The organism is Cronobacter sp. 153480017-3 (assembly GCF_053627815.1).
In genome coordinates this window covers 733,737-791,407 of sequence record NZ_JBSEYN010000001.1, presented here as the reverse complement: position 1 = coordinate 791,407, position 57,671 = coordinate 733,737, and the positions used below count along the sequence as shown (strand labels likewise).

At 53.5% G+C, this 57,671-nt stretch carries 56 protein-coding genes, 1 tRNA gene and 1 other annotated feature (2 of these 58 cut by a window edge); of the genes, 44 read left to right on the top strand and 13 right to left on the bottom strand.

Annotated features, from left to right (window positions below):
* The 35 genes from ACUW6V_RS03905 to wzzB form a co-directional block, all read left to right on the top strand.
* Positions 1-301 carry the 3' end of a polysaccharide export protein gene (locus tag ACUW6V_RS03905; protein WP_004386759.1) on the top strand. Its footprint begins 839 nt before the window's first position, so the window shows 301 of its 1,140 coding nt (coding positions 840-1,140); the start codon falls outside the window, past its left edge; it ends in the stop codon at positions 299-301.
* Between the two features lie 5 nt (positions 302-306).
* Positions 307-750: a low molecular weight protein-tyrosine-phosphatase Wzb gene (gene wzb, locus ACUW6V_RS03900; protein WP_004386760.1), complete on the top strand. Its 444-nt coding sequence runs from the start codon at positions 307-309 to the stop codon at positions 748-750.
* A gap of 2 nt (positions 751-752) precedes the next feature.
* The gene (wzc, locus tag ACUW6V_RS03895; protein ID WP_054624231.1) at positions 753-2,915 is read left to right on the top strand and encodes a tyrosine-protein kinase Wzc; all 2,163 of its coding nucleotides are present in this window, start codon (positions 753-755) and stop codon (positions 2,913-2,915) included.
* A 189-nt stretch (positions 2,916-3,104) separates the two neighbouring features.
* The gene (wcaA, locus tag ACUW6V_RS03890) at positions 3,105-3,950 is read left to right on the top strand and encodes a colanic acid biosynthesis glycosyltransferase WcaA (RefSeq protein WP_007869223.1); all 846 of its coding nucleotides are present in this window, start codon (positions 3,105-3,107) and stop codon (positions 3,948-3,950) included.
* A 2-nt stretch (positions 3,951-3,952) separates the two neighbouring features.
* The gene (gene wcaB / locus ACUW6V_RS03885; RefSeq protein ID WP_105547429.1) at positions 3,953-4,441 is read left to right on the top strand and encodes a colanic acid biosynthesis acetyltransferase WcaB; all 489 of its coding nucleotides are present in this window, start codon (positions 3,953-3,955) and stop codon (positions 4,439-4,441) included.
* Complete coding sequence (gene wcaC / locus ACUW6V_RS03880; RefSeq protein WP_007902942.1) at positions 4,438-5,655, top strand: colanic acid biosynthesis glycosyltransferase WcaC; 1,218 nt, start codon at positions 4,438-4,440, stop codon at positions 5,653-5,655. The genes wcaB and wcaC overlap by 4 nt, the downstream gene beginning before the upstream one ends.
* Entirely contained in the window at positions 5,630-6,850 is a 1,221-nt protein-coding gene (gene wcaD, locus ACUW6V_RS03875) for a colanic acid polymerase WcaD (RefSeq protein ID WP_454038017.1), read from the top strand. The genes wcaC and wcaD overlap by 26 nt, the downstream gene beginning before the upstream one ends.
* 14 nt (positions 6,851-6,864) lie before the next feature.
* Complete coding sequence (wcaE, locus tag ACUW6V_RS03870; protein WP_054624234.1) at positions 6,865-7,617, top strand: colanic acid biosynthesis glycosyltransferase WcaE; 753 nt, start codon at positions 6,865-6,867, stop codon at positions 7,615-7,617.
* 22 nt (positions 7,618-7,639) lie between these two features.
* Complete coding sequence (gene wcaF / locus ACUW6V_RS03865; protein ID WP_004386767.1) at positions 7,640-8,188, top strand: colanic acid biosynthesis acetyltransferase WcaF; 549 nt, start codon at positions 7,640-7,642, stop codon at positions 8,186-8,188.
* Between the two features lie 133 nt (positions 8,189-8,321).
* Positions 8,322-9,443: a GDP-mannose 4,6-dehydratase gene (gmd, locus tag ACUW6V_RS03860; protein WP_004386768.1), complete on the top strand. Its 1,122-nt coding sequence runs from the start codon at positions 8,322-8,324 to the stop codon at positions 9,441-9,443.
* Positions 9,444-9,445: 2 nt separating this feature from the next.
* Positions 9,446-10,411, top strand: a complete 966-nt coding sequence (fcl, locus tag ACUW6V_RS03855; RefSeq protein ID WP_004386769.1) for a GDP-L-fucose synthase — start codon at positions 9,446-9,448, stop codon at positions 10,409-10,411.
* A gap of 2 nt (positions 10,412-10,413) precedes the next feature.
* Entirely contained in the window at positions 10,414-10,893 is a 480-nt protein-coding gene (locus tag ACUW6V_RS03850) for a GDP-mannose mannosyl hydrolase (RefSeq protein WP_004386770.1), read from the top strand.
* Positions 10,890-12,113, top strand: coding sequence for a colanic acid biosynthesis fucosyltransferase WcaI (gene wcaI, locus ACUW6V_RS03845; RefSeq protein ID WP_063264571.1), 1,224 nt, complete (start codon positions 10,890-10,892; stop codon positions 12,111-12,113). The genes ACUW6V_RS03850 and wcaI overlap by 4 nt, the downstream gene beginning before the upstream one ends.
* Before the next feature lie 3 nt (positions 12,114-12,116).
* Positions 12,117-13,559, top strand: coding sequence for a mannose-1-phosphate guanyltransferase (gene cpsB, locus ACUW6V_RS03840; RefSeq protein ID WP_007851132.1), 1,443 nt, complete (start codon positions 12,117-12,119; stop codon positions 13,557-13,559).
* Between the two features lie 55 nt (positions 13,560-13,614).
* On the top strand, positions 13,615-14,985 hold the full coding sequence (gene cpsG, locus ACUW6V_RS03835) for a colanic acid biosynthesis phosphomannomutase CpsG (RefSeq protein ID WP_454038016.1): 1,371 nt from the start codon (positions 13,615-13,617) through the stop codon (positions 14,983-14,985).
* 114 nt (positions 14,986-15,099) lie between these two features.
* Positions 15,100-16,494 carry an undecaprenyl-phosphate glucose phosphotransferase gene (wcaJ, locus tag ACUW6V_RS03830; RefSeq protein WP_105503674.1) on the top strand — a complete coding sequence of 465 codons (1,395 nt, stop codon included), beginning with the start codon at positions 15,100-15,102 and terminating at the stop codon, positions 16,492-16,494.
* 12 nt (positions 16,495-16,506) lie between these two features.
* Positions 16,507-17,985 (top strand): MOP flippase family protein, encoded by a 1,479-nt coding sequence (locus tag ACUW6V_RS03825; protein ID WP_454038015.1) that lies wholly within the window; start codon positions 16,507-16,509, stop codon positions 17,983-17,985.
* A 79-nt stretch (positions 17,986-18,064) separates the two neighbouring features.
* Positions 18,065-19,345, top strand: a complete 1,281-nt coding sequence (gene wcaK, locus ACUW6V_RS03820) for a colanic acid biosynthesis pyruvyl transferase WcaK (RefSeq protein ID WP_105611001.1) — start codon at positions 18,065-18,067, stop codon at positions 19,343-19,345.
* A complete protein-coding gene (gene wcaL / locus ACUW6V_RS03815) occupies positions 19,342-20,562 on the top strand; it encodes a colanic acid biosynthesis glycosyltransferase WcaL (protein ID WP_454038014.1) in 1,221 nt (406 codons plus the stop codon). The genes wcaK and wcaL overlap by 4 nt, the downstream gene beginning before the upstream one ends.
* Positions 20,563-20,573: 11 nt before the next feature.
* Complete coding sequence (gene wcaM, locus ACUW6V_RS03810) at positions 20,574-21,989, top strand: colanic acid biosynthesis protein WcaM (RefSeq protein WP_012124330.1); 1,416 nt, start codon at positions 20,574-20,576, stop codon at positions 21,987-21,989.
* Between the two features lie 215 nt (positions 21,990-22,204).
* Positions 22,205-23,200 carry an NAD-dependent epimerase/dehydratase family protein gene (locus ACUW6V_RS03805; protein ID WP_007902918.1) on the top strand — a complete coding sequence of 332 codons (996 nt, stop codon included), beginning with the start codon at positions 22,205-22,207 and terminating at the stop codon, positions 23,198-23,200.
* A 229-nt stretch (positions 23,201-23,429) separates the two neighbouring features.
* Positions 23,430-24,320 (top strand): UTP--glucose-1-phosphate uridylyltransferase GalF, encoded by an 891-nt coding sequence (gene galF, locus ACUW6V_RS03800; RefSeq protein ID WP_007902916.1) that lies wholly within the window; start codon positions 23,430-23,432, stop codon positions 24,318-24,320.
* A 391-nt stretch (positions 24,321-24,711) separates the two neighbouring features.
* Positions 24,712-25,791 carry a dTDP-glucose 4,6-dehydratase gene (gene rfbB, locus ACUW6V_RS03795; protein ID WP_319703685.1) on the top strand — a complete coding sequence of 360 codons (1,080 nt, stop codon included), beginning with the start codon at positions 24,712-24,714 and terminating at the stop codon, positions 25,789-25,791.
* A complete protein-coding gene (gene rfbA, locus ACUW6V_RS03790; protein ID WP_105503680.1) occupies positions 25,788-26,660 on the top strand; it encodes a glucose-1-phosphate thymidylyltransferase RfbA in 873 nt (290 codons plus the stop codon). Before rfbB ends, rfbA begins: the two co-directional genes overlap by 4 nt.
* Position 26,661: 1 nt before the next feature.
* Positions 26,662-27,063, top strand: coding sequence for a sugar 3,4-ketoisomerase (locus ACUW6V_RS03785; RefSeq protein WP_014728540.1), 402 nt, complete (start codon positions 26,662-26,664; stop codon positions 27,061-27,063).
* Positions 27,056-27,508: a GNAT family N-acetyltransferase gene (locus ACUW6V_RS03780; protein ID WP_012124335.1), complete on the top strand. Its 453-nt coding sequence runs from the start codon at positions 27,056-27,058 to the stop codon at positions 27,506-27,508. Before ACUW6V_RS03785 ends, ACUW6V_RS03780 begins: the two co-directional genes overlap by 8 nt.
* A complete protein-coding gene (locus ACUW6V_RS03775; RefSeq protein ID WP_454038013.1) occupies positions 27,509-28,444 on the top strand; it encodes a GNAT family N-acetyltransferase in 936 nt (311 codons plus the stop codon).
* The gene (locus ACUW6V_RS03770) at positions 28,441-29,544 is read left to right on the top strand and encodes a DegT/DnrJ/EryC1/StrS family aminotransferase (RefSeq protein ID WP_097641720.1); all 1,104 of its coding nucleotides are present in this window, start codon (positions 28,441-28,443) and stop codon (positions 29,542-29,544) included. The genes ACUW6V_RS03775 and ACUW6V_RS03770 overlap by 4 nt, the downstream gene beginning before the upstream one ends.
* Positions 29,541-30,803, top strand: coding sequence for an O-antigen translocase (locus tag ACUW6V_RS03765; RefSeq protein ID WP_454038012.1), 1,263 nt, complete (start codon positions 29,541-29,543; stop codon positions 30,801-30,803). The genes ACUW6V_RS03770 and ACUW6V_RS03765 overlap by 4 nt, the downstream gene beginning before the upstream one ends.
* Positions 30,803-31,747 (top strand): glycosyltransferase family 2 protein, encoded by a 945-nt coding sequence (locus ACUW6V_RS03760; RefSeq protein WP_454038011.1) that lies wholly within the window; start codon positions 30,803-30,805, stop codon positions 31,745-31,747. The genes ACUW6V_RS03765 and ACUW6V_RS03760 overlap by 1 nt, the downstream gene beginning before the upstream one ends.
* Before the next feature lie 116 nt (positions 31,748-31,863).
* The gene (locus ACUW6V_RS03755) at positions 31,864-33,066 is read left to right on the top strand and encodes a DUF6337 family protein (RefSeq protein WP_234008198.1); all 1,203 of its coding nucleotides are present in this window, start codon (positions 31,864-31,866) and stop codon (positions 33,064-33,066) included.
* Positions 33,053-33,931 carry a hypothetical protein gene (locus ACUW6V_RS03750; protein ID WP_104672965.1) on the top strand — a complete coding sequence of 293 codons (879 nt, stop codon included), beginning with the start codon at positions 33,053-33,055 and terminating at the stop codon, positions 33,929-33,931. Before ACUW6V_RS03755 ends, ACUW6V_RS03750 begins: the two co-directional genes overlap by 14 nt.
* A complete protein-coding gene (locus ACUW6V_RS03745; protein ID WP_097641724.1) occupies positions 33,921-34,685 on the top strand; it encodes a glycosyltransferase family 2 protein in 765 nt (254 codons plus the stop codon). Before ACUW6V_RS03750 ends, ACUW6V_RS03745 begins: the two co-directional genes overlap by 11 nt.
* Positions 34,686-34,898: 213 nt before the next feature.
* Positions 34,899-36,305 (top strand): NADP-dependent phosphogluconate dehydrogenase, encoded by a 1,407-nt coding sequence (gndA, locus tag ACUW6V_RS03740; protein ID WP_004387998.1) that lies wholly within the window; start codon positions 34,899-34,901, stop codon positions 36,303-36,305.
* 227 nt (positions 36,306-36,532) lie between these two features.
* The gene (gene wzzB / locus ACUW6V_RS03735; RefSeq protein WP_004387999.1) at positions 36,533-37,525 is read left to right on the top strand and encodes an LPS O-antigen chain length determinant protein WzzB; all 993 of its coding nucleotides are present in this window, start codon (positions 36,533-36,535) and stop codon (positions 37,523-37,525) included.
* Positions 37,526-37,586: 61 nt separating this feature from the next.
* Here the strand turns inward: wzzB and hisIE are convergent, their stop codons facing one another.
* From hisIE to hisL, 9 genes are all read right to left on the bottom strand, one after another.
* Positions 37,587-38,198, bottom strand: a complete 612-nt coding sequence (gene hisIE / locus ACUW6V_RS03730; RefSeq protein ID WP_012124345.1) for a bifunctional phosphoribosyl-AMP cyclohydrolase/phosphoribosyl-ATP diphosphatase HisIE — start codon at positions 38,196-38,198, stop codon at positions 37,587-37,589.
* Entirely contained in the window at positions 38,192-38,968 is a 777-nt protein-coding gene (gene hisF / locus ACUW6V_RS03725) for an imidazole glycerol phosphate synthase subunit HisF (protein WP_012124346.1), read from the bottom strand. Before hisF ends, hisIE begins: the two co-directional genes overlap by 7 nt.
* A complete protein-coding gene (gene hisA / locus ACUW6V_RS03720) occupies positions 38,950-39,687 on the bottom strand; it encodes a 1-(5-phosphoribosyl)-5-[(5-phosphoribosylamino)methylideneamino]imidazole-4-carboxamide isomerase (RefSeq protein ID WP_076726537.1) in 738 nt (245 codons plus the stop codon). Before hisA ends, hisF begins: the two co-directional genes overlap by 19 nt.
* Entirely contained in the window at positions 39,688-40,278 is a 591-nt protein-coding gene (hisH, locus tag ACUW6V_RS03715) for an imidazole glycerol phosphate synthase subunit HisH (RefSeq protein ID WP_004388507.1), read from the bottom strand. It lies immediately after the preceding gene.
* Positions 40,278-41,345 carry a bifunctional histidinol-phosphatase/imidazoleglycerol-phosphate dehydratase HisB gene (gene hisB, locus ACUW6V_RS03710; protein ID WP_097649355.1) on the bottom strand — a complete coding sequence of 356 codons (1,068 nt, stop codon included), beginning with the start codon at positions 41,343-41,345 and terminating at the stop codon, positions 40,278-40,280. Before hisB ends, hisH begins: the two co-directional genes overlap by 1 nt.
* Complete coding sequence (hisC, locus tag ACUW6V_RS03705; protein WP_454038010.1) at positions 41,342-42,424, bottom strand: histidinol-phosphate transaminase; 1,083 nt, start codon at positions 42,422-42,424, stop codon at positions 41,342-41,344. The genes hisB and hisC overlap by 4 nt, the downstream gene beginning before the upstream one ends.
* Positions 42,421-43,725 carry a histidinol dehydrogenase gene (gene hisD / locus ACUW6V_RS03700; RefSeq protein ID WP_088274682.1) on the bottom strand — a complete coding sequence of 435 codons (1,305 nt, stop codon included), beginning with the start codon at positions 43,723-43,725 and terminating at the stop codon, positions 42,421-42,423. Before hisD ends, hisC begins: the two co-directional genes overlap by 4 nt.
* A 5-nt stretch (positions 43,726-43,730) precedes the next feature.
* A complete protein-coding gene (hisG, locus tag ACUW6V_RS03695) occupies positions 43,731-44,630 on the bottom strand; it encodes an ATP phosphoribosyltransferase (protein ID WP_004385872.1) in 900 nt (299 codons plus the stop codon).
* 47 nt (positions 44,631-44,677) lie between these two features.
* Positions 44,678-44,800 (bottom strand) — a sequence feature (His leader region).
* Positions 44,776-44,826: a his operon leader peptide gene (gene hisL, locus ACUW6V_RS03690; RefSeq protein ID WP_071601073.1), complete on the bottom strand. Its 51-nt coding sequence runs from the start codon at positions 44,824-44,826 to the stop codon at positions 44,776-44,778. Its footprint overlaps the feature before it by 25 nt.
* Before the next feature lie 180 nt (positions 44,827-45,006).
* Between hisL and ACUW6V_RS03685 the strand changes: the two genes are divergently transcribed.
* Positions 45,007-45,831, top strand: a complete 825-nt coding sequence (locus tag ACUW6V_RS03685) for an SDR family oxidoreductase (protein WP_104672960.1) — start codon at positions 45,007-45,009, stop codon at positions 45,829-45,831.
* On the opposite strand, the gene ACUW6V_RS03680 is transcribed toward ACUW6V_RS03685, so the two are convergent.
* Positions 45,815-46,594: a gamma-glutamyl-gamma-aminobutyrate hydrolase family protein gene (locus ACUW6V_RS03680; RefSeq protein ID WP_029039274.1), complete on the bottom strand. Its 780-nt coding sequence runs from the start codon at positions 46,592-46,594 to the stop codon at positions 45,815-45,817. The genes ACUW6V_RS03685 and ACUW6V_RS03680 overlap by 17 nt on opposite strands.
* Positions 46,595-46,860: 266 nt before the next feature.
* Here ACUW6V_RS03680 and gabT point away from each other — a divergent pair, with 266 nt between their 5' ends.
* The 3 genes from gabT to ACUW6V_RS03665 all read left to right on the top strand — a co-directional run bounded on the left by gabT (position 46,861) and on the right by ACUW6V_RS03665 (position 49,706).
* The gene (gabT, locus tag ACUW6V_RS03675) at positions 46,861-48,156 is read left to right on the top strand and encodes a 4-aminobutyrate--2-oxoglutarate transaminase (RefSeq protein WP_076726531.1); all 1,296 of its coding nucleotides are present in this window, start codon (positions 46,861-46,863) and stop codon (positions 48,154-48,156) included.
* 136 nt (positions 48,157-48,292) lie between these two features.
* Positions 48,293-48,355: a membrane protein YoeI gene (gene yoeI / locus ACUW6V_RS03670; protein WP_097566144.1), complete on the top strand. Its 63-nt coding sequence runs from the start codon at positions 48,293-48,295 to the stop codon at positions 48,353-48,355.
* Positions 48,345-49,706, top strand: coding sequence for an APC family permease (locus ACUW6V_RS03665; protein ID WP_007794764.1), 1,362 nt, complete (start codon positions 48,345-48,347; stop codon positions 49,704-49,706). Before yoeI ends, ACUW6V_RS03665 begins: the two co-directional genes overlap by 11 nt.
* A gap of 296 nt (positions 49,707-50,002) precedes the next feature.
* On the opposite strand, the gene sbcB is transcribed toward ACUW6V_RS03665, so the two are convergent.
* Positions 50,003-51,430, bottom strand: coding sequence for an exodeoxyribonuclease I (gene sbcB, locus ACUW6V_RS03660; protein WP_015386526.1), 1,428 nt, complete (start codon positions 51,428-51,430; stop codon positions 50,003-50,005).
* Positions 51,431-51,507: 77 nt separating this feature from the next.
* Positions 51,508-52,659: an acyltransferase family protein gene (locus tag ACUW6V_RS03655; protein ID WP_105622327.1), complete on the bottom strand. Its 1,152-nt coding sequence runs from the start codon at positions 52,657-52,659 to the stop codon at positions 51,508-51,510.
* 243 nt (positions 52,660-52,902) lie between these two features.
* Between ACUW6V_RS03655 and dacD the strand changes: the two genes are divergently transcribed.
* From dacD to ACUW6V_RS03635, 4 genes are all read left to right on the top strand, one after another.
* Positions 52,903-54,069 carry a serine-type D-Ala-D-Ala carboxypeptidase DacD gene (dacD, locus tag ACUW6V_RS03650; protein WP_228370869.1) on the top strand — a complete coding sequence of 389 codons (1,167 nt, stop codon included), beginning with the start codon at positions 52,903-52,905 and terminating at the stop codon, positions 54,067-54,069.
* A gap of 87 nt (positions 54,070-54,156) precedes the next feature.
* The gene (sbmC, locus tag ACUW6V_RS03645; protein WP_004385325.1) at positions 54,157-54,630 is read left to right on the top strand and encodes a DNA gyrase inhibitor SbmC; all 474 of its coding nucleotides are present in this window, start codon (positions 54,157-54,159) and stop codon (positions 54,628-54,630) included.
* Positions 54,631-54,830: 200 nt separating this feature from the next.
* A complete protein-coding gene (locus ACUW6V_RS03640) occupies positions 54,831-55,889 on the top strand; it encodes an FUSC family protein (RefSeq protein ID WP_032988343.1) in 1,059 nt (352 codons plus the stop codon).
* Between the two features lie 168 nt (positions 55,890-56,057).
* On the top strand, positions 56,058-56,396 hold the full coding sequence (locus ACUW6V_RS03635; protein WP_004385327.1) for a DUF496 family protein: 339 nt from the start codon (positions 56,058-56,060) through the stop codon (positions 56,394-56,396).
* 114 nt (positions 56,397-56,510) lie between these two features.
* Here the strand turns inward: ACUW6V_RS03635 and ACUW6V_RS03630 are convergent.
* Positions 56,511-56,586: transfer RNA gene (locus ACUW6V_RS03630), tRNA-Asn, on the bottom strand.
* A 190-nt stretch (positions 56,587-56,776) separates the two neighbouring features.
* Here ACUW6V_RS03630 and ACUW6V_RS03625 point away from each other — a divergent pair.
* Positions 56,777-57,671: the 5' portion of an EmmdR/YeeO family multidrug/toxin efflux MATE transporter gene (locus ACUW6V_RS03625; protein WP_142968956.1), read on the top strand. It continues 578 nt past the right edge of the window; only the first 895 of its 1,473 coding nucleotides appear in the window; the start codon lies at positions 56,777-56,779; its stop codon lies beyond the right edge, outside the window.

Below are 57,671 nucleotides of genomic sequence, written 5' to 3'. Positions count from 1 at the left end.
AGCGCTCGGCCAGGCCGAAGGCATCGATCTGACAACGTCTAACGCGAGCGGCATCTTCGTTATCCGTCCTCTGCGCGGCGACAACCAGCGCGGCGGCAAGATTGCCAACATCTACCAGCTTGATATGTCTGACGCGACGTCGCTCATTATGGCGACGGAATTCCGTCTGCAACCGTATGACGTGGTCTATGTCACCACCGCACCGGTGGCGCGCTGGAACCGCCTTATCAACCAGCTGCTGCCGACCATCAGTGGCGTCCGTTATATGACGGATACAGCTAACGACATTCACAAGTGGTAATGCCTATGTTCAACAAAATACTTGTGGTTTGCGTGGGGAACATCTGCCGTTCCCCCACGGCGGAGCGGCTGCTTAAGCGCTACCTGCCGGACGTGACGGTCGCGTCCGCGGGGCTTGGCGCGCTGGTCGGGAAGGGCGCGGATGCCAGCGCAGTCAGCGTGGCGGCCGCACATGACCTCTCTCTGGAGGGCCATGAGGCCCGCCAGATAACCAGCGCCATGTGCCGCGACTATGACTTAATCCTCGCGATGGAAAAGCGCCATGTCGCCTCGATTTGCGAAATGGCGCCGGAGATGCGCGGCAAAGTGATGCTGTTCGGTCACTGGGACGACCAGCGCGATATTCCCGACCCGTATCGTAAGAGCCGGGACGCCTTTGAAGCGGTTTACGGACTTCTGGATCACTCTGCCCGCCAGTGGGCGCAGGCACTGAAAACGCAGCAGGGATAACGATGACTGAAAAAGTGAGACATTCTGCCGCCCCGGTGGAGGGCGGTGACGAGATAGATATCGGACGCCTGGTCGGCACCGTAGTGGAGGCACGCTGGTGGGTGCTTGGCATTACGGCGCTGTTTGCGCTGGGCGCGCTGATTTATGTCATGTTCGCCACTCCCATCTACAGCGCCGACGCGCTGGTGCAGATAGAGCAGAATCAGGGCAACTCGCTGGTGCAGGACATCAGCACGGCGCTGCAAAACAAACCGCCCGCATCGGATGCGGAAATTCAGCTGATCCAGTCCCGTCTGGTGCTCGGCAAAACCGTGGACGATCTTGATCTCGATATCGCCGTTCAGAAAAAGACCTTCCCGCTGTTTGGCGCAGGCTGGGAGCGTCTGATGGGACGCGCCGACGAGACGCTCAAAGTGACCACGTTCGACCTGCCAAAAGGCATGGCGAATGATGAGTTCACGGTCGAGGTGACTGGCCCGAAACAGTATCAGCTCACCAGCAGCGGCGGCTTTAGCGCCCGCGGTGAAGTGGGCAAACCGCTGAGCAAAGACGGCGTGAAAATGGTGGTGAGCGAGATCCACGCGCAGGAAGGCAGCGAGTTTACCGTCACCAAATACTCCACGCTCGGCATGATCAATCAGTTGCAAAACAACCTGACGGTCACCGAAACGGGGAAAGACACCGGCGTGCTGAGCCTCACTTATATGGGCGAAGATCGCGATCAGATCCGCGATATTCTCAACAGCATCACCCGCAACTACCTTGAGCAGAATATCGAGCGTAAATCGGAAGAAGCGGCCAAAAGCCTGGCGTTCCTTGCCAAACAGCTTCCGGAAGTGCGCGCGAATCTGGACGTCGCTGAGAACAAGCTCAACGCGTATCGCCAGCAGCAGGATTCGGTAGACCTGCCGCTGGAGGCCAAAGCGGTGCTGGATTCTATGGTGAACATTGACGCCCAGCTTAATGAGCTGACGTTCAAAGAGGCGGAAATCTCCAAGCTCTACACCAAAGCGCACCCGGCGTACCGTACGCTGCTCGAAAAACGTAAAGCGCTGGAAGATGAAAAAGCGAAGCTGAATAACCGCGTCACCGCGATGCCGAAAACCCAGCAGGAAATCGTGCGTCTGACCCGTGATGTGGAATCGGGCCAGCAGGTGTATATGCAACTGCTGAACAAACAGCAGGAGCTGAAAATCACCGAGGCGAGCACCGTGGGCGATGTGCGCATCGTCGACCCGGCGATTACGCAACCGGGCGTGGTGAAGCCGAAGAAAGCGCTGATCGTGCTTGGCAGCATTATTCTCGGCCTGCTGCTCTCCATCGTGATTGTGCTGCTGCGCTCGCTGTTTAATCGCGGTATCGAAAGCCCGCTGGCGCTGGAAGAAGCCGGTATCAACGTGTACGCCAGCATCCCGCTTTCTGAGTGGCAGAAATCGCGCGACAGCGTGAAAACCGTTAAAGGCGTGAAACGCTTTAAACAGAGTCAGCTGCTGGCGGTGGGTAACCCGACCGACCTCGCCATCGAGGCGATTCGCAGCCTGCGCACCAGTCTGCACTTCGCCATGATGCAGGCACCAAACAATGTGCTGATGCTGACCGGTGTGAGCCCGTCAATCGGTAAAACGTTTGTCTGCGCCAACCTGGCGGCGGTCATCAGCCAGACGCACAAGCGCGTGTTGCTTATCGACTGCGATATGCGTAAGGGCTACACCCATGAGCTGCTCGGCACCACCAATGTGAACGGGCTTTCTGATGTACTGGCAGGCCAGGGCGATATCAGCCGCTGCGCGCAGAAAACCTCTGTGCCGGGCTTCGATCTCGTGCCGCGTGGTCAGGTGCCGCCGAACCCGTCGGAACTGCTGATGAGCGAACGTTTTGCGGAGCTCGTGAAATGGGCGAGCGCCAACTACGACATGGTGCTTATCGATACGCCGCCGATTCTGGCCGTGACCGATGCCGCCGTGGTAGGCCGCCACGCAGGCACCACGCTGATGGTCGCGCGCTATGCGGTGAACACCCTGAAAGAAGTGCAGACCAGCCTGAGCCGCTTCGAACAGAACGGCATCCAGGTGAAGGGGGTGATTCTCAACTCCATCTTCCGTCGCGCTTCCGGCTATCAGGACTACGGCTACTACGAGTACGAGTACAAATCGGACCACAAGTAGCGGCGTCCCTCCTCACCCCGCCCTCCCGCTTCCTGTGGGAGGGTAAGCAACCCCAAACGGCAGGCTTATTTTCTTCCTCTTAAAAGCGGAGGAGGGCGGGGGTGAGGGCAACGAACACGGCGCAGCCTGACGCGGCTTCGCCCTTGCGGCAACGTGCATAACATCCATTAAGCATTCGGAGAAACCACAATGACCAGCACCGCGCGCCCCTTAGTCTCTGTTTACATGCCGACGTGGAATCGCCAGCAACTGGCTATCCGGGCGATCAATTCCGTGCTGCGCCAGGACTACGACAACTGGGAACTTATCATTGTCGATGACTGTTCCAGCAACTGGGAGCAGCTGCAAAACTTTGTTCTGGCGCTTAACGATCCGCGCGTCAGCTACACGCGTAACGACTTTAACTCCGGCGCGTGCGCGGTGCGCAACCAGGCCATTTTGCAGGCGAAGGGCGATTTCATTACCGGCATCGACGATGACGACGAATGGATGCCGAACCGTCTGTCGGTTTTCCTGGCGCATAAAGAGAAGCTCAATCAGCACGCGTTTCTCTACGCCAACGACTATCTGTGCGAAGGCCAGGTCTACTCTCAGCCGACCAGCCTGCCGCTCTACCCGAAATCGCCGTGGTCGCTGAAGCTGTTCTTTAAGCGCAACATCGTCGGCAACCAGGTGTTCACCTGGGCGTGGCGTTTCAAAGAGTCGCTGTTTGATAACGAGCTCGCCGCCGCGCAGGACTACGACATGTTTCTGCGTATGGTCGTGACCTACGGCGAGCCGTGGAAAGTGGAAGAGGCGACGCAAATTCTGCATATCAACCACGGCGAAATGCAGATAACCAAATCGGCGAAAAAGTTTGCCGGGTATTTCCACTTCTACCGCAAACATAAAGATAAATTCGACCGCGCCAGCAAAAAGTATCAGCTCTTTACGCTCTATCAGATCCGTAATAAACGCATGAACTGGCGCACGCTGCTGACGCTTTTGTCGGTGCGTAATACCAAACGTCTGGCTGACAGCCTGCGGGGGAAATAATGCTGCTTGAGGATCTGCGCGCGAATTCATGGAACCTGCGCCCCTGCTGCATGGTGGTCGCCTATCGCATCGCGCACTTCTGCTCGGTGTGGCGCAAAAAAAATGTGCTTAACAACCTGTGGGCAGCGCCCGTGCTGCTGCTCTACCGCTTTTTTACCGAATGTCTCTTCGGGTATGAAATTCAGGCCGCCGCCACCATTGGCCGCCGCTTCACTATTCACCACGGCTACGCCGTCGTTATCAATAAAAACGTGGTGGCGGGCGATGATTTCACCATTCGTCACGGCGTCACCATCGGCAACCGCGGCGCGGACAATCTCGCCTGCCCGGTTATCGGTAACGGCGTGGAGCTTGGGGCGAACGTGGTGATCATTGGCGATATCACCATCGGCAATAACGTCACGATAGGCGCAGGCAGCGTGGTGCTGGACAGCGTGCCGGACAATGCGCTGGTGGTCGGCGAAAAAGCGCGGGTGAAGGTAATTAAATGAACATATTACAATTTAATGTCCGCCTCGCAGAAGGCGGCGCGGCAGGCGTGGCGCTGGATCTTCACCAGCGCGCCCTGCAAAAAGGGATGCGCTCCCGTTTTATTTACGGCTACGGCAAGGGCGGCAAAAAGAGCGTCAGTCACGACAATTTCCCGGAAGTGGAAAAACATACGCCGCGCCTGACGTCCATTGCCAATATCGCGCTGTTCCGTTTCGTCAACCAGGATCTTTTTGGCTCGCTCGACAGCCTTTATCGCCGCATTACCCGCACCGACGGGCCGGTGGTGCTGCACTTTCATGTATTACACAGCTACTGGCTGAATCTCGATAAGGTCGTGGCGTTCTGCCAGAAGCTGAAAGCGCATAAGCGCGATGTTACTTTCGTCTGGACGCTGCACGATCACTGGAGCGTGACTGGCCGCTGCGCGTTTCTCGACGGGTGCGAAGGCTGGAAAACCGGCTGCCAGAAGTGCCCGACGCTTGATAACTATCCGCCGGTGAAAATCGACCGCGCGCACAGCCTGGTCGATAACAAACGCCAGCGTTTTCGCGACATGCTGGCGCTCGGCTGCCACTTTATTTCGCCAAGCCAGCACGTGGCCGACGCCTTTAACAGCCTCTACGGGGCAGGGCGCTGCAAAATTATCAATAACGGCATCGATGTGGCGACAGAAGCCATTCTCGCCGAACTGCCGCTGATGCCGCCGGGCACCGGCGCGCCGAAAATCGCGGTGGTGGCGCACGATCTGCGTTACGACGGCAAAACCAATCAGCGCCTGGTGCGCGATCTGGTGGCGCTTGGCGATAAAGTGGAAGTCCACACCTTCGGCAAGTTCTCGCCGTTTGAAGGCGCCAACGTGGTAAACCACGGCTTTCTGACCGACAAACGCAAGCTGATGAACGAGCTGAATCAGATGGACGCGCTGCTCTTTACGTCGCGCGTTGATAACTACCCGCTGATTTTGTGCGAAGCGCTCTCCATCGGCGTGCCGGTCATCGCCACGCACAGCGAGGCGGCGCAGGAAGTGCTCAATAAATCGGGCGGTAAAACGGTCGATGAAAGTGAAGCGTTGCAGCTGGCGCAGCGCGGTAAAGCGCAGATCGCCGAAGCGGTTTTCGGCACGACGCTTGAGGCCTTCCGGGCGCGTAGCCGGGAAGCGTACAGCGGCCAACAGATGCTGGAGGAATATGTCTCGTTCTATCAGAATCTGTAGCTATCTGCTGCTGCCGTTCATCTATCTGGTGGTGAACGTCAAACTGGCGCAGCTCGGCGAGAGTTTCCCGATTACGATTGTGACGTTTTTGCCGGTGCTGCTGCTGCTGTTCGTCGACAAAATCAACCTGAAGAAGCTGATGATCGCGCTCGGGATCGGCGTTGGCCTGACGCTCTTTAACTACGTGTTTGGTAAGTCGCTCGACGCCAGTAAATATGTCACCTCGACGATGCTGTTTCTCTACATCGTTATCATCATCGGGATGACATGGAGCATTCGCTTCAAGACCATCTCGCCGCGTAACTACCGCAAGATTCTGCGGCTGTTTTACCTGGTGGTGGGCTTTATCGTCACGCTGGCGGCGCTGGAAATGGCACAGATTATCCTGACCGGCGGCAGCAGTCTGATGGAGAACATCTCGAAGTTCCTCATCTACAGCAACAGCTATGTACTCAATTTCATTAAGTTTGGCGGCAAGCGCACCACGGCGATGTATTTCGAGCCAGCGTTCTTCGCTCTGGCATTAATCTCAATTTGGCTCAGCATCAAACAGTTTGGTATCAAAACCCCAAAAACCGATGGTATGATTCTTTTAGGGATAGTCTTATCGGGTTCGTTTTCGGGCGTGATGACATTTATCCTGTTTTATTTGCTTGAGTGGGCGTTTCAGTATCTTAATAAAAACGCGATTCGTAAAAAGTTGCCGCTGGCAATTATTTCCCTGGCTGTCTTTATCGTGGGCGTGGTGTTCGCCTTCCCGTATATCGCGGAGCGTATCGGTGATTTAGGCACAGAGGGTACGTCATCCTATTATCGCATCATCGGACCGCTGGTGATGGTGGGATATTCGCTGACGAATATCGATGGTGTAGTGCGTTTTGGTTCGCTTTACGAATATGTCGCATCATTCGGAATTTTTAACGGTGCGGACGTCGGAAAAACAATAGACAATGGGCTCTACCTGCTAATCATTTATTTTTCATGGTTCGCAGTGTTACTCACCGGCTGGTATATGTTCAGGGTCGGGAAAATGATGATTAACGCATTTGGTAATAATCAGAATTTTCGTGTACAGCTGTGGTTATTTACACCTGTATCCCTGTTTTTTACCGGTTCGATTTTTAGCCCGGAATATGCGTTCTTAATTGTTTGTCCGTTTATTCTGCGTAAAGCGTTAAACATTACAGATTCCTGATGAGGTAGGCCCGGATGCTTTTAAGTGTAATTACTGTCGCCTGGCGCAATTACGAAGGGGTGGTGAAGACCTGGCAGTCCCTGGCCCACCTGGCGCAGGCTCGTGAGATCGAGTTTGAATGGATTGTCGTGGACGGCGGCTCTAACGACGGCACCGCGCAGTTCCTGGAAGATCTCAACGGTCAGTACAACCTGCGCTTTGTCAGCGAAAAAGACAACGGCATTTATGATGCAATGAATAAAGGCATTGAAATGGCCCGCGGCCGCTTTGCGATTTTTCTGAATTCCGGCGATGTATTTCACCCGTCCGTCGCTGACGTGGCGCGCCAGCTGGCTGCCGCACCGGCAAATGAAAACGCCATGTATATTGGCGACGCGCTGCTTGATTTCGGCGATGGCAATAAAATTCGCCGCAGCGCGAAAAGCGGCTGGTATATTTACCACAGCCTGCCGGCCAGCCATCAGGCCATTTTCTTCCCGGTTTCCGGGCTTAAAAAGTACCCCTACGATCTGCAATATAAAGTCTCATCCGATTACGCGTTAACCGCCAAAATGTATAAATCAGGCTACGGCTTTAAAAAGCTGAAAGGGCTGGTATCAGAATTTTCAATGGGCGGCGTGTCAACCTCGAATAATCTGGAATTATGTCAGGACGCTAAAAAAGTTCAGCGCAACATATTACGGGTTCCTGGAATATTAACAGAACTTTCTTATTTATTACGCATGCGTACGACCGGAAAAGCTAAGGCGCTGTATAACAAAGCATAAAGCCTTGCCATAAGGAAAGCATATGCAGGATTTAAGCGGATTCTCGGTGCCGAAAGGCTTCCGGGGTGGGCACCCTATTAAGGTTCAACTGTGGTGGGCGGTTCAGGCGACGCTGTTTGCCTGGTCTCCGCAAATATTATATCGCTGGCGCGCTTTTTTATTACGGTTATTTGGCGCGCGAATTGGCAAAGGCGTGGTAATTCGCCCTTCGGTGCAAATTACCTACCCGTGGAAATTAACCATTGGCGATTACGCCTGGGTCGGGGATGACGCGGTGCTGTACACGCTCGGGGATATCACCATCGGCGCCAACGCCGTGGTGTCGCAGAAATGCTACCTGTGCACCGGCAGCCACGACTACATGAGTAAGCATTTTGATATTACCGCCGAGCCGATTGTGATTGGCGAAAAGGCCTGGCTTGCGACAGATGTGTTTGTCGCACCGGGCGTCACTATCGGCGCAGGCACGGTGGTCGGCGCGCGCAGCAGCGTGTTTAAGACGCTGCCGCCGAACAAGATTTGTCGTGGCAATCCGGCGCAGATCGTTCGCGACCGGGTGGAAGGGGAGTAACCCTTCACGCCACACCGATTTCCCCTCTCAAGCCGAGAGGGTTTGGGAAAGGGGAGCAGGACACTGATCCCTGAATTAATAAACGGCCTGGTGAGCCAGGCAAAGTCCGATTTAAACAGAGGAAAAACAAATTATGAGTAAAGTTGCTCTCATTACCGGCGTAACCGGACAAGATGGCTCCTATCTGGCTGAGTTTCTGCTTGAGAAAGGTTATGAAGTCCACGGTATCAAACGCCGCGCGTCTTCCTTCAATACCGAGCGCGTTGACCATATCTACCAGGATCCGCACAGCAGCAACCCGAAATTCCACCTGCACTATGGCGACCTGACCGATACCTCCAACCTGACCCGTATCCTGCAGGAAGTGCAGCCGGACGAAGTGTACAACCTGGGCGCGATGAGCCACGTAGCGGTCTCCTTCGAATCCCCGGAATACACCGCAGACGTGGACGCCATGGGCACCCTGCGCCTGCTGGAAGCCATCCGCTTCCTGGGTCTGGAGAAGAAAACCCGTTTCTATCAGGCATCCACCTCTGAGCTGTATGGCCTGGTGCAGGAAATCCCGCAGAAAGAAACCACCCCGTTCTACCCGCGCTCTCCGTATGCGGTCGCGAAACTATACGCTTACTGGATCACCGTAAACTACCGTGAATCCTACGGCATGTACGCGTGCAACGGCATTCTGTTCAACCACGAATCCCCGCGCCGCGGCGAAACCTTCGTGACCCGCAAAATCACCCGCGCTATCGCCAACATCGCACAGGGCCTGGAATCCTGCCTGCATCTGGGCAACATGGACTCCCTGCGTGACTGGGGCCATGCCAAAGACTACGTGAAAATGCAGTGGATGATGCTGCAGCAGGAACAGCCGGAAGATTTCGTTATCGCGACCGGTGTGCAGTACTCCGTACGTCAGTTCGTCGAAATGGCGGCCGCACAGCTGGGTATCAAACTGCGCTTTGAAGGCAAAGGCGTGGAAGAGAAAGGCATCGTGGTTTCCGTGACCGGCCATGACGCACCGGGCGTGAAACCGGGCGATGTGATCGTTCAGGTTGACCCGCGTTACTTCCGTCCTGCTGAAGTGGAAACCCTGCTGGGCGACCCGACCAAAGCACACGAAAAACTGGGCTGGAAACCGGAAATCACCCTGCAGGAAATGGTCTCTGAAATGGTCGCGAAAGATCTCGAAGCCGCGAAGAAACACTCGCTGCTGAAATCTCACGGCTACGAGGTTGCCATCGCGCTGGAGTCCTGAGCATGAAAAAGCAACGTATTTTTGTGGCCGGCCACCGCGGGATGGTGGGGTCGGCCATCGTTCGCCAGCTTGAGCAGCGCGACGACGTCGAGCTGGTGCTCAAAGGGCGTGACGAGCTGAACCTGCTGGACAGCGCGGCGGTAAACGCGTTCTTTGCGGACGCCGCGCTGGATCAGGTTTACCTGGCGGCGGCGAAGGTGGGCGGCATTGTCGCCAACAACACCTACCCGGCGGACTTCATCTACGAAAATATGATGATTGAGAGCAACATCATTCACGCGGCTCATTTGAACAACGTGAACAAGCTGTTGTTCCTCGGATCGTCCTGTATCTATCCGAAACTGGCGAACCAGCCGATTGCGGAAAGCGAACTGCTGCAGGGCACGCTGGAGCCTACCAACGAGCCGTACGCCATCGCCAAAATCGCGGGCATTAAGCTGTGCGAGTCTTACAACCGCCAGCATAACCGCGATTACCGCTCGGTGATGCCAACCAACCTGTACGGGCCGAACGATAACTTCCACCCGAGCAACTCGCACGTGATCCCGGCGCTGCTGCGCCGCTTCCACGAAGCGACCCAGGAAAACGCCGCGGACGTGGTGGTGTGGGGCAGCGGTACACCGATGCGTGAATTCCTGCATGTGGATGACATGGCCGCTGCCAGCATTCACGTGATGGAGCTGGATCGCGAGGTGTGGCAGGAGAACACCGAGCCGATGCTGTCGCACATCAACGTCGGCACCGGCGTGGATTGCACTATCCGCGAGCTGGCGCAGACCATCGCCAAAGTGGTGGGCTACAAAGGCCGCGTGGTGTTTGACGCGTCTAAACCGGACGGTACGCCGCGCAAGCTGCTCGACGTGACTCGTCTGCACTCACTGGGCTGGTATCACGAGATTTCACTGGAGGCGGGCCTTGCCAGCACTTACCAGTGGTTCCTTGAAAACCAGCATCGTTTCCGGGGGTAAGGATGTTTTTAAGTCAGGAAGATTTTGCCACCGTGGTGCGCTCCACGCCGCTTATCTCCATCGATCTGATTGTCGAGAACGAGCAGGGGGAGTTCCTGCTCGGTCATCGCACCAATCGTCCGGCGCAGGGCTTCTGGTTCGTGCCAGGCGGTCGGGTTCAGAAAGATGAGCCGCTGGCGCAGGCGTTTGAACGCCTGACGCAGGCGGAGCTTGGCAAACGCTTTACGATGCCGGAGGGAGAGTTTTACGGCGTCTGGCAGCACTTCTATGACGACAACTTCTCCGGGACCGACTTCACCACCCACTACATCGTGCTGGGGTTCCGCCTGCGCGTAAACGCGGATGAGCTCAACCTGCCCAAAGAGCAGCACGAAGCTTATCGCTGGCAGTCGCCCGCCTCGATTGTGGCCAGTGAAGATGTGCACGACAACAGCCGCGCCTATTTCATGGCTGAACGTTTTGCCGGAGTACCGGGCTTATGAAAATCCTGGTTTACGGCATTAACTACTCGCCGGAGCTGACCGGTATCGGTAAGTACACCGGCGAGATGGTGGAATGGATGGCCCGTCAGGGCCATGAGGTGCGGGTGATTACCGCACCGCCTTACTACCCGGCCTGGAAAGTGGGGGAGAACTACTCCGCCTGGCGCTGGCGCAAAGAGCAGGGCGCCGCCACGGTGTGGCGCTGCCCGCTTTATGTCCCGAAACAGCCTTCTACGCTAAAACGCCTGATCCATCTCGGCAGCTTCGCGGCGAGTTCGTTCTTTCCGCTGCTGGCCCAGCGTCGCTGGAAGCCGGATCGCATCATCGGCGTTGTGCCAACCCTGTTTTGCACGCCGGGCATGCGCCTGCTGGCGAAGCTCTCCGGCGCCAAAACCGTGTTGCACATTCAGGATTACGAAGTGGACGCCATGCTCGGCCTTGGCATGGCGGGCCGCGGCAAGGGGGGCAAAATCGCCCGTCTCGCCAGCCGCTTTGAACGTAGCGGTCTGCATAACGTCGACAACGTCTCGACCATTTCGCGCTCGATGATGAACAAAGCCAAAGAAAAAGGGGTTCCCCCGGAGCGCGTGATCTTTTTCCCGAACTGGTCCGAAGTGGCGCGGTTCCGGGAGGTGAAAGCCGAAGAGGTTGAGGCGCTGCGCAGCCAGCTAGGCCTGCCGGCGGATAAAAAAATCATCCTCTATTCCGGCAACATCGGGGAGAAACAGGGGCTGGAGAGCGCCATTGACGTGGCGGCGCGGTTCACCAACGAGCCGTGGATTTTCGCGATTGTCGGTCAGGGCGGTGGCAAAGCACGCCTTGAGAAGATGGTCGCAGAGCGGGGGCTGACCAACGTGAAGTTCTTCCCGCTGCAACCTTATGAAGCGCTCCCGGCGCTGCTGAAGATGGCGGATTGCCATCTGGTGATTCAGAAGCGCGGCGCGGCCGACGCGGTGCTGCCCTCCAAGCTCACCAATATTCTGGCGGTCGGCGGCAACGCGGTGATCACCGCCGAGGCCGACACCGAACTTGGACAGCTCTGTATTGAAGAGCCGGGCATCGCCGTCTGCGTAGAGCCAGAGTCGGTGGATGCGCTGGCAGAAGGCATCGTCAGCGCGCTGGCGCTGCCCAAAGACAACACGGTGGCACGTGAATATGCCGAACGCACGCTCGAAAAAGAGAACGTGTTAAGCCAATTTATCGCTGATATTCGGGGTTAAGCCATGAGTCAGTCAAAACTCTTTCCGGTAATTATGGCAGGCGGCTCCGGCAGCCGTCTGTGGCCGCTTTCCCGCGTGCTTTACCCAAAACAGTTCCTCTGCCTGAAAGGGGACCTGACAATGCTTCAGACCACCGTCTGCCGCTTAAACGGCGTGCAGTGCGAAAGCCCGGTGGTTATCTGTAACGAACAGCATCGCTTTATCGTCGCCGAGCAGCTGCGCCAGCTCAACAAGCTGACCGAAAACATCATCCTGGAGCCTGCCGGGCGCAACACCGCGCCGGCTATCGCGCTGGCGGCGCTGGCGGCGAAACGCAACAGCCCGGACACCGATCCGCTGATGCTGGTGCTGGCCGCTGACCATGTCATTCAGGACGAAGACGCGTTTCGCAACGCCGTGCGCGCCGCGATGCCGTTTGCCGAGAGCGGCAAGCTGGTCACCTTCGGCATCGTGCCGAACCTGCCGGAAACCGGCTATGGCTACATCCGCCGTGGCGACGTCTCTAACCCGGACGTGGCGGTGGACGCCGTTGCCTTCAGCGTCGCTCAGTTCGTCGAAAAACCGGATCTGGAGACCGCGCAGTCCTACGTCAACAGCGGCGAATACTACTGGAACAGCGGCATGTTCCTGTTCCGCGCCGGTCGCTACCTGGAAGAACTCGCGAAATTCCGTCCGGATATTCTGGACGCCTGCGAAAAAGCCATGAGCACCGTTGACCCGGATCTCGATTTTATCCGCGTTGATGAAGAAGCCTTCCTTGCCTGCCCGGAAGAGTCTATCGACTACGCGGTGATGGAAAAAACCGCCGACGCGGTGGTGGTGCCGATGGACGCGGGCTGGAGCGATGTCGGCTCCTGGTCGTCGCTGTGGGAAATTTCCAACCATTCGCCGGAAGGCAACGTGCATCACGGCGACGTGATTTCGCACAACACCGAAAACAGCTACGTCTATGCCGAGTCTGGTCTTGTGACCACCGTCGGCGTGAAAGACCTTGTGGTGGTACAGACCAAAGACGCGGTGCTGATCGCCGACCGTAACCACGTCCAGGACGTGAAAAAAGTGGTCGAGAAAATCAAAGCCGACGGCCGCCATGAGCATCATATCCATCGCGAAGTTTACCGTCCGTGGGGCAAATATGACTCCATCGATCAGGGCGAGCGCTACCAGGTGAAACGCATCACCGTGAAGCCGGGCGAAGGGCTGTCGTTGCAGATGCACCATCACCGTGCCGAGCACTGGATTGTGGTGGCGGGCACCGCGAAGGTGACCATTAACGACGAGGTGAAACTGGTAGGGGAAAACGAATCGGTCTACATCCCGCTGGGCGCCACGCACTGCCTGGAAAACCCCGGCAAGATCCCGCTCGACCTGATTGAAGTGCGCTCCGGCACTTATCTGGAAGAGGACGATGTGATCCGCTTCGCCGACCGTTACGGCCGGGTGTGAGGCGCAGGCATCCTGCGCATTTTTCCGACAAAAAAGAGAACCCAAGAGATAACAAATGGAAAAGTTAACCTGTTTTAAAGCCTACGACATTCGTGGGCGTCTGGGCGAAGAGTTAAATGAAGATATCGCGTGGCGCATCGGCCGCGCGTATGGCGAGTTCCTGAAACCGAAAACCATCGTGCTCGGCGGCGATGTGCGTCTGACCAGCGAAGCGCTGAAGCTGGCGCTGGCGAAAGGCCTGCAGGACGCGGGCGTCGACGTGCTGGATATCGGCCTGTCCGGCACCGAGGAGATTTACTTCGCGACGTTCCACCTGGGCGTGGACGGCGGCATCGAAGTGACCGCGAGCCACAACCCGATGGACTACAACGGCATGAAGCTGGTTCGTGAAGGCGCGCGCCCGATTAGCGGCGATACCGGCCTGCGCGACGTGCAGCGTCTTGCCGAAGCGAACGACTTCCCGCCGGTGAATGAATCCGCCCGCGGCAGCTACAAAAAAATCGACCTGCGTGACGCCTATATCGATCACCTGCTCGGTTATATCGACGTCAAAAACCTCACGCCGCTGAAGCTGGTGATTAACTCCGGTAACGGTGCCGCCGGCCCGGTGGTGGACGCCATCGAAGCGCGCTTCAAAGCGCTGAACGTGCCGGTGCAGTTCATCAAGGTTCACAACAACCCGGACGGCAATTTCCCGAACGGTATTCCTAACCCGCTGCTGCCGGAATGCCGCGACGACACCCGCAACGCGGTTATCGAACATGGCGCGGATATGGGTATCGCGTTTGACGGCGATTTCGACCGCTGCTTCCTGTTCGATGAAACCGGGCAGTTTATCGAGGGCTACTACATTGTCGGTCTGCTGGCCGAAGCGTTCCTCGAAAAGCACCCCGGCGCGAAAATCATTCACGATCCGCGTCTGTCCTGGAACACCGTGGACGTGGTCGAGGGCGCGGGCGGCACCCCGGTGATGTCGAAAACCGGTCATGCGTTTATCAAAGAGCGTATGCGCCAGGAAGACGCCATTTACGGCGGCGAAATGAGCGCGCATCACTACTTCCGCGATTTCGCCTACTGCGACAGCGGCATGATCCCGTGGCTGCTGGTGACCGAACTGCTGTGCCTGAAAGGTCAGTCGCTTGGCGAGCTGGTGCGCGACCGCATGGCGGCGTTCCCGGCGAGCGGCGAAATCAACAGCAAACTGGCGCAGCCGGCGGTTGCCATTAAGCGTGTGGAAGACCATTTCGCGCCGCAGGCGAAAGGGATCGACCGCACCGACGGTATCAGCATGGATTTCGGCGATTGGCGCTTTAACCTGCGCTCGTCCAACACCGAGCCGGTGGTGCGCCTGAATGTGGAGTCGCGCGCGGATACGGAACTGATGCAGGCGAAAACCCAGGAAATCCTTGCGCTGCTGAATCAGTAAAACGGCGCGGCCGCCCGGCGTCGCCGCACACCGCGACGCTTACGCCCCGCAGGCTTCGGCCTGCCGGGCAGGGCAGCCGCTTAACTGCGCCTTACGGCGCCTGAAGGTACGACGATGACAAATCTAAAAAAGCGCGAACGAGCCAAAACGAATGCATCGTTAATCTCTCTGGTGCAACGATTCTCCGACATAACCATTATGTTCGTCGGACTGTGGGTGGTGTGCAGGATCAATGAGCTGCCGTTTTTCTACATGCATCTGCTGATGGCCCTGACCACCCTCGTTGTGTTCCAGATGATTGGCGGGATCACCGATTTTTACCGCTCCTGGCGCGGCGTAAAAATCTCCACCGAACTGCTGCTGCTGTTGCAGAACTGGACCATGAGCCTGGTGTTCAGCGCCGGTCTGATGGCCTTTAACCCCGATTTCGAAAGCCCGTTCCGTGTTTATCTGGCCTGGTACCTTCTGACCGGCGCAGGCATGGTGATTTGCCGTTCGGCGATTCGCTTCGGCGCGGGCTGGCTGCGTAATCGCGGTTATAACACCCGTCGCGTGGCGATTGCGGGCGCGCAGCCGGTAGGCCAGCAGCTCGCCGACAGCTTTCGCAACGAACCGTGGCTTGGGTTTGAGGTCGTCGGGATTTACCACGATCCAGAGCCGGGCGGCGTACCGACCGGCTGGGCAGGTAACCTTGAGCAGCTGGTGGAAGACGCCCGCACGGGCAAAATCCATAACGTCTATATCGCGATGTCCATGAGCGAAGAGGCGCAGATGAAGAAACTCGTGCGTGAGCTTTCTGACACCACCTGCTCAGTGATGCTGATCCCGGATGTGTTCACGTTCAACATCCTGCACTCGCGCCTTGACGATGTGAACGGCGTGCCGGTAGTGCCGCTGTATGACACGCCGCTCTCCGGCATCAACCGCGTGCTGAAACGCCTGGAAGATATCGTGCTGGCGTCTCTGATCCTGCTGCTGATTTCGCCGGTGCTGTGCTGTATCGCGGTTGCCGTGAAGCTCAGCTCGCCAGGCCCGATTATCTTCCGCCAGACCCGCTACGGTATGGACGGCAAGCCGATTATGGTGTGGAAATTCCGCTCCATGCGCGTGATGGAAAACGACAAAGTGGTGAAGCAGGCGACCCAGAACGACCCGCGCGTCACCAAAGTGGGCAACTTCCTGCGCCGCACTTCGCTTGATGAACTGCCGCAGTTTATCAACGTGCTGACCGGCGAGATGTCGATTGTCGGCCCGCGTCCGCACGCGGTGGCGCATAACGAGCAGTATCGCGCGCTAATTCAGGGCTACATGCTGCGCCATAAAGTCAAACCGGGCATTACCGGCTGGGCGCAGATCAACGGCTGGCGCGGCGAGACCGATACCCTGGAGAAGATGGAAAAACGCATCGAGTTCGATCTGGAGTACATCCGTGAATGGAGCGTATGGCTCGATATCAAAATCGTTTTCCTGACCGTGTTTAAAGGCTTTGTTAACAAAGCGGCTTATTAAGGGTAGTGGGTCATGAGCCTTCGCGACAAAACCATTAGCGGTGCCAAGTGGTCCGCCATTTCGACGGTGATTATCATCAGCCTTGGGCTGGTGCAGATGACCATCCTGGCGCGGCTGATGGATGGCCATCAGTTCGGCCTGCTGACCATTAGCCTTGTGATTATCGCGCTGGCCGATACGCTTTCCGATTTCGGGATTGCGAACTCGATTATCCAGCGCAAAAGCATCAGCAACCTGGAGCTCACCACGCTCTACTGGCTGAACGTGGGGCTGGGGATTGTGGTCTGCGCCGTGGTGTTTCTGTTAAGCGATCTTATCGCGGGCGTGCTGCACAACCCGGATCTGGCACCGCTTATCCGAACGCTGGCGTTCGCCTTCGTGGTTATTCCGCACGGCCAGCAGTTCCGCGCGCTGATGCAAAAGGAGCTTGAGTTTAACAAGATTGGCGCTATCGAAACCTTCTCGGTGCTGGCGGGTTTCACCTTTACGGTGATATCCGCCCAGTACTGGCCGGTGGCGATGACCGCGATCCTCGGTTATCTGGTTAATACGGCGGTACGCACCGCGCTGTTCGGGTTCTTCGGGCGTAAGATTTACCGTCCTGGCCTGCATTTCTCGCTCTCGTCAGTCTCCTCGAACCTGAAGTTTGGCGCGTGGCTGACGGCTGACAGCCTGGTGAACTACGTCAACACCAATCTCTCGACGCTGGTGCTGGCGCGCATCCTCGGCGCGGCGGTCGCGGGCGGGTATAACCTCGCGTACAACGTGGCCGTGGTGCCGCCGATGAAGCTCAACCCGATCATTACCCGCGTGCTGTTCCCGGCGTTCGCCAAAATCCAGGATGACATCGATAAGCTGCGTGTGAATTTCTACAAGCTGCTCTCGGTGGTCGGCATCATTAACTTCCCGGCGCTGCTCGGCCTGATGGTGGTGTCGAACAACTTCGTGCCGCTGGTGTTTGGCGAGAAATGGGTCAGCATTGTGCCGATTCTGCAACTGCTGTGCGTCGTCGGTCTGCTGCGCTCTATCGGTAACCCGATTGGCTCGCTGCTGATGGCGAAAGCCCGTGTGGATATCAGCTTTAAATTTAACGTATTTAAAACCTTCCTGTTTATTCCGGCGATTGTCGCGGGCGGGCATCTTGGCGGCGCGCTCGGCGTGACGCTCGGCTTCCTGCTGGTGCAGATAATCAATACCGTGCTGAGCTATTTCATCATGATTAAACCGGTGCTGGGCTCCAGCTACCGCGAGTATATCCAGAGCATTCTGCTGCCATTCTGGCTCTCGCTGCCTACGCTTGTGGTCAGCTACGCGCTTGGCGTGGCGCTCAAGGGGCATCTGGCGCTTGCGCCGCTGCTGGCGGTGCAGATTGCCGCGGGCGTACTGGCCTTCGCCGTGACGATTGTGCTGTCGCGCAATGCGCTGGTGGTAGAGCTGAAACGCCAGTTTTGCCGCAACGATAAAATGAAAATGCTGCTCCGTGCAGGCTGATCCCGTTAAAAATTATTGATGCGCGAGCCCCGCTGACAGCGTGCAGTGGGTAGCGAGAGCGTATATTTCAGAGGTCAACATGAAGTTACTCATTCTTGGCAACCACACCTGCGGAAACCGTGGCGACAGCGCCATCCTGCGCGGTCTTATCGATGCGATAGCGCTTCAGGACCCTTCAGCGGAAGTGGACGTGATGAGCCGCTACCCGGTGAGCTCCGCCTGGCTGCTGGACAGAGAGGTCATGCCTGACCCGCTCTACAAACAGATGAAGCAGTTTAACAACGCGGCGGGCGTGATGGGCCGCGTGAAGAAAGTGCTGCGCCGCCGCTACCAGCACCAGGTGCTGCTCGCCAAAGTGACCGGCAACGGCAAACTGCGCAACATCTCTCTGCCGCAGGGCTTTACCGATTTTGTCGGCCTGCTTGGCAACTATGACGCGATTATCCAGGTCGGCGGCTCGTTCTTCGTCGATCTCTACGGCACCCCGCAGTTTGAACATGCGCTGTGCACTTTTATGGCGAAAAAACCGCTGTTTATGGTGGGCCACAGCGTCGGGCCGTTCCAGGAGCCGCAGTTTAATCAGCTCGCCAATTATGTATTCGGCCATTGCGACGCGCTGATCCTGCGCGAAACCGTGAGCCTGGATCTGATGAAAAAAGGCCAGATTGACACCTCGAAAGTGGAACTGGGCGTCGATACCGCCTGGCTGGTTGAGCATCACAATGACGATTTCGTCGCGAGTTACGCGGTGCAGCACTGGCTGGACGTGGCGGCGCGCGACAAGACCGTGGCGATTACGCTGCGCGAGCTGGCACCGTTCGACAAACGTCTCGGCACTACCCAGCAGGCCTACGAACAGGCTTTCGCCAATGTGGTGAACCGTATCATCGACGAAGGCTATCAGGTGCTGGCGCTCTCCACGTGCACCGGTATCGACAGCTACAACAAAGATGACCGTATGGTGGCGCTGAATCTCAGCAAGCTCGTGAAAGACCCGTCGCGCTTCCACGTGGTGATGGACGAACTGAACGATCTCGAAATGGGCAAAATTCTCGGCGCGTGCGAACTGACCGTCGGCACCCGTCTGCACTCGGCGATTATCTCGATGAACTTCGGGACGCCGGCGATTGCCATTAACTACGAACACAAATCCGCGGGCATCATGCAGCAGCTCGGCATGCCGGAGATGGCGATTGAGATCCGCCACCTGCTGGACGGCTCGTTGCAGGCGATGGTAGGCGACACCCTCGGCCAGTTGCCGGCGATTAACGAACGCCTCGCCACGGCGGTCGCCGCCGAGCGCGAAAAAGGCCATCAGATGGTGAAATCCGTGCTGATGCGCGCGGGAGGAGCCCGATGAAAGTCAGCTTCTTTCTGCTGAAATTCCCGGTCGCCTCTGAAACGTTCGTCCTGAACCAGATCGTCGGCTTTATCAACATGGGGTATGAGGTGGAGATCGTCTCGCTGCAGAAGGGCGATCTGAAAAACACCCATGCCGCGTACACCGAATACAACCTGGCGCAGAAAACCCGCTTTCTGCTGGAAGAGCCGGAAGGCAAAGCCGCGAAGCTTAAATATCGCGCCAGCCATACCGCGCGCGGGCTCTTTAACGCCCGCACCTGGCGGGCGCTCAACATGGCGCGCTACGGCGACGAGGCGCGCAACCTGATCCTCTCGGCCATTTGCGGACGCGTGCCCGGCACGCTGAAGGCCGATGTGTTTATCGCGCACTTTGGCCCGGCGGGCGTGACCGCCGCCAAGCTTCGCGAGCTGGGCGTGCTGGACGGCAAAATCGCGACCGTGTTCCACGGCATCGATGTGTCGCACCGTGAAGTGCTGATGCGCTACACGCCGGAGTACCAGCAGCTTTTCCGCCGCGGCGATTTGATGCTGCCGATTAGCGAGCTGTGGGCCGAACGCCTGAAAGCGATGGGCTGCCCGCAGGAGAAAATCGCCGTCTCGCGCATGGGCGTAGACATGGAGAAATTCTCGCTGCGCCCGCTCAAGCAGCCAGGCACGCCGCTGGAGATTATCTCCGTAGCGCGTCTGACCGAGAAAAAGGGGCTGCATGTGGCGATCGAGGCCTGCCGTCTGCTGAAAGGCCGCGGCGTGGATTTTCGTTACAACATCCTGGGTACCGGGCCGTGGGAGCGCCGCCTGCATACGCTGATTGAGCAGTATGGCCTGAAAGATTGCGTCTTTATGCCGGGCTTTAAGCCGAGTCATGAAGTGAAAGCGATGCTCGACGGAGCCGATCTGTTCCTGCTGCCTTCCGTCACCGGCGTCGATGGCGATATGGAAGGAATTCCGGTTGCGCTGATGGAGGCGATGGCCGTGGGCATTCCGGTTATCTCCACGCTGCACAGCGGCATTCCGGAACTTATCGATGCTGAAAAATCGGGCTGGCTGGTGCCGGAAAACGACGCGCACGCGCTGGCGGATAAGCTTCAGGCCTTCGCTGAAATCGACGAGCAGACGCTGCGCCCGATGCTGACCCGCGCCCGTGAAAAAGTGGAAACCGAGTTTAACCAGCAGCGCATCTACCGCGAACTCGCGGGCCTGCTGCAAACCCTGTAACCCGAGGTTTTATGCGTAAAATCATGTCGTCCGGGCGTCTTTCCCGCCGGACTTTTGTGCAGGCCAGCGCCGCTGCGGCGCTGATGCCGCTGTTGCACAGCCGCGCCGCCCAGGCCGTCACGGGCGGCAAGACCGTCAATGTTGCTGACTTCTACAAGGACAACTGGCCGCAGGCGTTCAAGCTTGCTTTTAGTGAAGCGCAGACCGTGGAAGTGCCCGAAAGCCTCACCTGCGACAACATTAACAGCCCGGTGTTTATGCCAGCCGGGAAAACCCTGCGGGTGCTCGGCGCACTCAAAGGCAACGGCAAAGGGCGCTTTATTCTCCAGGACGGCTGCCAGATCCTGGGCGAGAAAAAAGGGCGTCTGCATAACATCATTCTCGACGTGCGCGGCTCGCAGGTGGCCATTAAAGGCATCGAGATGAGCGGTTTTGGCCCGGTCATGCAGATTTACATCGGCGGCAAAAAGCCGCAGAAGATGCAGGATCTCGTGATCGACGATATCTACATCCACGACGCCAACTACGGCATTCTGCGCCAGGGTTTTCATAACGAACTGCGCAACGTGCGTATCACTAACGGACGCTTTGAACGTCTCCAGGGCGACGCCATCGAATGGAACGTGGCGATTAATGATTCGGAGCTTCTTATCTCCGACCACGTTCTCGACCAGATCAACTGCACCAACGGCAAAATCAACTGGGGCATCGGCATTGGCCTTGCGGGCAGCACCTACGATAACGCCTACCCGGAAAGCCAGGCGGTGAAGAACTTCGTGGTGGCGAACATTACCGGCAGTAACTGCCGCCAGCTGGTGCACGTGGAGAACGGCAAGCATTTCGTCATTCGTAATGTGAAAGCGAAAAACATCACGCCGGACTTCAGCAAAACCGCGGGCATCGATAACGCGACGGTCGCGATTTATGGCTGCGATAACTTTCTTATCGATGACGTGACGATGGTGAACAGCGCCGGGATGCTGATCGGCTACGGCGTTATCAAAGGGAATTACCTGTCGATTCCGCAGAACTTCAAGCTGAACAATATCCATATGGATAACCGTAACCTGCCTTATAAGCTGCGCGGCATTCAGATCTCATCCGGTAACACGACCTCGTTTGTCGCTATCACGAACGTCGATATGCAGCGCGCGACGCTTGAGCTGCACAACAAGCCGCAACACCTGTTTGTGCGTAACGTCAAAGTGATGCAGGAGTCGTCCGTAGGCCCCGCGCTGAAGATGCAATTTGATCTGCGCAAAGACGTACGCGGCCGTTTTATGGCCACAGACGACACGCTGCTGTCGCTTGCCAACATTCAGGCGGTGAACGAGAAAGGGCAGAGTTCGGTCGATATTGACCGCGTGGATCATCAGCACGTGAATACGCAAATGCTGAATTTTGCGCTGCCGCAAAGGACACGCTAAACCGCATGCCGGATGTAATAAAGTGCCGATCGTACGATGCCAGATGCGTATTTTCTGTGCAAAGTCACGCGATTTGATACTGGCGATCCGGCTGCAAAAGCTTATACTTCCTCAAATTAATAAGGGAATCTCATTAACTGAAAGACGCTTCCTGAGATAAGAGGATGGCGCTTTCAGTTTTTTATTGAAGCAGTCACTAACGCATCGGGCAGGATATGAAAGAGAAGGTGATTTTTATCGGCGCGTCTGGGTTTGTCGGCACCAGACTGATTGAAAGGGCACTGTCTGACTTCGATATTACGAATTTTGATAAGCAAAACAGCCACTTCTATCCCGATATCACGGTAGCAGGTGATGTGCGCGATAAAGCTTCTCTGGAGAAGCAGCTTAGCGAGTGTTCGACCGTTGTGTTGCTGGCCGCAGAGCATCGTGATGATGTCAGCCCTACCTCGCTGTACTATGATGTTAATGTTGAAGGCACCCGTAACGTGCTTGACGCGATGGATAAGCACAACATCAAAAATATCATTTTCACCAGTTCTGTAGCGGTGTATGGCCTCAATAAAAAGAACCCGGATGAAAACCACCCGGTTGACCCTTTCAATCATTACGGCAAAAGCAAATGGCAGGCTGAAGAAGTCTTGCGTGAATGGTTTAACCGCGCGCCGGATACCCGTTCTTTAACGATAATTCGTCCGACCGTCATTTTCGGCGAGCGTAACCGTGGCAACGTCTATAATTTACTCAAACAGATAGCCAGTGGTCGCTTTGCTATGGTTGGCGCAGGTAATAATTACAAATCAATGGCTTATGTAGGGAATATCGTTGAGTTTATTACCTGGAAACTGAAAAATGTCATGCCCGGCTATCAGGTTTACAATTATGTCGATAAGCCTGATCTCAATATGAATCAGCTAGTTGCAGAGGTAGAGAAGAGTCTCGATAAAAAGATCCCTTCAGTACATCTTCCTTATCCGCTCGGTATGTTGGGTGGTTATTGCTTTGATATCCTTAGCAAAATCACTGGTAAGAAGTATGCTGTCAGTGCCGTCCGTGTTAAAAAGTTCTGTGCAACTACCCAGTTTGACGCGACTAAAGTGCATCAGTCAGGTTTCATCGCGCCCTACACGCTCTCAGAAGGGCTCGATCGCACATTACAATATGAGTTTGTTGCTGTGAAACAGGACGATATTACGTTTGTTTCTGAGTAAAAAGCGCTCAGTGACGAACGTAAAATCTGCATTTTATTTGTGTGTAAGGGACGCTCTGAAAATCGTTTTGGCTGTTTTCCGAATTCTCTGAGCCCAATTAAGAGTTAAGTCAGTTCTTATGTTATCAGGTATCTGAAAATCACAGAATGACAGCTGTGAAATACGCATTTAGGTCACACGGCTGTGATTGACCAAATTCAAGATAACAAACATTTAGAGGTGGAAAGAGATGGTTAATTTGAAAGCAGTTATTCCCGTCGCAGGGCTCGGCATGCATATGCTGCCTGCCACCAAGGCGATTCCAAAGGAGATGCTGCCGATTGTCGACAAACCGATGATTCAATACATTGTCGACGAAATCGTAGCGGCAGGGATCAAGGAAATTGTGCTGGTTACCCACTCCTCCAAGAACGCGGTTGAGAACCACTTCGACACCTCTTATGAACTCGAAGCGCTGCTTGAACAGCGTGTGAAGCGCCAGCTTCTTGCGGAAGTGCAGTCTATCTGCCCGCCGGGCGTAACCATCATGAACGTGCGTCAGGCGCAGCCGCTGGGCCTCGGCCACTCTATTCTGTGCGCGCGTCCGATTATCGGCGATAACCCGTTTGTTGTCGTGCTGCCGGATGTTATTATTGATGCCGCTTCTGCTGACCCACTGCGTTATAACCTGGCCGCTATGATTGCGCGGTTCCAGGAAAATGGTCGCAGCCAGGTGCTGGCGAAGCGTATGGCAGGCGATCTCTCTGAATATTCAGTGATAACCACTCAGGATCCGCTGGATACCGAAGGCAAAATCAGCCGTATCGTTGATTTCATCGAGAAACCGGACCAGCCGCAGACGCTGAATTCTGATCTGATGGCGGTCGGGCGCTATGTGCTCTCTGCCGATGTCTGGGAAGAGCTTGCGAAAACCGAACCGGGCGCCTGGGGACGTATCCAACTGACCGATGCTATCGCTCGTCTGAACGAGAATCAGCCTGTTGAAGCGATGCTGATGACCGGCGAAAGCTACGATTGCGGTAAGAAAATGGGTTACATGAAAGCGTTCGTCAATTACGGCCTGCGTAACCTGAAAGAAGGGCAGAAGTTCCGCGAGAGCATTAAGAAACTGCTGGCATAAGCCAGCCGTTCTCTGCAGAACGCTATACAGGCAGGATAGCCTTTGATAAAACGGCAGTTGAGCATTCGGGTTGATAAGCATTTATACTCGACGGACTCGCTGCCGTTTTGTTTTTTTGGTGCAAGCGCTGTGACGGGGCCATAATCCGAAATAGTTACCGAGATCGACTATCCCGTCAATAAAGCTAATTAACTGATTTCAAAAGTTTTGTATAAAGTAGTGCACTGGTAGCTGTTGAGCCAGGGGCGGTAGCATTGTTGAACAGGCTGCCGAAAAAATGCTTAATATTTATCCATAAAGAGCGTTAAAACCTCGATAACGTCATGCTCACAGCGACAACGTGTTAATTATCATTCCTCTCAAAATATCCACATATAAGAGATAACTCACTGTGAAGATATTAGTGACCGGCGGTGCCGGATTTATTGGCTCCGCTGTAGTACGCCATATTATTAACCATACCCAGGACAGGGTAGTTAATCTTGATAAGCTTACCTACGCAGGCAATCCTGAATCTGTTGCTTCTGTGGCAAACAGTGAACGCTATGCATTTGAGCAGGTCGATATCTGTGACCGCGCTGCGCTCGATCGTGTATTTACAGAGCACCAGCCTGACGCGGTCATGCACCTGGCTGCAGAAAGCCATGTTGATCGCTCAATCAGCGGCCCGGCAGATTTTATCGAAACGAACATCGTCGGCACGTATACCCTTCTCGAAGCGGCCCGCGCTTACTGGTCATCACTTGATGAGCAGCGCAAGGCGGCTTTCCGCTTTCACCATATCTCTACCGATGAAGTTTATGGCGACCTGCCACATCCTGATGAATGGCATGAGAGCGCGGCGCTGCCGCTCTTTACTGAAACAACTGCCTATGCGCCAAGCAGCCCGTATTCCGCCTCAAAAGCCTCAAGCGATCATCTGGTGCGTGCGTGGTTACGCACCTATGGTTTGCCGACGATGGTAACCAACTGCTCTAACAACTATGGCCCGTATCACTTCCCCGAAAAATTGATCCCGCTGGTTATCCTTAACGCGCTGGAAGGTAAACCGTTGCCGATATATGGCAAAGGCGACCAAATTCGCGACTGGTTATATGTTGAAGACCATGCGCGTGCGCTCTATACCGTAGTCACGCAGGGGCAGATCGGCGAAACCTATAATATCGGCGGACATAACGAGAAAAAGAATCTTGATGTCGTACTGACTATTTGTGACCTGCTGGATGAGATTAAACCTAAAGCGACGTCTTATCGTGAACAGATAACCTATGTTGCCGACAGGCCAGGGCACGACCGTCGTTATGCCATTGATGCAGATAAAATCAGCCGGGAATTAGGCTGGCGACCACAGGAAACCTTCGAGTCTGGCATCCGTAAAACTGTGTACTGGTATCTTAATAATGAAGAGTGGGTAAACAGCATTAAGAACCGAACCTATCAATGTAAGCATTTAGGGTTGAGTGAAAAATGAAAGGAATTATCCTGGCAGGTGGGTCCGGAACACGTCTTTATCCAATTACTATAGGTATCTCTAAACAGTTACTTCCTGTGTATGATAAACCTATGGTTTATTATCCTCTATCAGTCCTCATGCTGGCCGGTATTAAGGATATTTTAATAATCACTACTAGTGATGATAACGCGAGTTTCCAGCGTTTACTTGGAGATGGCAGCCAGTTTGGGATCAATATTCAATATGCTGTTCAACCATCTCCCGATGGGCTTGCACAGGCCTTTATAATAGGTCGTCATTTCGTTGGTAACGACTCGGTTTGTTTGGTTCTTGGCGATAATATTTTCTTTGGGCAAGGTTTTAGCCCTAAACTCAAGTCAGCGGCTGCTCAAAAAAGTGGTGCGACGATTTTTGCTTACCAGGTAAAAGACGCAGAGCGCTTTGGTGTTGTTGAATTTGATGAGCAATTTAAAGCGATCTCTATCGAAGAAAAACCAAAGAATCCTAAGTCTAACTGGGCGGTCACTGGCCTTTATTTTTATGATAATGACGTTTTGGAGATTGCTAAATCTATTCGCCCTTCCGAGCGAGGTGAATTAGAAATTACCTCAGTCAATGAAGTTTATTTAAATAAGCAGAGCCTTAGTGTAGAGCTCTTAGGGCGTGGTTTCGCCTGGCTTGATACTGGAACACACGATAGTCTCATCGAAGCTGGAAGTTTTGTTGAGACGGTACAGAAGCGTCAGGGAATGATGGTTGCTTGTCCTGAGGAAATAGCCTGGCGAAATGGATGGCTGAGTAATATTGAGTTAGAAGATATTGGGCAACGTTTATGTAAAAATGACTATGGCCATTACCTACTACAACTATTAAAAAAAGGAGAATAACATGGATATTAAACTCATTCCACTTCAGACGCATGGTGATGAACGAGGCAGTTTGGTATCGCTTGAAGATGAAAAGAACATCCCTTTTGCAATAAAACGTGTTTATTATTTATTTAATACTAAAGAAAACGTAAGCCGCGGATTCCATGCGCACCAAAGGTTAAAGCAAGTGGCTATTGCAATAAAAGGATCGTGTCGATTTAAACTTGATGATGGTAAAGAACGAGTAGAAATCGTTCTGGATTCGCCTTCTCAAGGTCTTTACATTGATTCTTTTATGTGGCGAGAAATGTCAGATTTTTCTCCTGATTGCGTTCTACTTATACTTGCTGATAGTCATTATGATGAATCTGACTATATTCGGGATTATTCACTATTTAAAAAAATGGTAACCAATGGATAGAATAACTTTAACAAGTTATGACCGTGAGTTTTTAGATCTTAGCTGGATATGGCTGCAGGATCCAGAAATAAAAAAATTAACTTTAACCAGTGATTTTACTCGTGAGCAGCAATTACAATTTTTTCATTCCCTAAAGGAAAGAAAAGATTATTTGATATTTGGTATTCAATTAGGGACGAGAAAAATTGGTGTTGCCGGGTTAAAAAACATCAAAAACGATATCGCAGAATACTGGGGTTATATAGGCGAGAAGGATTTATGGGGTAAAGGAATTGGCAAAATCGTTATAGAAGAAATCGAATGTATTGCCAATAAATGTGGGGTGAAAAAGCTATACTTGAAAGTCAGTGAATTGAATCCCAGAGCTATCAAGGCTTACCATAAATCTGGTTTTGTCATTAGTAAATCTGAAAGTAATGTGATTTTTATGGAAAAGGTAATTTAGATGCTTTCGATATGTGAACTTGAAAAAAGTAAATATAATGATTGGAATCAAGTGGTCGAAAATGCTAAAAACGGCCTTTTCCTTTTTGAGATAGATTATTTTAAATATCATGAAGCGCGATTTGAAGATAGTTCTTTAATGATATATAAAAAAAGTAAAGCTGTCGCACTTTTCCCTGCTAACCGTGTGAATGACACCATTTATAGCCACCAAGGATTAACTTTTGGCGGTTTGATTATGCTGCCAGAATTACATGCAGCGGATGTTTTAGAAATATTTGAACTTATAAATAAACATTATAAAAACAAAGGTATTAAAAAGGTTGTTTATAAAGCTATACCTCATCCTTTTACAAAGTATCCTGCCCAGGAAGATTTATACGCATTATTCAGAAATTCTGCAAAATTAATCCGCAGAGACGTTTCAAGCGTAATTGATCTCTTTAACAGACCTAAACTTTCAGATTCGCGTAAGAATACCATTGTTAAAGCACAAAAAAATAATGTGGAGATCTGTGAATCGTCTGACTTGAAAAAATTCCATCAAATACTTTCAGAGGTTCTGGCAAAATTTGGTGCATGCCCTGTACATAGCATCACAGAACTTGAACAATTAAAGAACTCATTTCCGCATAATATTAAACTCTATGCCGCCATGCAGGATGAGCAGTGGCTCGCTGGGGTTCTGGTCTACGATTACGGACATATTATTCATACACAATATATGGCCAATACACAGCAAGGCCGGCAAATAGGTGCACTAGATTATATATTATTTACCTTAATCAATGACATTTATGCTGATAAAAAATATCTAAGTTTTGGTATATCAACTGAAAACGCAGGACAATATCTCAATACTGGATTAATCGCTCAAAAAGAAGGTTTCGGCGCCAGAGCGGTTGTACATGATTTTTATGAAATGGAGTTATTATGATTAACTTTTTAAATTTAAAAAAAATAAACGAAAAATATAAAACCGAATTGATGCAGGCATTGGAAAACGTGATTGATTCTGGTTGGTATATCAATGGTCAACAGGTAGCTAATTTTGAGAATGAATTTGCTACCTATTGTGGTACAAAACATGCTATCGGGGTTGCAAATGGACTGGATGCATTAGTCCTTACTATAAAGGCATGGAAGCTGTTAGGAAAACTCAAGGACGGTGACAAAGTTATTGTCCCTGCAAATACCTATATAGCTTCAGTATTAGCGATCACCGAAAATAATTTAACCCCTGTTCTTACAGAACCAGATCCTTACACTTTTAATTTAACGCTAGATCAAATCGAAAGAAGTTATACGCAGGATGTAAAATTAATCATTCCTGTTCATCTTTATGGATGCATCAACCCAATGGATGAGATCTGTAGATTCGCAAATAAAAAAGGAATATTGGTTTTAGAAGATTCAGCGCAAGCGCATGGGGCAATGCTTGGAGATAAAAAAGCTGGTGCCTGGGGTCATGCATCAGCCTTTAGTTTTTATCCCGGTAAAAATTTAGGTGCTTTAGGCGATGGTGGGATCATCACGACTGACAACGATGAACTAAAAGAAGCATTAGTGGCACTCAGGAATTATGGATCTCACAAAAAATATGAAAATATTTATCAGGGATGCAATAGCCGACTAGATGAAATTCAGGCTGCAATGCTTCGAGTTAAATTACCTCATTTAGATAGCGAAATAGATGCTCGCAGAAGAATTGCCTCCCAATATCTTTTAGGCATAAATAATAAAGAAATAATACTTCCCACTGTAAGTGAAAGTGTGAATCATGTCTGGCATCTATTTGTCGTTCGCTGTGCGCAAAGAGATGCATTGAAAGAATACTTACATAAGAAAGATATTGATACGCTAATACATTATCCTGTTCCCCCTCATAAGCAGAGAGCTTACAGTGAATATAATAGTCTTAATCTTCCTGTTACAGAAAAAATCCATCGTGAAGTACTTTCTTTGCCAATGGATCCAAATATGTCTCAGTACGAGGTGGATTATGTTATTCAGTGCATGAATGAGTATAAGGCATGAGTAAAATCATCTCTGTTACTGCTTTTACAGCCTTACTGACATTCTTCAAAATGTTAAGTGGTTTTGCGATAGCTAAGGTCGTTGCTATATATACGGGGCCTACTGGAATGGCTATGCTTGGGCAGGTACAAAGTGTGATTGCTGGGCTTAATGGTGTTGTGACTGCACCCGTAGGGAATGGGGTGGTTCGCTATACGGCTGAAAAGCATACTGAAGGTTATAAAAGATGTTCAGGATGGTGGCAGGCGTCCTTACAGTGGGCATTTTCTATATTTTTGCTAGTGCTGGGCACCGTATTATTATTTAGCAAACCTATTTCTCAATTTCTATTCAATACTATTGATTATTATTGGGTTGTACTATTAGGTTGTTTAGTTCTTCCATTGTCAATAATAAATACGGCATTTGTTTCTGTTATTAACGGACAGAAACACTATAAAAAATATGTATCGCTAGGGTTTATTTCCGTAACAATATCGACTGTATTAATGGTTATGATGATTTATTTTTATCATATTAAAGGTGCTTTTGTTGCTGCATCACTTAATACATCGATTGCCGGACTAGTCGTTTTTTTTGCTTGTATAAAGGAGCCTTGGTTTAAATTTAAATTATGGCTTGGCCGCTCATCTTCGTCTTATAGAAAAGAAATTGGAGGCTATGTAGTGATGGCAGTTACATCCGCCATCACTACTCCGATTGCATTGATTCTGATAAGAAATATATTAATTTCCGAAGTGGGTTGGAGTGCGACAGGACAATGGCAGGCGGTATGGAAAATCTCTGAAGTTTATCTTGCCATTATTACTATGGCATTGAGTACATATTATTTGCCTCAACTTGCAAGCTTGAAGAGTGGTGTTGAGATACGGTGGGAAATAAATAAAACAGCAAGAGTTATTCTTCCTGTGGTTATTATTTTAGCGTTGTTAGTTTATTTGCTTCGCGATGTCGCTATATTTTTACTTTTTACAAGCGATTTTCAACCTGCGAGAGACTTATTCAGCATTCAACTTGTGGGGGACGTCATCAAAATCCTGGCGTGGCTATATGCTTTTCCGATGTTAGCCAGAGGCGCTACTCGCTGGTTCGTGTTTTCTGAAATATTTTTTTCCACAACATTCGTGTTAATAAGTTGGATTATGATTTCGCATCTGGGAGTTAATGGTGCAAATTGGGGATACTTATTGAATTACATTTTATACTTTATCTTTGTATATGGTAATTTAAAAAGAATAATTAACCAGGATAGGCAATAATGAAAGATGTTGTTTCAGTAGTAATTGTTACTTATAACTCAGCGAAAACTATAGTAGAAACTTTAGATAGTATTTTAAATCAAAGTTATGGGCCTGCTAATATAGAGCTTATCATATCAGATGATGCTTCTACTGATGACACGACAATCGTTGTTGAAAACTGGATTACTAAAAACGCATCAAAATTTTCAAAAGTTGTTTTCAAAAAAAATATTATCAATCAGGGCGTTTCTAAAAATTGTAACATTGGCTGGCAATCCTGCACATCTGAATGGATAAAAACAATAGGCGCAGATGATCTTCTAAGTACTGATTGCATTGATAAAAACATGGAGTATATTCAGAATAATTCCGGGTGTAGTATTGTATTTAGTCAAATGAAATGGTTCGGACGGATAAAAAAAATAACTCCTGAGCCATATAATATGCCTTTTTTTAGCCTGGATGCTGAACAACAATATAATTATTTAAGATTTAAAAGCTTCAATATTGCACCTGCATCATTTATACGTCGTTCAGCTCTAATTGATGTTGGTTATGCTGACGAAAGTTTCAGCACGATTGAAGACTTACCATTATGGCTTCGCTTCACTAAAAAGGGCTACAAACTGTATTTTTTGAAAGCGATTACAGTGTACTACCGTGTGGCAAATTCTGCATCGAAACATTCTCACCGTTATGTTAACTATAACTTTTTGAACGATCTGATTAATATCGACAAGATGTTTAAAATTAACGATATCGAAGGTATATATTATAAAGCGCTAAAACTGGATGCTCTAACATTATTATATGGAAAGAAGTTAATTGCAAAGTTAACCGGGAATAAAGTCAGCTTTTTGTCGAGATCGCTGGATGTCATCCATTTAAGCTTAAGACCTATTTATATTGTTCGGAAGATTAGGCGACATATCATTAACTTTACTAAAAAAGATGCAATCTAAATTATATTGCATCTACTTTTATAAAAATTGGTGTAAATATGTTTTATTTATTTGTTGTGTCTTTGTTTTTCGGTTCGTGTCTTGATTATTATATATGGCGAAAAATTACGCCTTCAATGATTTCTGTTATCGGTATATATGTAATATTGTTTATACATGCTGCCATAGGCGAGTCTCTTGGTTTTTTACCTGTAGAGTCAAATGTTTACTTTTTTATAACAACATTTTATGTTGTCGGGCTTTTTGCAAGTCTAAGCTGTGCATTTGGGATGTCATTTCTCAGCAAAGGCATTGTTCTTAATACTCGTGTGACAGATAAATATTACGGACTTAAAATTCGGAAAAATATAATAAATATAACAGTAGTGGTTTCTCTTATATGTTGTTTTTTTATTTATAAAGGATGGAGTGAGGTTGGATCTTTTGTAAGCGATGATTTTGAGGGGACTCTCACTTATGGCATCGCGGGTCATTTTTTTGCTATCCTGGTTGCTTTAATACCATTTTTGCTAAAAGCATATTACTCTAAAAGAACCAAATCCGTTTTCTTACTGCTAGTTTTTGTGCTTGTGCTTTTATTTATGAAGCAAGTTAAATATTGGGTAATGATCCCGCTTGTATGGATGTTTTGGTACTCTATAGTGGCTGGATATATAAAGCTCTCTATTAGAAAGTTCTTGTTTATTTCGCTGATTTTGGCATTTTTACTCGTTTCTTTATTTTTCTCAGTCTATTTTATGAAGGTTTTTTTTAGAGAAGGTTCTGAAAACGTTGATTATAATACTGTATTAATAGAAATAATGATTCATTTCTTTGGCTATCTTTATTCGGGACTTCTAACATTTTCTGTATACATTTCTGATGGTTTATATAATGCATTTATACCAAGCGACATTCTTGGGCTTTTTTCCGGTCCGGTCAATATAATCAATGTAATACTAAATGACGACTTGATAAACCTAACGCTCCCAAAGTATTTTGTCGTAATCAATAAAATTACTGGTACGACTGGAAATGTTCCAACGCTATGGGGTACTCTGTTGCTGGCCGGAGGGTATTATGCATATGTTTTCTATTTCTTCATGTTTTTCTGCATATATTTATTGCTGTGGTTTGCGAAGCGTAGTCAATGTTTTTTAATTATATATACGTTTATTACGTCGTTTCTTTTTTTTAGTTGGTTTGATTACTACTACTACCTGTTAATGCCGTTTGAGGTTACTGTTTTAATTTTGATTTTCTATACTATTTTTGAAAGGAAAATAAAGTTCAGAAATATAACTTTATTCTCTGGGGAAAGTTACGATGAGACTCGATAAAAAAATTATACTGTTATGCAAGTCAATAAAAAAAAGCATATATTACTTTTTCAGAGCAATTTTTTCTCAATCATCTGGGGTTGACAAAAATTCGACATTTTTAGTAACGCTAACTAGCTATGGTTTACGTAAGAATTTTGTTTTCTTGACAATTGAGAGTATCTTGCATCAACACGTTCGCCCTGCAAAAATAGTAATGTGGTTACATAAAAAGGATAAACCTCAGGGAATAGCGAGATGGATTTTATCCCGACAGCAAAAGCGAGGGCTGGAAATATTTTTTGTAGATAATGATGTTAGATCTTATAAAAAACTTTCTTTTGTACCTGGTTATTATCCTGATTACGATTTCTATATTACCGCTGACGACGACGTATTTTACCCAACAAATTGGATCGATGGTTTTAAATCTAATATAAGTGATAATCCTGATGCTGTTTACTGTTATAGAGGCCGTGCTATTCTGTTTAACGATGCAGGTAGTCTCGTCGCTTATCCAGTCTGGCCGCTTGCGCGAAGAAAAGAAATAACAGGCAATGAGTTACTTCCCACAGGTGTATCAGGCGTGTGTTATCCTAGAGATTCGCTCGACGCACGTGTAGCCGATTACGAGGCGATAAATAAACTGTGTCCCTATGCCGATGACATTTGGTATAAAGCGCTAACTACAGCTCGCGGATATAACGCTATTTTGATCAATGATGACAGTACGCATTTTACACCGATTATCACTGGCTTCACAAAAGGCCTCGAGAAGATAAACGTACTAAACGATCAGAATACGCAACAATTTTTAAACGCTATGAATTATTTTAATCTTGATTTGAATTCTTTTAGAGGCAATTATAAAAGAAATGATGAGTAATCTTGTATCAATTATTATGCCTAGCTGGAATTCTGAGTTAACTATCGCTGATAGTATAAATTCAATCATTAGGCAAACCTATACCAACTGGGAATTAATCATAACTGATGATTGTTCGAGTGATGGCACTATCCGTTTGTTAAAAGAGTTTGCTAATAAAGAACCACGAATAAAACTATTTTTCAACGATAAGAATTCAGGCGCTGGTATATCCCGTAATAATTGTATTAAAAATGCAAAAGGGCGCTTTATTGCTTTTTTGGATAGTGATGATATGTGGCATCCGGAAAAACTGTCCAGACAAGTAGCCTTCATGCTTAACAACAACTATGCATTGACTTACACTGCATATAAAAAAATCAATCAGAAAGGTAACGTAATAGGCCATATCAATCCTCCAGCACGAGTTAACTATTCTGAGCTTTTAAAATCTAATGTTATAGGATGCCTAACTGCGATATATGATGCTCAAAAGCTTGGTAAGGTTTATATGCCTGAAATTCGCAAACGCCAGGATATGGCTTTATGGCTAAAAATACTAGAAAAAATTGATTATGCCTGGTGTTTACCAGAAGAACTTGCGTTTTATAGAGAGGGACATGAAAGTCTTTCTTCAAATAAGATAAAAATTCTTTCATCACAATGGTCGTTTTACAGAACTTACCTAAAATTTAATTCTATAAAGTCAGCATGGTATTTTTCATTCTATGTTGTTCGAGCAGTAAAAAAACATGGCGTCACTAAAAGTAGCTAATACACTTTTTAATTATAAATGTTTTGACTTTATTAACTTTGAAATCCTATTCGGAATGCCCTGGAACGATAAGGTTTACCAATGAGCATTCTTCGCTCAGTTATAACTTTGCTTTTATCAATTTCTATTCAAATTCGCTATCTATGAGTTAACATCGTAGCTACATAACACCCGCGCACAAGTCGCGGTGACCACACCTGACAGGAGTATGTAATGTCCAAGCAACAGATCGGCGTCGTCGGTATGGCAGTCATGGGGCGCAACCTGGCGCTCAACATTGAAAGCCGTGGTTATACCGTCTCCGTATTCAACCGCTCTCGTGACAAAACTGAAGAAGTGATTGCCGAAAATCCGGGCAAAAAACTGGTTCCTTATTATACCGTTCAGGAGTTTGTCGAGTCGCTGGAAACCCCGCGCCGTATCCTGCTGATGGTGAAAGCAGGTGCCGGTACCGATGCGGCTATCGACTCCCTGAAGCCTTATCTGGAAAAAGGCGACATCATTATTGATGGCGGTAACACCTTCTTCCAGGACACCATCCGTCGTAACCGTGAACTCTCCGAAGAAGGCTTTAACTTTATCGGCACCGGCGTCTCCGGTGGCGAAGAGGGCGCCCTGAAAGGCCCGTCCATCATGCCTGGCGGCCAGAAAGAAGCTTATGAGCTGGTTGCGCCGATCCTCAAAGAGATCGCGGCCGTAGCGGAAGGTGAACCGTGCGTGACTTATATCGGGCCAGACGGCGCGGGTCACTACGTGAAAATGGTGCACAACGGTATCGAATACGGCGATATGCAGCTTATCGCAGAAGCCTATTCCCTGCTGAAGCACGGTCTGAACCTGTCCAACGAAGATCTGGCGAAAACCTTCGCTGAGTGGAACGAAGGCGAGCTCAGCAGCTACCTTATCGATATCACCAAAGATATCTTCACCAAAAAAGATGAAGACGGTAACTACCTGGTTGACGTCATTCTGGACGAAGCCGCCAACAAAGGTACTGGTAAGTGGACCAGCCAGAGCTCGCTGGATCTCGGCGAACCGCTGTCCCTGATTACTGAATCGGTATTCGCGCGTTATATCTCCTCTCTGAAAGAGCAGCGCGTCGCGGCATCCAAAGTGCTGAGCGGCCCGCAGGCGAAACCGTTCGCAGGCGATAAAGGCGAATTTATCGAGAAAGTCCGTCGCGCGCTGTACCTCGGTAAAATCGTCTCTTACGCGCAGGGCTTCTCTCAGCTGCGCGCTGCGTCTGAAGAGTACAACTGGGATCTGAACTACGGCGAAATCGCGAAGATCTTCCGCGCGGGCTGCATTATTCGTGCTCAGTTCCTGCAGAAAATCACTGACGCCTACGCAGAGAATCCGTCCATCGCGAACCTGCTGCTGGCGCCGTACTTCAAGAAAGCCGCTGATGACTATCAGCAGGCGTTGCGCGATGTTGTGGCGTATGCCGTACAGAACGGTATCCCGACTCCGACCTTCTCCGCCGCTATCGCTTACTACGACAGCTACCGTTCTGCGGTACTGCCAGCGAACCTGATTCAGGCACAGCGTGACTACTTTGGGGCGCATACCTACAAGCGCACCGATAAAGAAGGCGTATTCCACACCGAGTGGATGGAATAAGGTTTTACTGATTCAAAAGACAAGCCCGGTGGTTTCGCCGGGCTTTTTTTACGTCTGATGACAGTACCAGAAGCCGTGCACTGCCTTAAAAGCAACCAGTAAGCGCCTTGTTTTTCAGTATTTTCCCAGCTCTCTTTTGCGCCTGGCTATGCAATTATAATGCCTTGCATCTACACTCAAGGCGGGTGTGGCTTTCTCATAATAACTAGATGACAAATAAGGACTCTATGAGCAAAGAATTTCAGGGTGACGCTTTTCACCGCAGCAATAGTAACCAGGAACAAATCGATTTATTCGACCTTCTGGCGCAGCTTTGGCGGGGGAAGGTCACTATCATTACCACGATCGTCGTGATGATCGTGCTTGCCGTACTTTATCTTTTCGTCGCTAAAGAAAAATGGACATCGACAGCTATCGTGACCATGCCGGATGCCGGTCAGATAGCCAGTTACAACAACGCCATGAATATCCTGTATGGCAATGCTGCGCCCAACGTCACCGACGTGCAGCAGCGCGTAGTGGGGCGTTTCAGCTCTGCGTTTTCCGCGCTGTCTGAAACGCTGCAAAACCAGCAAGAGCCAGAACAGTTAACCATCGATACGGCAGTAAAAGGCCAGCCGCTGCCGCTGAAAGTGACTTATCAGGGAGCAACCGCACAGTCAGCGCAGAAAAAACTGGCGGAATACATTCAGCAGGTGGATGAGCAAATCGCCAAAGAGCTGAATAAAGACCTTACCGATAACGTGACTGCCCGTCAGCAAGAGCTGCAGGAATCGCTTGCGACGCAGGAGAAAGTGGCGCAGGAGCAGAAAGAACTGCGTATCAAGCAGATCGCCGAAGCGCTTAAATTCGCGCAGGAATCGAATGTCACTTCGCCACAGATGCCGCAGGCGCAGGAAGTCACACAGGATACGCTGTTCCTGTTGGGCAGCGAGGCGCTCTCATCGATGATTAAAAATGAATCGACGCGTCCGCTGGTCTTTAGTGATGCGTATTACCAGACTAAACAAAACCTGCTGGATATCTCGAAGCTTAAAATCGACGAATCTTCACTGCATGCGTATCGCTATGTAATGAAGCCGACCGAACCCCTGCGCCGTGACAGCCCGAAACGCGCGCTGGTGCTGGTGCTTTCTGTCCTTCTCGGCGGGTTAATCGGCTGCGGTATTGTGCTGTGTCGCAACGCGATTCGCGAACACAGCGCCAACAGAGTGCGCTAATCTCTCAGTATTAAAAAAGGCCGCGTGATGCGGCCTTTTTTTATGCGTCATGCCCGAAGGATTATTTGTGCCGTCCGCGCAGGTTTTCAATCACCGCGCTGAGATCGAGCTCCTGATCCTGAAGCAGCACCAGCAGGTGATACACCAGGTCAGAGGCTTCGTTCACCAGCTCTTCGCGGTCGTGTACGGTTGCAGCAAGCGCCGTCTCCACGCCTTCTTCACCCACTTTTTGCGCGATACGCTTGGTGCCGCTGGCGTAGAGCTTCGCTGTGTAAGAGCTTTCCGGCGACGCGGTTTTACGCGCGGCCAGCAGTTCTTCAAGCTGATAAAGGAAGTGCCACTGGTGATGCGCCTCGCCAAAGCAGCTGGTGGTACCGAGATGGCAGGTTGGCCCAATCGGGTTAGCCAGCACCAGCAGCGTATCGTTATCGCAGTCCGGCGTAATGCTCACCACATTGAGAAAATGGCCGGAGGTTTCGCCTTTGGTCCAAAGACGCCCCTTCGTGCGCGAGAAAAACGTGACCTTGCCGCTCTGCTCGGTTTCGCGCAGCGCCTCCTGATTCATGTAACCCAGCATCAGCACCTCGCCGGAAACCGCATGCTGCACCACGACCGGCAGCAGCCCGTCGGTTTTTGCCCAGTCCAGTTGAGCCCGCTGTTGTTCTGTTAACACACCCGTATCTCCACGCCTTGCTGAGCCAGAAACGCTTTCAGCTCGCCAATATTAATAATCTGTTTGTGGAACACTGACGCGGCCAGCGCCCCGTCGACGTTTGCCTCGCGAAAGGCGTCCAGGAAGTGTTCCATCGTCCCGGCACCGCCGGAGGCGATAAGCGGCACGCGGCACGCCTCACGCACTTTTTTCAGCTGTACGAGATCATAGCCGTTACGCACGCCGTCCTGGTTCATCATGTTCAGCACAATTTCACCCGCGCCGCGCTGCTGCACTTCCCGCACCCAGTCCAGCGTTTCCCACTGGGTCACGCGGGTGCGGCTTTCGTCGCCGGTGTACTGGTTGACGTGATATTTGCCGGTCTCTTCATCAAACCAGGTATCGATGCCCACCACGATGCACTGCACGCCGAAGCGATCCGCAAGCCTTGTGATAAGCGTTGGATCGGCCAGCGCCGGGGAATTGACGGAAATTTTGTCCGCGCCGAAGGAGAGAATTTGCGCCGCGTCTTCCAGCGTTTTGATCCCGCCCGCCACACAGAAGGGGATATCGATGACTTCTGCCACGCGTGTGACCCAGCTCTTATCCACCACGCGGCCATCGCTTGAGGCGGTGATATCGTAAAAGACCAGTTCATCGGCGCCTTCTTCGGCGTAGCGTTTCGCGAGCGGCACGATGTCGCCGATGATTTCATGGTTGCGAAACTGCACGCCTTTGACGACTTGCCCGTCGCGTACGTCCAGACAGGGGATTATCCGTTTTGCCAGCATTGGATCGCCTCCGTTACGTTAAATTTGCCTTCCAGCAGCGCGCGACCGACGATCACGCCGCCGACACCGCTGCCGCGCAGCGCGCGAATGTCTGACAGTTCGCCGATGCCGCCGGAGGACTGGAACGCCACCTGCGGATAACGCGCGCAGACTTCTTCATACAGCGCCACGTTCGAGCCAGACAGCGTCCCGTCGCGGGAGATATCCGTGCACAGCACATGCTTCAGCCCCGCGGGGAGATAGCTCTCCACCAGCGTTTCCAGCGTCACGCCGGAATTTTCCTGCCAGCCGCTGACCGCCACCTGTTTGTTGCCGGCGTCGTCGATACGCACATCCAGCGCCAGTACCAGCGCGTCGGCGCCGAAACGCTGAAACCAGCGCTGCACGTCCTGCGGCGCTTTTACCGCCGTTGAGCCCACCACCACGCGCGCCACGCCTGCGTCCAGCAGCGCCGCCACGTCATCTTCGCTGCGCACGCCGCCGCCGACCTGCACCGGCACGTTGACGCCCGCCACCAGCTTTTGAATGAGCGCAATCTGGCGTTTCGCCGGATCTTTCGCGCCGGTTAAATCCACCAGATGCAGCAGCTTCGCGCCCTGCGCTTCGTAATCCTGCAGGCGCGGCAGCGGGTCGCGGCCATAGTCGCGCTGCTGACCGTAATCGCCCTGATGCAGGCGCACCACCATGCCGTCAATTAAATCCAGAGCCGGAATAATCATTTACATCTCCAGGAAGTTTTTCAGCAGCTGCGCGCCCGCGGCTCCTGAACGTTCCGGGTGGAACTGCACCCCCCAGAAGTTATCTTTCTGCACCGCGGCGGTGAACGCCTCGCCATAGGTGCACTGTGCGATCGTGTTCGCGTTCACCGGCATCGCGTAGCTGTGCACGAAGTAAAACCAGGCGCCATCCTCAATACCGCGAAACAGCCGGTCGCCCGCTTTGGCATACACGCGGTTCCAGCCCATGTGCGGCAGCGGCAGGCCGTGGTCGGTCATTTTCGGCACCGGCTGATCGATAATGCCCAGCAGATCCACGCCATTATTCTCTTCGCTGCGGCTGCCGAGCAGCTGCATTCCAAGACAGATCCCCAGCACCGGCTGGGTACAGGCTTTGATTAAATCCACCAGATCGCGCTCGATAATTTGCTGCATCGCCGCCTCGGCGGTGCCGACGCCCGGCAGAAAGAGTTTATCGGCGCGCAATACCAGATCCGGGTCGCGGCTCACGACCGGCTCATAGCCGTGGCGGCGCACCGCCGACTGTACCGAGTGCAGGTTGGCGCAGCCGGTATCCAGAATCACCACGTTCATCACAGCACTCCTTTTGAAGAGGGCAGCGTTTCGCCTTCGACACGGATCGCCTGGCGCAGCGTGCGGCCAAACGCTTTAAACAGGCTTTCGACGCGGTGATGGTCGTTTTTGCCTTTGGTTTTCAGGTGCAGCGTGACGCCCATGGTGTAGGAGAGCGAGCGGAAGAAGTGTTCCACCATCTCGGTGCTGAGATCGCCCACGCGCTGATAATTGAACTCGGCTTTATATTCGAGGTGCGGACGCCCGGAGATATCGAGCGCGCAGCGCGCGAGACACTCATCCATCGGCAGCACAAAGCCGAAGCGGTTGATGCCGCGCTTGTCGCCAAGCGCCAGCTTCAGGGCTTCGCCGAGCGCCAGCCCGGTATCTTCAACGGTGTGGTGATCGTCGATATAGAGATCGCCTTTGACGCCGATTTCCATGCGAAAGCCGCCGTGGGTGGCTATCTGGTCCAGCATATGGTCGAAGAAGCCGACGCCGGTGTTGATTTTGCTGCCGCCTTCGCGGTCCAGCCATACTTTAACGTCAATCTGGGTTTCGCGGGTGCTGCGCTCAACGTGCGCGTAGCGATCGCGCTTTGTCAGGTGCTCGCCGATGGCGGCCCAGTTCAGATCGGCACGGTTATAACGCAGGCCTGTAATGCCCATGTTATCGGCAAGCTCCACGTCAGTCGCGCGATCGCCAATCACATAGCTGTTCGCCGCGTCCATCACGCCCGGTTCGAGATAACGCTCGACCAGCTTTGTTTTAGGCTTGCGGCAGTCGCAGTTGTCCGTCGGGAAGTGCGGGCAGATCAGCACGTCCTCAAAGAGCACACCCTGAGAGGTAAAAATTTGCATCATCAGGTTATGCGGGCCGTCGAAATCCGCCTGCGGCAGGCTGGCGGTGCCAAGACCGTCCTGATTAGTGATCATCACCAGCTTAAAGCCCGCTTTTTGCAGTTGCAGCAGTACCGGGACAGCGTCCGGCTCAAAGGCCAGCTTGTCAAAACGATCGACCTGGAAATCTTCCGGCGGCTCGGCAATCAGCGTGCCGTCGCGGTCAATAAAGAGATACTTCTGGCTCATACTCGCTCCGTGGCCGCAAGGCCGGGTTGGTCACGCAGGGCGTCAATCACGCGCTGGCACTCTTCGCGGGTGCCGACGGTAATGCGCAGGCAGCCGCTGAGTGTCGGTTGTCTGTTCTGGTCTCTTAAGATAATGCCCTGATCCCACAGCGATTTAAATACCGCGCTGGAGGCGGTAATGCGCGCCAGCACATAGTTGGTTTCACTATCGAAAACCGCCTCGACGCACGGCGTCTCGCGCAGGCCCGCGATCAAGGCATCACGGTTAGCCAGCACCTGCGCCACGCGCTCGCGCATCGCAGCAATGCCTTCCGGGCTTAATGCCTGGGCGGCGATATCCGCCACTGGCGTTGAGAGCGGGTAGGGGGCGATCGCTTTCAGCAGCAGGTTAATGACCTCTTCATTCGCGAGCGTAAAGCCGCAGCGCAGCCCGGCGAGCGCAAAGGCTTTAGAGAGCGTGCGCAGCACGACGAGGTGCGGGTATTCGCCAAGCCAGCCTGCGAGCGTCGCCTGCGGGCAGAACTCAATATAGGCTTCATCCGCCACCACAATGGCTTTGCCGCGCGCCATCTCCAGCAACGTGCGTAGATCCTGCGGGTTAATCAACTGGCCGGTCGGGTTATTAGGGCTACAGACGAAAATGACCTTAACGCCGTCAAGCTGTTCGGCAATCGCTGGCAGATCAAGCTGCCAGCCGTCCGTTGCCTGCACGGTGCGGCACTCCACGCCACTGGTTTCGGCGCTGACGCTATACATGCCGTAGGTCGGCGGGCAGTAGAGCACGGCGTCACGGCCCGGCTCGCAGAAGGCGCGGATCAGCAGCTCAATGCCCTCATCCGCGCCGCGGCTGACCAGCACCTGCTCAGGTTTCACGCCGGCGTATTGCGCGTAACGCTCAATGACGCGTTTCGGCTGGCACTCCGGGTAGCGGTTGAGCGTCTGCGCGGTCAACTGAAACTCCACAGGCAGCGGGTATTCATTCGCGTTCAGCCACACATCGCCATTGCCGCCAAGACGACGCGCAGACTGATAGGGCGTCAGAGTGCGCACGTTCTCGCGCGCGAGTTCTTCAATGCTCATGCTTGCTCCTTCAGGGCTGCCACACGCAGCGTCACGGCGTTTTTGTGGGCGGTAAGCTGTTCTGCCGCCGCCAGGGTTTCGATGGTTTCAGCCAGCGCGGAAAAGCCCGCGGGTGTTAATTCCTGCACCGTCATACGCTTCTGGAAATCCGCCAGACCGAGGCTTGAGCTGGTGGCGGTGTAGCCGTATGTCGGCAATACATGGTTGGTGCCGGAGGCGTAGTCGCCCGCTGATTCCGGTGACCAGTCGCCTAAAAAGACGGAGCCTGCGCTGGTGATGTCATCGACCAGCTCGCGCGCGTTGCGGGTCTGGATGATTAAGTGCTCCGGGCCGTACTGGTTAGAGATAGTCACGCACTGCGCGAGATCGCGCGCCACGATGATGCGGCTTGCCGAGAGCGCCTGGCGGGCGGTTTGCGCGCGCGGCAGCGCCTCAAGCTGGCGGGCAGTGGCGTCGGCCACGGCCTGCGCCATCGCCGCGTCCGGTGTGAGCAGAATCACCTGCGAATCCGGGCCGTGCTCGGCCTGCGAGAGTAAATCGGAGGCGACGAAATCCGGCGTCGCGCCGCTGTCGGCAATCACCAGCACTTCGGAAGGCCCTGCGGGCATATCGATCGCTGCGCCGTCGAGACGCTGGCTGACCTGGCGTTTGGCTTCGGTCACAAAGGCGTTACCCGGCCCGAAAATTTTATCCACTTTCGGCACGCTTTCCGTCCCAAAGGCGAGCGCGGCAATCGCCTGCGCGCCGCCTGCCTGAAAGACTTCCTGCACGCCGCAGAGCTTCGCGGCATAGAGAATTTCATCGGCGATGGGCGGCGGAGAGCAGAGCACCACGCGTTTGCAGCCCGCGATGCGCGCGGGCGTCGCGAGCATCAGCACCGTCGAGAAGAGCGGCGCGGAGCCGCCCGGAATATAAAGCCCGACCGACGCCACCGGGCGCGTCACCTGCTGGCAGCGCACGCCAGGCAGGGTTTCGATATCGACAGGCGCGAGCTGCTGGGCGCGGTGGAATTTCTCAATATTCGCGACGGCAACGGCCATCGCCTGTTTGACGTTATCGTCAAGACGCGCGGCGGCGGCGTCGATCGCTTCAGCGGTGACTTTTAGCGCCGCAACGTCGGTTTTATCAAACTTCGCGCTGTATTCACGCAGCGCCGCGTCGCCGCGGGCTTTGACGGTATCAAGGATCTCCGCCACCGTGCGGGTAATGCTTTCTGATGCCGAGATGGCCGGGCGCATCAGCAGTTCACGCTGCTGCTGTGCGCTACAGGCGTTCCAGTCAACGATCGTCGTAAAGGTCATGGCGGTCACTCCATCATCTTCTCAATCGGCAGCACCAGAATGGAGCTGGCGCCCAGCGCTTTCAGTTTTTCCATGGTTTCCCAGAACAGGGTTTCGCTGCTCACCATGTGCATCGCCACGCGCTGCTGATCGCCTGCCAGCGGCAGAATAGTCGGGCGCTCGGCACCCGGCAGCAGGGCGATGACTTCATCGAGGCGCTCGGTCGGCGCGTGCAGCATGATGTATTTCGATTCGCGCGCCTGGATAACGCCCTGGATACGGGTCAGCAGTTTGTCGATAAGCTGCTGCTTCACGGCAGGCATCTCGCCGTCGCGCTGGATAAGACAGGCTTTCGAGCGGTAAATCACTTCCACTTCGCGCAGGCCGTTGGCCTCAAGGGTCGCACCGGTGGAGACTAAATCGCAGATGGCGTCGGCAAGCCCGGCGCGCGGGGCGACTTCCACCGAGCCGTTCAGCAGGCAGGATTTAAACTGCACGCCTTTTTGATCGAGATAACGTTTAAGCAGGTGCGGGTAAGAGGTGGCGATACGTTTATTATTCAGGCTTTCCGGGCCTTCCCAGACATCATCGACCGGCGTGGCGAGCGAGAGGCGGCAGCCGCCGAAATCGAGGCGACGCAGTGTGTAGTAGCGCGGGTCGTCGCCCTGAGCGCGGCGGGTCAGCAGCTCTTCTTCCAGCACGTTTTCGCCGATGATGCCGAGATCGACCACGCCATCCATTACCAGGCCCGGAATATCGTCATCGCGCACGCGCAGGATGTCAATAGGCATATTCTCCGCCAGCGCTATCAGACGCTGGGTGTGCAGATTAATTTTTATGCCGCAGCGGGCCAGCAGTTCGCGCGAATCATCGCTTAAACGGCCGGATTTCTGAATAGCTATGCGTAAACGGTTGTTGTCTGTCATCTCGCCTTATCCTTATTGATCTCGTTAAATTCGTCTGCCAACGCCCAATAAAAAAGCCCCCGGAAGATGATCTTCCGGGGGCTCTCTTAGCGTTCATGCACCACTGGAAGATCCGATCGTCTTCCAGCACACATCGCCTGAAAGACTAATCAGGATGATGGTGATGGTGGTGGTTGTTAAACTGAACGCGTGTCATAAAATTCTCTTGTTGAATGCTTATTCAAAACCTGTCTTAACCGTAAACCATACCGGGCAGAGAAGGCAAGGGCTTTTTTTCATCATTAAAACCTTTCATATTCACTACATCAATTGTCAGCCTGCGGCGGCTGGCGTAGCCTGAAAAGAGGCAGACGCAAAGACGGAGCAGGAGAACGCAATGAAAAAGGTCGCGATTGTCGGATTAGGGTGGTTGGGTATGCCGCTGGCGCTCGCGCTTAATGCCCGTGGCTGGCAGGTCGCTGGCAGCAAAACCACGGCTGACGGCGTGGAAGCCGCACGTATGTGCGGTATCGAAAGCTATCAGCTGGAGCTGTTGCCGGAAATGGTGTGCGACAGTGACGATCTGGAGGCGCTGTTTAACGCCGACGCGCTGGTGGTGACGCTGCCCGCGCGGCGTACCGGCGGCAACGGCGAATATTACTTACAGGCGGTGCAGCAGGTGGTGGACAGCGCCCTGGCGCACCAGATCCCACGGATTATCTTTACCAGCTCCACCTCGGTCTACGGCGAGGCGGAAGGCATCTGCAAAGAAACGACGCCCGCAAATCCGGTCACTGAAAGCGGGCGCGTGTTAAGAGAGCTTGAGCAATGGCTGCATAATTTACCGGGTACGTCAGTGGATATTTTGCGCCTGGCGGGGCTTGTCGGCCCGGGGCGTCATCCGGGGCGTTTCTTTGCGGGTAAAACGGGCCCGAACGGCGGACATGGCGTCAATCTCGTGCATCTTGAGGACGTGATCGGTGCCATTACCCTCCTGTTGCAGTCGCCCAAAGGCGGGCATATTTATAACCTGTGCGCCCCGCAACACCCGACGCGCGCGGAGTTTTATCCGGTGATGGCGCGCCAGCTTGGCCTTGAGCCGCCGCGCTTTAGCGAAAGCCCGGCGGGCACCAGAGGCAAGCTGATTGACGGCAACCGGATCTGCCATGAACTGGGGTTTGAGTATCTCTACCCGGACCCGCTCGTTATGCCAATGGAGTAAGCGCCTGATGGTCAGCCTGCCAGACACGGCAGGCGGCCACAAAGGCGTCAAAAATCTGTTTTGAGAGCGGCTCGTCGTGCAGCGCGCCCCATTCCGGGTGCCACTGTACCCCGAAGGCGAACGGGTGCTCCGGAATACTGATAGCCTCAATCAGCCCGTCGTCGGCGCGCGCCTCGATAAACACGCCGGGCCCCACCTCGCGTATCCCTTGCTGATGCAGCGTATTCACCCGCACCGTTTCGCCGGGCGCGACCCAGCTGTCGAGCCAGCCGCCGGGCGTTATCTCAAGCCCGTGTACCGGCGCGAATTTCGCCTCCGGACTGCCGTTCGGGTTCACTTCATGCTCGCGCAGCCCTTCGACATTATGCAGTTGCCGCCAGAGCTTTCCGCCGGTCGCGACCACCATTTCATGCACGCCGCGGCATGAACCAAGCAGCGGCAGGCCGGTATTCAGCGCGTGACGTACCAGCATCAACGCCAGTTTGTCGCGCCCCGGATCGTTGCTGGTCTCCTGCGCCTCCTCGCCGTAGTGGTGCGGCTCAATGTTGCACGGGCTGCCAGGCAGAAAAATCCCGCTCAGCGATTTCAGCGCTGCCGCCAGATAGAGCGGATCGTCCGCCAGATGGTGGGGCAGGGGAATGGCCACGGCACCAGAGTGATAAAGCGGTGCCAGATAAAGATTTTCCACCGTTAAGATTAACTGCTCGTCCTGATTACTCTGACACATCAATACGCCGATGAGCGGCGGTGTGTTTACGGTCATGCTGGCTCGCCTGTTTCGCTGGGATACAGATCCTGTAGTTGAGCATTCGCAGCGGGTCAACTTTCCACGCGCCCGCTCTGGCAGAACCTCCGCCTTGAGCTATGTTTTGATAACGGGCGTTATTTAAGCGGTTTTCGCCACGCTTTTTCGCGATGTAATAACTGCCGTAACGCTTTTTCCAGACGTTAACGCCCCCCGATATAGCGATGAAAATAATGTTGCCTCCGTCTTTTTGGGCGGAGGCTTTTTGCGCACAGGAGTCAATGATGCAAAGCAATCAGCAGTGGCAGGCGCGACGTGAGGAAGCGGTGCCGCAGGGCGTGGGTAACGCGCTGCCGGTATTTGTGGCGCGGGCTAAGAACGCGGAGATCTGGGACGTGGAGGGGAAGCGCTATATCGATTTCGCCTCCGGCATTGCGGTACTCAATACCGGGCACAACCACCCGGCGGTTATCGCGGCGGTGAAGGCGCAGCTCGATAATTTTACGCACCCTTGTTTTCAGGTAACGCCTTATGGCAATTACATTGAGCTTGCGGAACGCCTGAACAGGCTGGCTCCCATCAGCGAGCCGTGCCAGACGCTGTTTCTCTCAACCGGCGCTGAGGCGGTGGAGAACGCCATCAAGGTGGCGCGTATCGCCACCGGGCGCTCGGCGGTGATTGCGTTTCGCGGCGCGTTTCATGGCCGCACGCTGCTTGGCATGGCGCTCACCGGCAAAGTGCAGCCCTATAAAAAAGGCTATGGCCCGTTCCCGGCAGGGATTTACCACGCGCCTTACCCGGCGGCATATCTCGGCGTGAGCGACACCCAGGCGCTGGCGTCGCTGGCGGGGATTTTCGCCGCGGACGTGGCACCGGAAGAGGTGGCGGCGATTATTATCGAGCCGGTACAGGGCGAGGGCGGGTTTTACGCCGCTTCTGCCGAGTTTATGCAGCAGCTGCGCGCGTTGTGCGATAAACACGGCATTGTGCTGATTGTTGATGAGATCCAGAGCGGCTTTTGCCGGACCGGCAAAACGTTTGCCATTGAGCATTCAGGCGTCGAACCGGATCTCATTACCATGGCCAAAAGCCTGGCGGGCGGGTTCCCGCTCTCGGCGCTGGTGGGGAAAAAGGCGCTGTTTGATAAAGCGCTGCCGGGCGGGCTTGGCGGCACTTACGCAGGCTCGCCGGTAAGTATCGCGGCGGCGCTGGCGGTGACCGATCTCATTGAGCAGGAGCAATTAAACGCGCGCGCCATCGCCCAGGGCGAACTGCTGATGAGCGGTCTGCGAGAGCTGGCGCAGGAGTATGATTGTATCGGCGATGTGCGCGGCGTCGGCGCGATGGTGGCGATGGAGCTGGTGCATGAGCGCGACAGCCATCGTCCGGACAAAGAATTGACCCAGCAACTGGTGCAGGAGGCAGGGCGTCAGGGGCTGATTTTACTGACCTGCGGCGTGCGTGCGAACGTCATCCGTTTCCTTATCCCGCTCACCGCTGAGAAAGAAATTGTGACAGAAGGTCTCAACGTCTTGTCATCCTGCCTCAAAGTGGTGCAAAATACGCGCCCTGCAAAATAAGATATTAACCGACGTCAACGCGTCGGTTATTTTTTTGCAGTCAAGAGCATCGTAATTAAATTCAAGAGGCCGGGCTTCGTACCGGATAGATACTTACTTAAAATCCGACAGTTGTTGTCGCTGAGGAATACAGAAAATGGGGCAATTTTTCGCTTATGCGGCGATGTTCACCGTAAAGGAGAATAATTATGTCGCTTAATGCAACTCCAAAAACCTCTCGCGTGGAATTACGTAAAACGCTTACGTTGATTCCGGTTGTTATGATGGGCCTCGCCTATATGCAACCTATGACGCTGTTCGATACGTTCGGTATTGTATCTGGCCTGACGGACGGTCACGTACCGACCGCCTATGCCTTCGCGCTGGTCGCTATCCTCTTTACCGCGCTGAGCTACGGTAAACTGGTGAAACGCTTCCCGTCTGCGGGCTCGGCGTACACCTACGCGCAGAAAGCGATTAACCCGACCGTGGGCTTCATGGTGGGCTGGTCGTCGCTGCTCGATTACCTCTTCGCGCCGATGATCAACATTCTGCTCGCGAAAATTTACTTTGAAGCGCTGGTGCCGGAAATCCCGTCATGGATTTTCGTGGTGCTGCTGGTCGCGTTCATGACCGTTTTCAACATGCGTACGCTTAAAGGCGTGGCGAACTTCAACACCATTATCGTGGTGCTGCAGGTGGTGCTGATCGCCGTGATTCTGGGCATGGTGATTTACGGTGTAGCGCACGGCGAAGGCGCGGGTACGCTGACGAGCTCACGTCCGTTCTGGTCTGAGAATGCGCACGTCATCCCGATGATCACCGGGGCGACCATTCTGTGCTTCTCGTTTACCGGCTTTGACGGCATCAGCAACCTATCGGAAGAGACCAAAGACGCTGAACGCGTGATCCCGCGTGCTATCTTCCTGACCGCGCTGATCGGCGGCCTGATCTTTATCTTCGCGACTTACTTTATCCAGCTCTACTTCCCGGATATCTCGCGCTTTAAAGATCCGGATGCGTCCCAGCCGGAAATCATGCTCTACGTGGCAGGCAAAGCCTTCCAGGTCGGCGCGCTGATTTTCTCTACCGTGACCGTACTGGCGTCCGGTATGGCGGCGCACGCAGGCGTTGCGCGTCTGATGTATGTGATGGGCCGTGACGGCGTGTTCCCGAACCGCTTCTTCGGTTACGTGCATCCGAAATGGCGTACCCCGGCGCTGAACGTGGTGCTGGTGGGCGCGATTGCGCTGATGGCGATTAACTTCGACCTGGTAATGGCGACCGCGCTGATTAACTTTGGTGCGCTGGTGGCGTTTACCTTCGTGAACCTGTCTGTGATTTCACAGTTCTGGATCCGCGAAGGCCGCAACAAAACGCTGAAAGACCACTTCACCTACCTGCTGCTGCCGGTGTGCGGCGCGCTGACCGTAGGTGCCCTGTGGCTGAACCTGGAAGAAAGCTCCATGGTGCTGGGCCTGATCTGGGCCGGTATCGGTGTGGTTTACCTGGCGTGCGTGACCCGCAGCTTCCGTAACCCGGTACCGCAGTACCGTGAAGATATCGCGTAATTACCGCGATACGCATAACGAAAAGGCTCCACGAAGGGAGCCTTTTTTATTGCCGGTAGTTTTTGGGGCGGCGGGTTGGGATGTCGATGGTATGGGGCAGTGGATTGGGATTTCGATGGGTCGGGGCGGCGGGTGCGCTTCGCTTACCCGCCCTCCGAGTGAGCGTTTCTGTTGGGAATATGTAGGGCGGGTAAGCGAAGCGCACCCGCCATATTAAAACCAACTCCATTTCCCGTAAGTAGGGCGGGTAAGCGCAGCGCACCCGCCATATCCCGTCACGCCGGTATCACCCGCGCTTACCCGACAATCTCCTGCGCGTACTGATACAACGCTTTCAGCAGCGCCGTCTTCTCTTTGTCGCTCTCGTACTGGTTATAAAGCATCTCTAACTCCTGGGCGTAGGCTTGCAGGAATTCCGGCGTAAACACGTCGCGGCGATGCGCCAGCCAGCGCGCTTGTTCCTGCTCGCTGAGCGTGCCGGGGAAATTACGCGCCCGGTAATTAAACAGCAGCTTCTCGATACGCTTATCCACGAACGTAATATCGAGCGCCGGCAGATTCTGCGGCGGCGTCTCCAGCACAATGCGCATCGCGGCGCGATCGGCGTCGCTGAAAAAGCCGTCGTAGAGCTGCGCATCGACGTTATCGGTAGGTGGGAACGGCGGCGCGTCGGCAAACAGCGCCACCAGTTTTTCGCGCACCTGCGGCGAATCGCGAAGCACCTTGAGATTATTCAGGCAGTGCTGACGGTCGATGCCAAGACGCTCGGCATCTTCCGGGCGCAGCGTATTGGCCTGCGCCAGTACCGGGCATTTATTGAGATGCACCAGCTTCACCGGCACCGCGCTCGCGTCGCCGAGCGCCGCTTTCGGCGTGTAGAGCCGCTCGCGCAGATCGTCGGCGTTCAGCTCAAGCAGCGGGCTGATATCGCCTGCCAGATCCACCACAATTACCGCGTTACGGTTGTCCGGGTGCCAGGCGACGGGCGCTATCCAGCTCGTATTGCCGCGCCATGCGCCAAACATGCCGGAAACGTGCACCAGCGGCTTCATCTGAACGGTATCAATCAGCGTCGCCAGTTTCTGCTTACTGCGGTAGGTGTAGAGGTAATCAAACATCCGCGGCTGGCGGGTTTTCACCAGCTGCGCCATGGCGATGGTGGCGTACACATCCGCCATCGCGTCGTGCGCGTTGGCGTGTTCAATCCCGTTGGCGACGGTTAAATGCTCAAGGCGAAAGCTCGGCAGCCCGTCGCTGTTCTCCGGCCAGACGATGCCTTCCGGGCGCAGCGCGTAGCAGGCGCGCATCACATCCAGCAGATCCCAGCGCGAGTTATCGTTCTGCCAGCTCCAGGCGTAAGGGTCGTAGAAGTTGCGATAGAAAATATTGCGCGTCACTTCGTCATCGAAGCGCACGTTGTTATAGCCGACCACGCAGGTTTTTGGCACGGTGAACAGCGCGTGGATGCGTCTTGCGAATTCCGCTTCGTTTTCGCCGCGCGCGCGCGCCACCTGCGGCGTAATACCGGTTATCAGCACCGCTTCTGGTTGAGGGAGATAATCGTCGGCGGGCTTGCAGTAAAAGACGTCCGGCTCGCCGATGACCGTGAAATTCTCATCGGTGCGCAGGGCGGCGAACTGCGCCGGGCGGTCCAGCGAGGGGCTTTTGCCGAAGGTTTCGTAATCGTGGAACAGAAAAGTCGGTTGCGCGGCAGAATCAGACACCAGGTCACCATCCAGAGTAAGTAAAAAAACAGGGCTATGGTAAACCATAGCCCTCTCCGGAAGAAGTGGCAGCGGCCTTAAGGCATGACCTGCTCCGGCTGCACCGGTTTGCGGGTAATCAGCCGTTTGCCGAGCGCAATGCCCGGTTTCTCCACGCGATAGAAAAGAACCGTCGCCAGCGCGTACGTCACCGGCAGGCTGATGGCGGCGGCGATGAGCAGGCGCACCGGCGAGGCGTACTGCTCAAACGCGCTGTGCTCCACCAGCAGGCCGATGACCGGAATCACAATCATCAGATGCAGCAGATAGACCGAATAGGAGACATCGCCGAGGAACTGGCTGATACGGCGCGTCAGCAGCCAGCGCGGCAGCCGCATCGCCTGATGCAGCAGCGAGCCCGCCTGCGCCTGCCACAGCAGCGCGCCGAGCCCGGCAATCATCACGCACTGGGCGATGAGGCGAACCGGCGTCACCGCGATATGCATCTGCCAGGCGAGTACCGGCGCCAGGAACGCCAGCAGCAGCAACAGGCGGCGGCTCTCGCGCACGGCGGCGGCTATCAGCATGCCTGCGACAAACAGCGGCAGCTTAATCAGGATCATCGAAGGCATCGGGAACGCCTCAAAATACCCCGGAAATGCCCAGCGCGCCGCAAAGCAGGCCACCATTACCGCGAAGGCGGCGGCAAAGAATCCCCAGCGCATCACCAGCAGCATAATGAACGGGAACAGCACGTAAAACTGCATTTCGAGCCCGATGCTCCAGTCCGGCAATACCGTGCGGAACGAATAATAAGGAATAGCGCCGAAGACAAACGAAATATGCGCGAGAATATTGCCTGCGGACGTATCTGCATAGCGCTGGCTTTCGGTCTGCGTTGATGGCCAGGCCTGGGCGATGACATCGCGCCATTCGCCGAACGCCGCGCCGAAAATAAGCGCTAACAGCAGAAGGAAATAATAGAGCGGCGCGATACGGAAAAAACGGCGCAGCCAGAAATTACGTATAGTATGGCCACTGGTCCACGGCTCGATGTCCCGACGCTCCATATAATTCTTCGCCATCAAAAAGCCCGACAGCAAAATAAACAGATCGACGCCCATGCCCGGATCGTATAACAGGGGAATGCGGCACTGTACCAGCAAACAAATATGCCCCAGCAGCACCCACAGCGACGCGAGACCGCGTAACCCCTCAAGCTCCGGCGACCAGCTTTTACCCTGCGCCATACCCTTCTCCTCAGCCTTTTAAAAGTCACCAGGCTAAAAAGAGTCGGCCTTTATAACAATCGGAACAGTACGTGAAATGTTTATTATCAGATTTTCCGCAGCGTGTTATCGGCAGGTAAACGAAACGGTGGCAATTTTAGTTAAGACGCGTCTTATTCATATTTCCTTGCAATTTAGCGGAGCAAGGAAATAAAAACTGCCGTAAAAAAGGCGCCCCATCGCGAAGTTACAGAGGATATGCTGTTGAAATTTAGACCAATGATTGCCGTTTCCTGCATCATGCTGGCCGGTATTACCGCGCAGGCGAACGCTGCCGCGCTTTCCATGCCGCAACCGCCAGCCATTATGGCGGGCAGCTATGTGTTGATGGATTACACGACCGGACAAATACTGGCGGCGAATAACGAGCATCAACAGCGTAACCCGGCGAGCCTGACCAAATTAATGACCGGCTATGTGGTGGACCGCGCCATCGACAGCCATCGCATCACGCCGGATGACGTGGTGACGGTCGGGAAGGACGCCTGGGCGAAAGATAACCCGGTGTTTGAGGGCTCGTCACTGATGTTCCTGAAGGCGGGCGATCGCGTCACGGTGCGCGACCTCAGCCGCGGCCTGATTGTCGATTCCGGCAATGACGCCTGTGTGGCGCTGGCCGATTACGTGGCGGGCGGCCAGCCGCAGTTCGTTGCGATGATGAATGATTACGTTCAGAAGCTCGGCCTGAAAGATACGCATTTTGAAACCGTGCATGGGCTGGACGCGCCGGGGCAGCACAGCTCCGCTTACGATCTGGCGGTATTATCGCGCGCCATCATCCACGGCGAGCCGGCGTTTTACCATATGTACAGCGAAAAGAGCCTGACCTGGAACGGCATCACCCAGCAGAACCGCAACGGCCTGCTGTGGGATAAAACGCTCAATGTTGACGGACTGAAAACCGGCCATACCTCAGGCGCGGGCTTTAACCTGATAGCCTCCAGCGTTGACGGCAAGCGCCGCCTGATCGCGGTGATCATGGGCGCTGACAGCCCGAAAGGGCGCGAAGACCAGGCGCGTAAACTGCTGCACTGGGGCCAGCAGACTTTCGATACCGTGGAGATCCTGCAAAAGGGCAAGAAAGTGGGCACCGAGCGCGTCTGGTACGGCAAAGACGAGCAGGTGGCGGTCGGCACCGATCGCGATTTCTGGCTGACGCTGCCGAAGGCGCAGCTTGCGAACGTGAAGGCGAAATATCTGCTCGATCGCGAGCGCCTCGACGCGCCGCTGGACGCCAATGAAAGGGTGGGCGAGATAGAGCTCTATAACGGCGATACGATTATTGCGCGTATGCCGCTGGTGACGCTTGAGAAGGTAAAAAAGGGCGGCGTGTTCTCGCGCTTTGGCGACTGGCTGCATCTGACCCTGTAAGCGTTTTTTGCGAACGCGAAGGCGCTCACAGACGTCCGGATGAGCGCCGCACACTATACTCGCTATTTTGAACAGCGAGGAGTGAACATGGATTACACCATCGAGCATGTCTTAACGCGTAAAATCGCCGGTTTTCATCTGGTCGGCCCGTGGGAGAAAACGGTGCCGCAGGGGTTTGAACAGCTCTCTTTGTGGGTGGATAACTTTCATATCCAGCCGCAGGCGTGGCTGGCGGTCTATTACGACAATCCGCAGCAGGTCGCCCCGGAGAAACTGCGCGCCGATACGGTGGTTGAAGTGCCGGCGGATTTCACCCTGCCGGAAAACAGCGTCGGCGTGATCCTGACGGACCTGCCGGGCGGCCAGTACGCGGTGGCGCGCGCCCGTGTTGAGAACAACGATTTCGGCACGCCGTGGCTCGCGTTTTTTACGCGTCTGCATCAGGATGTGCGCTACCAGATGGCCGCGCGCCCGTGTTTTGAAATTTATCTTAACGATGGCAAGCGCGACGGCTACTGGGACATCGACATGTATATCCCGGTTCAGACCTCCGGCGAATAATACACTTGCGCCCCCGCGATGGCGGCGGGCGCGCTTTTTGTTAAGTAAATGGCAAAATAACGTTAATTCTTCGATAATTCGTACGACTTCTCTGAAAAGTTACAGCTTTTCCCCGATTTTTGTCAGAAAATAGCGCCCCTCATTTTCAGGCGTTTCGCCTGAAGCGACGTTTCATCAAGGCTGTTAACGGGAAAGTCAGCGTGCGTGCCGATAAATCGCTCTCCTCTTTTGAAATCCGTCTCTACCAGCATTACCGCATCGTGCACGGCGTGCGCATTGCGCTGGCGTTTATCCTGACGTTTTTACTGGTGCGGATGCTGAACGTGCCGGAAGGCACCTGGCCGCTCATCACGCTGGTGGTGGTGATGGGGCCAATCTCATTCTGGGGGAACGTGGTTCCGCGCGCCTTTGAGCGCATTGGCGGCACTATTCTCGGCGCGGCGCTGGGGCTGGTGGCGTTGCAACTCGAAGGCTGGTCGCTGCCATTGATGCTGTTGTGGTGCGCGCTGGCGATGTTTCTGTGCGGCTTTCTGGCGCTCGGCAAACGGCCTTATCAGGCGCTGCTGATTGGCATCACGCTTTCGGTAGTGGTCGGCGCGCCGCAGGGCGACATGCTGGTCGCGCTCTGGCGCGGCGGTGATGTGATTTTCGGCTCGCTGCTGGCGATGCTCTTTACAAGTCTCTGGCCGCAGCGGGCGTTTATTCACTGGCGTATCCAGATGGCGAATTTTGTCGGCGATTTCGCGAAAATTTATCACGCCGGGCTGTCGCCAAATCTGGTGGAGCGCCCGCGGCTCGATAAGCCGCTCCAGAATATCCTCGGCAGCGTCGTGAAGCTGCGTGCGTTTATCACGCCCGCCAGCAAGGAAACACACATTCAGCGCGCCATTTTCGAGGCTATCCAGACCACCAGCCGCAATATGGTCTGTACGCTTGAGATGCAGATCAACGCCTGGTGGGCCTCGCGCGAAAGCCACTTCCTGATGATTAACGCCCGTACCCTGCGCGATTCGCAGCAGATGACCGAGAACACGCTGGCGGCGATTGCACAGGCGCTGCGCGAAGGAAACCCGTCGCCGGTGATGGCCAACCGCGAGAAGCTCGCGGAGATCGCCCAGGAATTGCGCGCGCTGATGAGCGAAGGGCAGCAGGGTGCGCTGGTCGAAACGCCGATTCACGGCTATGTATGGTTGAGCATGGAACTGGCGCAGCAGCTGGAGCGCCTTTCACAGCTGATTTGCCGGGCGCTGCGCAAATAATCCGCAGACGACCGGCGCTTGTTTCGATTCAGCACCGTTTCAGGCTATGATAACCACAGGCATCCTGAACGGGATAAAACCATTGTCATCAACCGCCGCTGACAGTAAGGTTTACGCCATGCGGTTGTTTAAACGAATCCGAGTCTTAAATTCAGTAGGGGTGTAAAAATGGAAAACAGCAAACCTTCATTCCAGGACGTTCTTGAGTTCGTGCGTCTGTTCCGCCGTAAGAACAAGCTGCAGCGTGAAATTCAGGACGTCGAGAAGAAAATTCGTGACAACCAGAAGCGCGTACTGCTGCTCGACAACCTGAGCGATTACATCAAACCGGGCATGAGCGTGGAAGCCATTCAGGGCATTATCGCTAGCATGAAGAGCGACTATGAAGACCGCGTTGATGACTACATCATCAAAAACGCTGAGATCTCCAAAGAGCGCCGCGAGATTTCGAAAAAGCTCAAAGCGATGGGCGAGCTGAAAGTGCACGAGCCGAAAGGCGAAGAATAAGTTAAAAAAACCGCTTCGGCGGTTTTTTTATTTCTGCGCTATGGCGGACGCCTCTCCTGGCGCGCAAACATCCAAAAAGCAAAAAGCCCGCTAAAAAGCGGGCTTTTTTGAATCTGGCTCCTCTGACTGGACTCGAACCAGTGACATACGGATTAACAGTCCGCCGTTCTACCGACTGAACTACAGAGGAATCGTGTGGAGGCTAATCATAGCGGCCCCGCGCCAATTGTCAAATGCCATTTTCCTTCGGCCTGCGCGTTCGGACATTCTCTGAACATTACGCGCTATTTTCCAACAATATCTCTGGAAAGCCTTTGCAGGAATGCGGGTTCTAACTCATTATTTGAAATGAGGTTTCAACTTTCACGCGCAGGTTCATTTTGAGTGTAACCACTACCGTTCGCCAGGCTATCGCTCGTACGCCCTGGTACAAGAAAAGAAAAAGCTATCGGGTGCTGTTCTGGCGCGAAATCACGCCGCTGGCTGTGCCTATTTTGCTGGAAAACACCTGCGTGCTGCTGATGGGCGTGTTGAGCACGTTCCTAGTAAGCTGGCTCGGCAAAGAAGCGATGGCGGGCGTGGGCCTCGCCGACAGCTTCAATATGGTGGTGCTCTCCTTTTTCGCTGCGGTCGATTTAGGGACGACCGTTGTGGTGGCGTTCAGCCTCGGCAAGCGCGATCGCAAGCGGGCGAGGGCGGCGGCCAGACAGTCGCTGGTGCTGATGACTATCGTCTCGATTCTGCTGGCGGCGCTGGTGCATGTGACCGGTGAATACATCATCGATGTGGTGGCGGGCGAGGCGACGCCACAGGTGAAAGAACTGGCGCTCATTTACCTGCAACTGACCGCCTGGAGCTACCCGGCGGCGGCCATCGCGCTTATCGGCAGCGGCGCGCTGCGCGGGGCGGGGAATACCAAAATCCCGCTGCTGATTAACGGCGGGATGAACATCCTGAATATCGTGATCAGCGGCTTTCTGATTTACGGGCTGTTTTCCTGGCACGGCCTCGGTTTTATCGGCGCCGGGCTGGGGCTTACCATTTCACGCTATATCGGCGCTATCGCTATCCTTTATGTGCTGATGATCGGCTTTAACCCGGCGTTGCGCATCTCGCTTAAAAGCTATTTCTCGCCGCTTAAGCTCAACATTCTCTGGGAAGTGCTCGGCATCGGGCTGCCCGCGAGCATTGAATCGGTGCTGTTCAACGGCGGCAAACTGCTGACGCAGATGTTTGTGGCGGGCATGGGCACCAACGTGATTGCCGGTAACTTTA

Coding starts and splice junctions, on each gene's coding strand:
- wzb (WP_004386760.1), top strand. CDS start 307: ATGTTCAACAAAATACTTGTGGTTTGCGTGGGGAACATCTGCCGTTCC.
- wzc (WP_054624231.1), top strand. CDS start 753: ATGACTGAAAAAGTGAGACATTCTGCCGCCCCGGTGGAGGGCGGTGAC.
- wcaA (WP_007869223.1), top strand. CDS start 3,105: ATGACCAGCACCGCGCGCCCCTTAGTCTCTGTTTACATGCCGACGTGG.
- wcaC (WP_007902942.1), top strand. CDS start 4,438: ATGAACATATTACAATTTAATGTCCGCCTCGCAGAAGGCGGCGCGGCA.
- wcaD (WP_454038017.1), top strand. CDS start 5,630: ATGTCTCGTTCTATCAGAATCTGTAGCTATCTGCTGCTGCCGTTCATC.
- wcaE (WP_054624234.1), top strand. CDS start 6,865: ATGCTTTTAAGTGTAATTACTGTCGCCTGGCGCAATTACGAAGGGGTG.
- wcaF (WP_004386767.1), top strand. CDS start 7,640: ATGCAGGATTTAAGCGGATTCTCGGTGCCGAAAGGCTTCCGGGGTGGG.
- gmd (WP_004386768.1), top strand. CDS start 8,322: ATGAGTAAAGTTGCTCTCATTACCGGCGTAACCGGACAAGATGGCTCC.
- fcl (WP_004386769.1), top strand. CDS start 9,446: ATGAAAAAGCAACGTATTTTTGTGGCCGGCCACCGCGGGATGGTGGGG.
- ACUW6V_RS03850 (WP_004386770.1), top strand. CDS start 10,414: ATGTTTTTAAGTCAGGAAGATTTTGCCACCGTGGTGCGCTCCACGCCG.
- wcaI (WP_063264571.1), top strand. CDS start 10,890: ATGAAAATCCTGGTTTACGGCATTAACTACTCGCCGGAGCTGACCGGT.
- cpsB (WP_007851132.1), top strand. CDS start 12,117: ATGAGTCAGTCAAAACTCTTTCCGGTAATTATGGCAGGCGGCTCCGGC.
- cpsG (WP_454038016.1), top strand. CDS start 13,615: ATGGAAAAGTTAACCTGTTTTAAAGCCTACGACATTCGTGGGCGTCTG.
- wcaJ (WP_105503674.1), top strand. CDS start 15,100: ATGACAAATCTAAAAAAGCGCGAACGAGCCAAAACGAATGCATCGTTA.
- ACUW6V_RS03825 (WP_454038015.1), top strand. CDS start 16,507: ATGAGCCTTCGCGACAAAACCATTAGCGGTGCCAAGTGGTCCGCCATT.
- wcaK (WP_105611001.1), top strand. CDS start 18,065: ATGAAGTTACTCATTCTTGGCAACCACACCTGCGGAAACCGTGGCGAC.
- wcaL (WP_454038014.1), top strand. CDS start 19,342: ATGAAAGTCAGCTTCTTTCTGCTGAAATTCCCGGTCGCCTCTGAAACG.
- wcaM (WP_012124330.1), top strand. CDS start 20,574: ATGCGTAAAATCATGTCGTCCGGGCGTCTTTCCCGCCGGACTTTTGTG.
- ACUW6V_RS03805 (WP_007902918.1), top strand. CDS start 22,205: ATGAAAGAGAAGGTGATTTTTATCGGCGCGTCTGGGTTTGTCGGCACC.
- galF (WP_007902916.1), top strand. CDS start 23,430: ATGGTTAATTTGAAAGCAGTTATTCCCGTCGCAGGGCTCGGCATGCAT.
- rfbA (WP_105503680.1), top strand. CDS start 25,788: ATGAAAGGAATTATCCTGGCAGGTGGGTCCGGAACACGTCTTTATCCA.
- ACUW6V_RS03785 (WP_014728540.1), top strand. CDS start 26,662: ATGGATATTAAACTCATTCCACTTCAGACGCATGGTGATGAACGAGGC.
- ACUW6V_RS03780 (WP_012124335.1), top strand. CDS start 27,056: ATGGATAGAATAACTTTAACAAGTTATGACCGTGAGTTTTTAGATCTT.
- ACUW6V_RS03775 (WP_454038013.1), top strand. CDS start 27,509: ATGCTTTCGATATGTGAACTTGAAAAAAGTAAATATAATGATTGGAAT.
- ACUW6V_RS03770 (WP_097641720.1), top strand. CDS start 28,441: ATGATTAACTTTTTAAATTTAAAAAAAATAAACGAAAAATATAAAACC.
- ACUW6V_RS03765 (WP_454038012.1), top strand. CDS start 29,541: ATGAGTAAAATCATCTCTGTTACTGCTTTTACAGCCTTACTGACATTC.
- ACUW6V_RS03760 (WP_454038011.1), top strand. CDS start 30,803: ATGAAAGATGTTGTTTCAGTAGTAATTGTTACTTATAACTCAGCGAAA.
- ACUW6V_RS03755 (WP_234008198.1), top strand. CDS start 31,864: ATGATTTCTGTTATCGGTATATATGTAATATTGTTTATACATGCTGCC.
- ACUW6V_RS03750 (WP_104672965.1), top strand. CDS start 33,053: ATGAGACTCGATAAAAAAATTATACTGTTATGCAAGTCAATAAAAAAA.
- ACUW6V_RS03745 (WP_097641724.1), top strand. CDS start 33,921: ATGATGAGTAATCTTGTATCAATTATTATGCCTAGCTGGAATTCTGAG.
- gndA (WP_004387998.1), top strand. CDS start 34,899: ATGTCCAAGCAACAGATCGGCGTCGTCGGTATGGCAGTCATGGGGCGC.
- wzzB (WP_004387999.1), top strand. CDS start 36,533: ATGAGCAAAGAATTTCAGGGTGACGCTTTTCACCGCAGCAATAGTAAC.
- hisF (WP_012124346.1), bottom strand. CDS start 38,968: ATGCTGGCAAAACGGATAATCCCCTGTCTGGACGTACGCGACGGGCAA.
- hisA (WP_076726537.1), bottom strand. CDS start 39,687: ATGATTATTCCGGCTCTGGATTTAATTGACGGCATGGTGGTGCGCCTG.
- hisH (WP_004388507.1), bottom strand. CDS start 40,278: ATGAACGTGGTGATTCTGGATACCGGCTGCGCCAACCTGCACTCGGTA.
- hisB (WP_097649355.1), bottom strand. CDS start 41,345: ATGAGCCAGAAGTATCTCTTTATTGACCGCGACGGCACGCTGATTGCC.
- hisC (WP_454038010.1), bottom strand. CDS start 42,424: ATGAGCATTGAAGAACTCGCGCGCGAGAACGTGCGCACTCTGACGCCC.
- hisD (WP_088274682.1), bottom strand. CDS start 43,725: ATGACCTTTACGACGATCGTTGACTGGAACGCCTGTAGCGCACAGCAG.
- hisG (WP_004385872.1), bottom strand. CDS start 44,630: ATGACAGACAACAACCGTTTACGCATAGCTATTCAGAAATCCGGCCGT.
- ACUW6V_RS03685 (WP_104672960.1), top strand. CDS start 45,007: ATGAAAAAGGTCGCGATTGTCGGATTAGGGTGGTTGGGTATGCCGCTG.
- ACUW6V_RS03680 (WP_029039274.1), bottom strand. CDS start 46,594: ATGACCGTAAACACACCGCCGCTCATCGGCGTATTGATGTGTCAGAGT.
- gabT (WP_076726531.1), top strand. CDS start 46,861: ATGCAAAGCAATCAGCAGTGGCAGGCGCGACGTGAGGAAGCGGTGCCG.
- ACUW6V_RS03665 (WP_007794764.1), top strand. CDS start 48,345: ATGTCGCTTAATGCAACTCCAAAAACCTCTCGCGTGGAATTACGTAAA.
- ACUW6V_RS03655 (WP_105622327.1), bottom strand. CDS start 52,659: ATGGCGCAGGGTAAAAGCTGGTCGCCGGAGCTTGAGGGGTTACGCGGT.
- sbmC (WP_004385325.1), top strand. CDS start 54,157: ATGGATTACACCATCGAGCATGTCTTAACGCGTAAAATCGCCGGTTTT.
- ACUW6V_RS03635 (WP_004385327.1), top strand. CDS start 56,058: ATGGAAAACAGCAAACCTTCATTCCAGGACGTTCTTGAGTTCGTGCGT.